Raw genomic sequence first — 42,002 nt, 5'->3', positions numbered from 1 at the left:
ACATAGTGAATCTGGAAAACGCGTTTGGCCAGGTCGATGGCAATGGTTGTGGCTTCCATCTGGTTCTCCTTGACGGCGGGACTGCCGAACCAGCAATGTCGCATGATCAGAGCGCGAGACTGCGGCGTCGGACAGCCCGTTAAGGCGGGAGGCGACCATTCCATCTAAATAGCTGCAGCTGCGACATCTGGGAATGGCCTGGACATCGAGTGTAGGTCGCAAATAGATGGAATGTCCTCTTTTAGCCAACTTCAAACGTCCGCTTTTCGCTCCCAGTCACCAATACCAACCAGCCATCAACCAACCCCCGCGACCGGCTACCTAAAATTAGCAAAAACCGGTCATTCCACAAAGCCACTCCCGCGTCTAATCTAACTTCACTCGTTCAACCTTGAAGGAAAGCGATGATGAAGCTCATGCATGTCGATGCCAGCGCAAAACGCGAGCGTTCCAACTCCCGCGCATTAAGCCGCTATTTTCTGGAGCGCCTGCGCGCTGAGCAGATGGATCTCCAAGTGGATTACCTCGATGTCTCCGTCGAGACTCCGCCGCATGTCGACGAAGCTTTCGCGATTGCGACCTACACGCCGCCGCGCGAGCGCACGCCGGCCATGAAAGCGCGGCTCGCGGCCTCGGATGCGCTGTGCGAGCGCCTCCTCGCCGCCGACGCGCTCGTCTTCGCGATGCCCATGTACAACTGGTCTATGCCGTCCGCGTTCAAGGCGTTCGTCGACTGCATCACGCGGGCTGGCTTGACCTATGTGAATGCCGACGACGGCAGCATCGTCGGCCAGCTCGCGCGTCAGAAAGTGCTGTTCATCACGAGCCGCGGCGCGGACTTGCGGCCGGGCTCGCCGTACGCGTCGATGGACGCGCTCACGCCCGCGCTCAAAGCCGCGTTCGGTTTTCTTGGCGTCGCCGCCCCGACCTTCGTCGATGCCCAGCCGCTGCAATTTGCAGATCAGGAGACGCGAGGCGAGGCGCTTGAACGCGCACGCTACGAATTGTCGGCGGTCGCGGCGAATTGGGCGAAGTCCGCTTGCGTCGCGTCAGTCCCTCAAGCAGACGCGAACGCCGACACTGAATACGCCACCCTCTGCCAGGAGTAACGCGATGAAAATCCGCACTCTCATTACCGCGGCAACGCTCGCCGGTTTCAGCCTGATCGGCACGTCGCAATCCGCGTTGGCCGCCGACCCGGCGGCCGCGCGCGAGACCATCACCCCTGCGTTCGCCGAAGCAATCGCAAATGCTCCGGGCAAGAAGATGACGGCGCTTGTCGTCGACTATGCGCCCGGTGGCAAGTCGTCGCCGCATCGGCACGGGCACGCTTTCGTGGTCGCCTACGTGCTGTCAGGCTCGATCCGCAGCGGCATCGACGGTGGCGAGCCACATGTTTACCATGCCGGCGAACACTGGACGGAAAAGCCCGGCGCGCATCACACCGTCAGCGAAAATGCGAGCGACACCGAGCCGGCGAAGCTGCTGGCCATTTTCGTGGCAGACACGAAGGACAACCATCTCGTAACCTTCGACAAAAAGTAACAGCACGCGCCGCGCGACATGCACTTCACGCGTGTCGCGCCGCGCGGTCTTCGCGCTAGAACGTTGGATGACATTCGAAGCTCACCGACGATGCATGCGCCGTTAGCATCTCCACCCCGCTCACGGTTTCCGCGTTGACGCTGCTTTGCATGCCGCGACGCTCGCAGTAATCGCGCGCCTCGTTCATCGCGCGTTCGTGCGCGCGAGCCCATGCCATGCGCCCGCCCGTCGCGCTTGTGGCGACTGTGTAGGTGCCGGGTTTATCGGTTGCGACGACATGGGACGAGGATGCGCAGGCGGCAAGGCCGCCGCATACCGTGAGCGCCACAGTGACGATGCACGCCAGATCGCGAAGCTTGTTGAACATGATGCACCTGCATTTTCTGATCGTTTCGTGACCGCGTATTGAGTCGTTTCGCGGTCGTGGGTTGGTTTTTCTCCGAACCGAAATTATCCAGAATTGCGAGCGCGAGATCAGCCTCGCTGATCGAAAACACTGTTGCCTTTGCTTGAACAATCGACGCTATGGGCGGCGCCGGGCAATCCGGCTGGTCATCAAGGCGACGTATTGCCGCCGCTCTTCTGAGCTTCGGCGTTCACCGCGTCCGGCGGCACGACGTCGTCCGGCGTGGGCGTCGGCGCCGAAGCAGGCGTGCCGGTGCCGCGCGCCTCGCCATGAACCGGCTCACTCGCGAAAGCCGGAGCCGATGCAGATGCCGATGTTGCTACCGGCGCCGGCAGCAACGGCGGCAACGCCTGCGATTCCACGCTCGCGGACGCTGCTGCGTCGGACGACGCCCCCTCCGACGCCCGCTCCGACGAAGCCGTCGCAACCGGCGCGCGCCGCGTCGTATTGCGAACCGTCACGGGCGCCTCGGGCTTGACCGTCGACGGCGACGGCAACAGATGCTCGAACCACTCACGCAGTCTCGCAGAACGCTCGGCGAACCAGCCAGGCTGCTGTTCGGTCGCAAACTTGACGCGAGTGTCGACCAGCTTCGAGCGCTGTGCACGCTGGAAGAAATCCCCGACGATCGGCAGCGCGCTGTGCGCCCCCTGCCCCCAGTAGTCGCTGCGCAAGGTCACGCGGCTGTCGTTGAAACCGACCCACGCGCCCGCCACGAGTTGCGGATGAATCAGGATGAACCAGCCGTCCGCGTTGCCCTGGGTCGTGCCGGTCTTGCCGGCCACATCGCCCCGCACACCGAAGCGGCCGCGTATCGCCGAACCCGTGCCGCGGTTGACAACGTCGCGCATCACGTCGACAAGCGTGCGGGCCGCGTCGGCGGACAGTTCCTGTTGCGGCGGCGCCGGCGCGAACTCGGCCAGCACTTCGCCCTTGCGGTCCTCGATGCGCGTGACCATCACCGGTTCGACGTATCCGCCGAGATTGGCGATCGTGCCGTAAGCCGAGACCATTTCCTTCAGCGTGACCGGGCTCGTGCCCAGGGCGAGCGACGGCACCGCCTCGAGCGTGCTGTCGCGCACGCCCATTGCGCGAGCGAGCCGCGCGACCTTGTTCGGGCCGACGGTCTGCATCAGTTGCGCGGTAATCCGGTTGCGCGAAAAGGCGAGACCGTCGCGCAGGCTAATTGGGCGCTCGCTCGGTTCGTCCTCGTCACCAGGGCGCCAGATCTCGCCGCCGGTCAGTTGAATTTCGACCGGCTGATCGACGAAAGTGTCGGTCGGTTTCGCGCCGGCCTCGAACGCCGCCGCGTAGACGAACGGCTTGAAGGTCGAACCCGGCTGACGCCGCGCCTGCTGCACGTGATCGAACGGGTCCTGACTGAAATCGCGGCTGCCGACCCACGCCTTGATCTGACCATTGCGCGGATCCATCGCGAGAAAATCGGCTTGCACGCGAGTCTTCGATTCGCAGACCGACTGCACAAGGCTGCGGTCGGACGACACGCGTTTGAGCGCATCGTCATCGGTCAGGCCGGCGTCTTTCGCGGCGCGGAAGTCCGGCGTTTCGCGCAGGAACGTCTGCAGCAGATCCTTGCCGCTCGCGCATGCGGCGCGGCTGCCCCACGCCGCGTTGGCGATGCCCTGCAACTGGTTGCCCTGCAGGATCACCGCCTGCGTGGCCATGGTCTGGAGGCGTGAATCGATCGTGGTGCGCACCACCAGGCCATCAGAATAGAGGTTGTAGTCGTTGCGATCGGCCCATGCCGCAAGCCACTTGCGCAGTTGCTGCGCGAAGTGCGGCGCGGGCCCGGGTGGCTCCGTCTGCCGTTCGAAATCGATGCGCAACGGCCGGCGTTTGAGCGTCTCATACGCGGCGGGCGTGAGCTTGCCGTACTTCACCATTTGCGCGAGCACGATATTGCGCCGCTGCAACGCGCGCCCGGGATTGAGCACCGGGTTGTAGTAGCTGTTGCCCTTCAGCATGCCCGCGAGCGTAGCGCTTTCCAGCACGTTCAGCTCCGACGCGGATTTGTCGAAATACGTGCGGGCCGCCATCTCGATGCCGTACGCGTTGTAGAGAAACGGCACGGTGTTCAGGTACGTCTCGAGAATCTCGTCTTTGGTGTAGAGCGCTTCGATCTTGAAAGCGGTAATCGCTTCTTTCAGCTTGCGGGTCAGTGTCGGCGCGCGGCCGATTTCGTCAGGGTACAGATTGCGCGCCAGTTGCTGCGTGATCGTCGAGCCGCCCTGCCGGTCGCCGGAAAACGTATGCAGCGCGGCGGATGCCGTGCGCCGCCAGTCGAGCCCGAAATGCTGATAGAAGCGATGGTCTTCAGTGGCAATCAGCGCGTTCACCACATTCGGCGAGATGTCTTTGAGCTTCACCCATTCACGGTTCGACGGCTTGAATTCGGCGAGCAGCTTGCCGTCCGCCGAGAGAATTTGCGCGGGCTGCTCGATCTTGGCCTTGCGAATATCGCCGATGCCCGGCGTGAACGGAATCAGGATCAGCACATACAGCACAAACAGCAGCGCAAGCCCGGCGCACGCCTTCGTCACGCCGCGGCGGGTCGGATGGCGCACGTGCCACAGTGCCCTGGCCACGAGCGGATTCGCGCGGGTCAGCCCTTTTTCAAGGGTCTCCGGAATTAGGGAAATAAGGCGCTTCACGCTGGCTACCGTCTGCTGGAAAAGGCTGAATCCTACCAAGATGTGCGGCGCCGGCGGATTTTTGCGGCGGGGGCGGCCTCTATGCCGATGCTTGCGCCCGATGCCGCGCGCCGCGCCCAGAGCAATCGCGGGCCACTATAATGTCGGCAATTCCGACAAGAGGTGCTTCATGATCATCAAACCGCGCGTGCGTGGCTTCATCTGTGTATCCACCCATCCGACGGGCTGCGAGGCCAACGTCAAGGAACAGATCGAATACGTCAAGGCACGCGGTCCCATCGCCAACGGCCCGAAGAAGGTGCTCGTGATCGGCGCATCCACGGGCTACGGACTGGCCGCGCGCATCAGCGCGGCGTTCGGCTCCGGTGCGGCCACGCTCGGCGTGTTCTTCGAACGCGGCGGGAGCGAAACCAAAGCTGGCACGGCCGGCTGGTACAACACCGCGGCCTTCGAAAAATTCGCCACCGAAGAAGGTTTGTACGCGACGAGCATCAACGGCGACGCGTTTTCCGACGAGGCCAAAGCGCGCACCATCGAGATCATCAAGCGCGATCTCGGTCAGGTCGATCTGGTCGTGTACAGCCTCGCCGCGCCCAAGCGCACGCATCCGAAAACCGGCGAAGTGTTCAGCTCCACGCTCAAGCCGATCGGCAAGGCGGTCAACCTGCGCGGCATCGACACGGACAAGGAAGTCATCAAGGAAACCGTGCTGGAACCGGCCACGCAAACCGAAATCGATCACACGGTCGCGGTGATGGGCGGCGAAGACTGGCAAATGTGGATCCACGCGCTGCTCGAAGCCGGCGTGCTCGCGGACGGCGCGAAGACGACCGCGTTCACTTATCTCGGCGAAAAGATCACGCACGACATCTACTGGAACGGCTCGATCGGCGCGGCCAAGAAAGACCTCGACCAGAAAGTGCTGGGCATCCGCGAGAAGCTTGCGACCAAGGGCGGCGACGCGCGCGTCTCGGTGCTGAAGGCGGTGGTCACGCAAGCCAGTTCCGCGATTCCGATGATGCCGCTTTATCTGTCGCTGCTCTTCAAGGTGATGAAGGAAAAAGGCACGCACGAAGGCTGCATCGAGCAGGTCTATGGTCTCTACAAGGACAGCCTGTACGGCACGGCGCCGCACATCGACGAGGAAGGGCGGCTGCGCGCGGACTACAAGGAACTGGATGCCGACGTGCAGAACCGCGTGCAGGCGCTGTGGACCCAGGTGACGAACGACAACATCTACGAACTGACCGACTTCAGCGGCTATAAGACCGATTTCCTGCGTCTTTTCGGCTTTGAAATCGCGGGCGTGGACTATGAGGCCGACGTCAATCCCGACGTGCAGATTCCCCGGCTGGTTCAGCTCTGAGTCGTTGCGGTTTGCGCTTGCGGGGCCGCCGTGGCCCCGCCTTTTGTCTGTCCGCCCTTCCCTCAGCTTATTTCCTGGCTGAATCCTGGCTGAATCACTGGCGCTTATGGCGTGCCGTTGCGGCAATACTCGCGATAGCCTTCGCGCTGATCGAGGCGCGCCATATAACCCGCCACCGCGGGCAGAGCGTCGTGTTCGAACGGCGTTTCGAGCCAGCGGTTGATCGACAGCGCGATCGGAATGTCCGCCAGCGAGAACGCCTCGCCCGCCATAAACGCGCCGGTCCGCTGCAACTGCCCTTCGACGATTGCCATCTGCTTCGCCCAGTTCGCCCGCGACGACTCGATCTGGCTCGGATCGCGATGTGCCGCCGAATGCCGCACGAGCGCCAGAAAGGCGTAGCTCCACGCACGGTTCAGTTCGCTCGCCTGCCAGTCGATCCACTGGTCGCATCGCGCGCGCTCGCAAGGGTCGGCCGGGTATAGCCATTCGCCGCGGTAGCGGCCGGCGAGGTAGCGAATGATCGAGTTGGACTCCCACAGCACGAAATCGCCGTCCTTGATGACCGGGACCATCGCGTTCGGATTGAGCGCGAGAAATTCGGGAACATCGGTGGGGCGAAACCCCGCGCCCCAGTCTTCCTGCTCGAACGCGAGCCCGAGTTCCGCGCATGTCCACAGCACCTTGCGCACGTTGATGGATGAAGCCTTGCCGAGTATCTGCAGCATGGGTCGTCAGATTGGGATGGTTGATCGGGCTGACAGCGTCAGGTTCGATATTTGCGCTATCAGCGTTGCCTGCGTCGCCTGCGTTTTATTAACCCGCACGGAAATCCGACGCGCTGCAAGCATGCCACCGCCTCCGCTGGATGCGGCGCCACGGAATCGCCGTTGGCGCGCTGGCGGCGGGCGGCCCGTCGGTGGGCCGCGGGAACCGGCGCAGGCGCAGCCGGACCGCCGCGTGCGCCAGGGTACGCCCGGGAATTGCCGCTCATGAATTCTGCGTGATATTGTTAATAGATGCGGAGGCGGCCGCGCGCCGCCTCCCCCGGAAAGCACTTTACCGCAGCGAGCGTCGCCATGAGTGATGTACGCCACCATCTGAGTCCGCGGGACCGTCTGGAGCTGTTGTGCTGGCTCACATGCGGCAGCCTTGGCGCTTATTACCTCAATGAGGACTGGCCCGACGCGGCGTTTCACGTGCAGGCCGCTCACAAGTGGCTCGATCGGCGCGGGCGCGAGGCCGACTGGCTGAGCATCGCGAAGTTGTCGGCCACCGCGCTGGAAATCGCGCGCCGGCATGCGCGCTTCGTCGACACCGATTGGGCGCGCGACGCTGTCGAGGAAATTCTGGATACCGACGAACTCGATCCGCAAGCCCGTCTCGTCCGGCAGGTTCTCGCGGATTGCGAGAAGGCATTAGCGGATCGGCGGCTGGCGGATTAGGTTTTTGCTGCGGAGGAAGCCGGATCGAGACCTGGCCGCGGATGAACCCGCACGGGCGCATGCGGGCGAAAAAGCGAAACCGCCATGCGTTGCACGGCGTGTCGGGCGAAGCTGAAATCAGGCGGCCGAGGTCTTCTTCACGAACGCGCTCACCACCGCTTCGAGTTCCTTCGTGATCGAGGTCATCACACCGGCTACGACCGCGAACTCGCGCCCGGTCACATCCGACCGGCTCGCCACGATCTGACCGTTGAAGGAGACGATATGCGCTTCCTTCGCGATCGACTTGATCCGTTCGATCAGTTGCTGCTGCTCATGCTTCTGGGACCGCGCAATGCGCCGGCTTTCCTGTTCGTAGAGTGCTGTGACGCCGTGCAGATCGTTCAGCAACGGATCGGCTGAGGCAATCAATGCCTGCACCGCATCTTCGGCGTGGGCAGACTTGCGCCCTATCGCTTCGAGCGCCGCGGACGCAAGCGCGATGAAGTCGGCGATGTTCTTCGCGACATGTCCGTTGCCATGAAACGCATCGCGCAGTGCGGGCGAGAACAGGCCGGGCAAACCGGCACGGCCCTGGACCAGCGCCGCGTGACTATCGGCAAAGGTACGCAAGGTCTCTTGCGCAATGGTGAGCGCGCCGTCGCATTGACGCTGCGCGAGCATCGCCTTGAGGACGATGCGCTGCGAGAGCATCCGCTGACGTCCCGCCATGTTGATCAACGAGCTCAATACCTCGCTGGACACGTCCGTTTCTGCTGCTACGGACTGCGTTTTCTGAATCCGTTCTATCGTAATGGGCATATCTACTTCTGAAGATTCAGATCGGCCGGCCGCGTCATCGCATTGCAAATCGCGATGCGCCGACGCGGCCGTTGACGTGCTGCGTTACTCCGTTGCGTGAGCGTGCATCACGCTCGATTGCATCGACCACGCCATCCACGGACGGCGCAGCGCGACGATTGCGAGGAACGCACAGGCGGCCAGCGCGCCGAACGTCGCAAAGCCCATCTGGTACGAACCCGTGCTCTCCTTCGCGATGCCCATTACGACCGGCAGATAGAAGCCGCCGATGCCGCCCGCCGCGCCGACGATGCCCGACATCAAGCCAGTGCGGCCGGCCCAGCGATGCGGCACGAGCTGGAACGTCGCGCCATTGCCGAGACCGAAGGCCAGGTACAGGCAAACCAGCAGCGTAATGCCGCCCGCCAGCGAGGGCATGACCGCGGCGAACACGAAGTCGCACAACGAAATGGTGGCGAGCAGCACGGTCAAAGCGCGCACGCCGGAGACCTTATCAGCGATCAGCCCGCCGAGCGGACGCACCAATGCACCGGTCGCGGCGAGCAGCGCCATGAAGAGACCGGCGTCGATCTTCGAGAGCTGATAGAGATTGGTCAGCAGCAGCGAAACATACGAAGACATGCCGACGAAACCGCCGAACGTGATGCTATACACGAGCATGATGACCCATGTGTCGCGTTCGGCGAGCACGGCGCGATAGCGCTTGGGCAAAACGGCAATCGCGAGCAGCGCGCCGATCACCGGCATCAGCAGCACGCCGGTTTTACCCGAACCGAAGATGCCCGCTTCGATCAGCAGCACCAGTAGGATCAAACCAACAAGCGTCACCACGAAGCTGCCAAATGCACGCAGCACGCTGCCCGTCTTCACACCGGAGTCGTTGGCCCAGAAGTACAGCGTGATCGCAGCGATCACGAGCAACGGCAATGCGCCACCCGTTGCGACCTGCCAGCCGTAGTGCGTCGCCAGCTGCGGAAACAGGAAGCCGTCGAGCACCGCGCCGATGTTGCCCGCGGCAGCAAGACCGAGCACCAGGCCCTGCACCTTCGGCGGATAGTTGCTGCCCGCCATGGGCAGCGCCACCGCGAAGCTCGCACCGCCGACGCCGAGAAACACGCCGAGCACCAGCAACAACGTGTATGACGGAACGAACGGCAGAACCGGCAACACGATAGTCGGCACCGCCGACAGCAGCACGCCGAGCAACGCGATGCGTTTGCCGTGCGCCGATTGATAGAGGTTGCCGAGCGTCACACGCAGAATCGCCGCGGAGAGCACCGGCACCGCGACCAGCAGACCTTGCTGCGCGGGCGTCATCGAAATACTCTTGCTGATGAACGGTGCGAGCGGGCCATATAAAACCCAGACCGTGAAGCCGGTATCGAAATAGAGGAAACACGCCACTAGCGCGCGCCAGTCTCCACTCTTGAGAGAGCTCATCACGTTTTTCATCAGACATCCTCACAAAACTGATTTTCGATAATCCGGCTTATCGCATGCTTCGCCACGCACCGGAATGATCACCATGTTGGTACCCGCGCAGTACATGCAACGTCCATGCCATGCGGGCCATTCTTTTGATGCTGGACTGCTTACTCGTTAAAGCCTGAAACCGGGGGCGCGCGTTAATCGTTAATAAACGTCGCGTGCGTAGCGCTTTTCCTGCGCGAGACGGCTCACGTATTCGCTGGCCTTCTCGTCACTCATGCCGCCGTGCCGTGCGACGACTTCCTTGAGCGCGGCGTCGACATCGCGCGCCATGCGGTTCGCGTCGCCGCATACATAGAAATGCGCGCCGTCTTCGAGCCATGCATAGAGCTGCGCACCGTGCTCACGCATGCGGTCCTGCACGTAGATCTTGTCGGCCTGGTCGCGTGAGAAAGCCACATCGAGACGCGTAAGCACACCGCTGTCGCGCAGCGCTTCGAGTTCGTCGCGATAGTAGAAATCGGTGGCGGCATGTTGCTCGCCGAAGAAGAGCCAGTTGCGTCCCTTGTCACCGCGTGCACGGCGCTCGTGCAGAAAGCCGCGAAACGGTGCAACGCCGGTGCCGGGACCGACCATGATCATCGGCGTATCGGATTGATGAGGAGGACGAAAGTGTGCAGATTTCTGCACGAAAACGGGTACGTTGACGTCGCCGGCACGGTCGGCCAGAAACGTCGACGACACGCCCTTGCGATGACGCCGCCCGTTGTTGTAGCGCACTGCCGACACGGTCAGATGAACTTCGCCCGGATGCGCTTTCGGGCTCGATGCAATGGAATACAAACGCGGCTGCAAACGCTTGAGCATGCCGGTCAATTCCGTTGCGGCGAGCTTCACCGGGAACTCATGCAGCACGTCGGCGAGCTGCTGTCCCCACAACCACTGCTTGAGGTCGGCCTTACGCTGCGGCGCGAGCAGATCACGCAGCGCGCCGTTGCTGCTGCGCGCGGCAATGAAGGCGAGCGTATCCGGATTCGGGCGCCCGATCTCGTAGTGCTTGCCGAGTGCATCCACGAGACGCATCTCCCCCGCACCCGCGACGTGCACCGTTGCATCGGCGCTCGCGCCTGTTAGCTCGATCAGTTCTTCTACAAGTTCGGGGCAATTGCTCGGCCATACGCCGAGCGCGTCGCCCGCTTCGTATTCGAGACCGGAGTCGCCGGTGCGCAGCGAAAAGTAGCGCGTATCCTTCGCCGCGCCCTGCCTGTTCAGACGAAGGTTCGTGACGAGCCGCGATGCGGCCGGACGCGTTTTGGTCGGCACCGCGCCGGGCACCACGGCATTGATCATGCCGTCGGGCGGCACTGCATGCAGCGCGGCATCTTCTTCCTTGATCCGCACGATCACGCGTTCGAGCCACGTGTCTGCGGTTTCCTGATACTCGCCGTCGCAATCGATGCGTTCCATCAGACGCAACGCGCCTTGCGCGGCGAGACGTTCGTCGAGCTCGCGGCCATGTCCGCAAAACTGATCGTAGTTGCGGTCGCCTAGCGCGAGCACGGCGAAGCGCACGCCATCCAGACGCGGCGCGCTGTCGCCACGCAATTGCGTCCAGAAACCTTGCGCGTTGTCGGGCGGATCGCCGTCGCCGAACGTGCTCGTCATTAGCAGCACGTATTGCGCTTTCGCGAGCGTCGACGCGGCATAGTCGGCCATGCACGAGGTGCGGATTTCAAAGCCCGATTCCATCAGACGCGTCGCGTAACGCTCGGTGAGCGATTCGGTATTGCCGGTTTGCGACGCCCATAGCAACGTGACCTTGGGACGCGTGCGTACGATCCGCACGCCCGACGAATGCGCATCGGCTTGCGCGTTGTTCAGCGTTGCACGTTCCGCGGTTGCCTGCGTATTGCTGCGACTATAGAGACCGGCGAGCAGGCCGTCCACATACAGACGACTCGACGAATCGAACGGAGCACTGCCGGGCAGAACCGGCACGGCGCTGATGCCATGCGCCTCCGCCGAACGCAACCCGCTGACGAAGCCTGCCAGGTACGCGCGCTCGCTGTCGTTGAAGGACGGCGCGGGCGCCGGCGGCAATTCCAGCAGACTGGTGAGTGCGTCGATACGCGGCATATTCCCATTCCCGGCGCTTGCCGATAGTGCGGTCGATGACAGCGCGTTTGCGGATTCATTCGCGGACGCATTCGCGAATTCATTCGCGACCCCATCCGCAGACCCGCTCGCCGCGGTGACTTCGGTCAGGGCCTCGCCCTCGTCATCCTGAGCGGACTGCATGGTGTCGATTTCCACGGGGCTCAGCGCGACTGCGCAAAACTTCAGTTCAGGCTGCTGCGAGACCGGATCGATTGCGTCGTTCGTCACCGCGTTGATGCACAGGTCGTCGCCGAATACATCGTTCCAGTGCATCGGCGCAAAGCAGTTGCCCGCGCTGACGCGCTCGGTCACGACGGCGGGCAGGATCGCGCGGCCACGGCGCGAACGTATCTCGACCGGATCCTTCGGCTTGATGCCGAGCGTGACCGCATCTTCCGGATGAATCTCGACGAACGGCCCCGGGTTCAGCTTGTTGAGCATCGCGACCTTGCCGGTCTTGGTCATCGTGTGCCATTGATGCTGCAAGCGGCCGGTGTTCAGCACGATCGGAAATTCGCGGTCGGGCAACTCGGCCGGCGCTGCAAACGCACGCGCGAAGAACATCGCGCGGCCGCTCGCCGTTGGAAACACGAGCCGTGCATGGGTGCCGTCGGCGTCTTGCCTGAGCGGCTGGCTCACGCCATTGTTGATGTAGCGAATCGGGTTGCGGTCGGCGCAATCGTCCGCTGCGAGCGGCCATTGCAGCGGCGTTTCCTTCAGGCGGCGATGGCTCGCACCGCGTAGGTCGTAACCGGTTTTCGGATTCGACGCACGCGTGATTTCCGCAAACACTTCTTCGGCGCTCGCGTAATTGAAGGCCTCGGCAAAGCCCATTTCACAGGCAATGCGCGCGATGATCTGCCAGTCGGGCAACGCCGCGCCCGGCGGCTCGATGCCCTTTTGCATCAGCGTGAGATTGCGCTCCGAGTTGATCATCACGCCTTCTGCTTCGGCCCACAGCGCACCGGGCAACAGAACATCGGCGTAACGGTTGGTCTCGGTATCGAGGAACGCGTCTTGCGCGATCACGAGTTCCGCCGCGCTCAAACCGTCAATCGCGTTCCGGCGATTCGCCACGCTCGCGACCGGATTCGTGCAGATGATCCAGCAAGCCTTGATCTCGCCCGCGGCCATGCGCGCGAACATGTCGATGGTGCCGTTGCCCACCTCGGTGCGCAGCGTGCCCTTCGGAATGCCCCACAAGTTTTCGACGAACGCGCGGTCTTCTTCAGCAAGGACAGAGCGCTGGCCCGGCAAGCCCGGTCCCATGTAGCCCATTTCGCGCCCACCCATTGCATTGGGCTGACCGGTCAGCGAAAACGGTCCGCTGCCGCGGCGGCAGATCTTGCCCGTCGCGAGATGCAGGTTGCAGATCGCGTTGGTGTGCCATGTGCCGTGCGTGCTCTGGTTAAGGCCCATGGTCCAGCAGCTCATCCATTCCTTCGATGTCCCGATCAACTGCGCGGCGCGGCGGATCTCGTCGGCGGAGAGGCCCGTGATTTGCGCGACGTTCTCCGGCGTGTAGTCTGCGAGAAACGCGGGCATCGCGTCCCAGCCTTCGGTGGCTTCGGCGATAAAAGCGGGGTCCGTATGGCCGTTTTCGTGCAGCAGATGCAGGAGGCCGTTGAGCAACGCGAGATCGGTGCCCGGCTTGATCTGCAGGAACAGGTCCGCCTTCTCCGCGGTTGCGTTGCGACGCGGATCGACGACGATCAGTTTCGCGCCGGCTTTCACGCGGTCCATCATGCGCAGGAACAGAATCGGGTGACAGTCGGCCATATTCGCGCCGATCACGAAGAACAGATCGGCGTGATCGATATCGTCGTACGATCCCGGCGGGCCGTCCGCGCCGAGCGAAAGCTTGTAGCCGCTGCCCGCGCTCGCCATGCACAAACGCGAATTCGATTCGATATTGTTGGTGCGAACGAAGCCCTTGGCGAGCTTGTTCACGAGGTACTGCGCCTCGATCGACATCTGACCTGACACATAGAACGACAGTGCGTCCGGTCCGTGCTCGTCGAGCAGCTTGCGCAAGCGCGCGGCGGTGTCGGTGATCGCCTGCGCCATCGGCAGCGGCGCCGGGTCCTGGCCGCGCGCATGGCGCACGAACGCGCCTTCGAGACGCCCTGACTTGCGCAACGCGACATGGGCCGACTGCCCTTTGGTGCACAGCCGCCCAAAGTTGGCGGGATGCTCCTTGTCGCCGGAAATCTTGACGACGTGGCCGTCCTCGACGTGCAGCACCATTCCGCAGCCAACGCCGCAGTACGGGCACACGGTTTTTACGTTAGTCGAAGACATGGCGGGCAACGTCGCTCAAAAAAAGTGGGTGGGAAGTCAGCAACTCAAACTGCAATCCACACCTGACCGTTTTCCACGCGCGCGGGAAATGCACTCACGGAGTGCGCCGGCGTTTCGAGGCATTCGCCGGTGCGCAGATCGAAGTGATGCTTGTAGATCGGCGAAGCAACCACTACCCGTTCGCCGAGGCTGCCGATCAGACCGCGCGACAACACGGCGGCATGCGAGCCCGGATCGAAGTTCTCGATCGCATACACGGCGGCCTTGTCTTCGTCCATGTTCACGTGAAATACGGCCACCTGTTCACCGTTGACGAGCGCGCAGACTCCCGTATTGGGAACGATGTCGTCGAGCGTGCAAACGGGTGTCCAGGTCTGCGGCAGGCGGTCGTTACTCATGGCGGAACTCCTTGTTGATTGGCACGAAGAAATCAAACGGTTTCGACTACGACGGGAATGGCAGCGAGCTTCGATTGCCGTTCTTCGCGCGTCGCCGGACGAATCTGGCCGCGCTCCTCGACGAAGCTCACGGTGCTGTCGGCCTGGTCGCTATTGACGAAGTGACGGAAGCGCTTGCGGGTTTCCGGATCGGTCACCGCCTTCTTCCATTCGCATTCGTAGGTATCGATTACGCGCTGCATGTCCGACTCGAGTTCGTGAGCCACGCCCAGGTGATCGTTGACGACCACGTCGACCAGATACTGCAGCCCGCCTTCAAGGCTCTCGCGCCACACGCTGGTGCGTTGCAGACGGTCGGCGGTGCGCACGTAGAACATCAGGAAACGGTCGATGTAGCGCACGAGCGTTTCGCGGTCGAGGTCGGACGCGATCAGTTCGGCGTGACGTGGCTTCATGCCGCCGTTGCCGCACACGTAGAGGTTCCAGCCCTTCTCGGTCGCGATGATGCCGACGTCCTTGCCCTGCGCTTCGGCGCATTCGCGCGTGCAGCCTGAGACGCCGAACTTGATCTTATGCGGCGTGCGCAAGCCCTTGTAGCGGTTCTCGAGTTCGACCGCGAGGCCCACCGAATCGCCGACGCCATAGCGGCACCACGTCGAACCGACGCACGACTTCACCGTGCGCAGCGACTTGCCATAGGCATGGCCCGATTCGAAGCCAGCCGCGATCAGTTCTTCCCAGATCAACGGCAATTGCTCGACGCGCGCGCCGAACAGATCGACACGCTGACCGCCGGTAATCTTCGTGTACAGGCCGTATTTCTTCGCGACCTGAGCGACGGCGATCAGGCCGTCTGGCGTGACTTCGCCGCCCGGCATACGCGGCACGACTGAATAGGTGCCGTCGCGCTGGATGTTGGCGAGGTAGTAGTCGTTGGTGTCCTGCAGCGACGCATGCTCTTTCTTCAGCACGAATTCGTTCCAGCACGACGCGAGAATGCTGGCCACCACCGGTTTGCAGATATCGCAGCCGAGACCATGGCCATGCTTCGCAAGCAGTTCACCGAAGCTGCGCACGCCCTCCACACGCACGATGTGATACAGCTCCTGGCGCGAATAGGAGAAGTGCTCGCAGACGTGGTTGTTCACGGCGAGGCCCTGCTTCTTCATCTCGGCCTTCATCACCTGCGTGACGAGCGGCACGCAGCCGCCGCACGACGTGCCCGCGGTGGTCGCGCATTTGAGCGCGCCGATGTCGGTTGCGCCCGCGCAAACGGCGGCGCACAGGTCGCCCTTCGACACGTTGTTGCACGAGCAGATTTGCGCAGCGTCCGGCAGCGCGTCGACGCCCAGTCCCGGCTTCGCCTTGCCGTCGCTTTGCGGCAGGATCAGGAATTCGGGGGACTCGGGCAGTTCGATGCGGTTCAACGTCATCTGCAGCAGCGTGCCGTATTCGCTAGCGTCGCCGACCATCACGCCGCCCAGCAGATACTTGCCGCACTCGGAGACCACGAGCTTCTTATAGACCTGCTTGCGCTCGTCGCTGAACTGATAAGCGCGGCTGCCCGGCGTATTGCCGTGCGCATCGCCGATGCTCGCCACGTCCACACCCATCAGCTTGAGCTTGGTGCTCATGTCGGCGCCCGCGAATTCAGCCTGTTCGCCAAGCAGTTGCTTCGCGACCGTGCGCGCCATGTCATAGCCAGGTGCGACGAGGCCGAACAACTGGCCGTTCCACAGCGCGCATTCGCCGATCGCATAGATGTGCGGATCGCTCGTGCGGCACGCGTTGTCGATCACGATGCCGCCACGCGCGCCGAGCGTCAGTCCGCTTTCGCGCGCGAGATCGTCGCGCGGACGAATGCCCGCGGAAAACACGATCATGTCGGTGTCGAGATGCGTGCCGTCCGCGAACTGCATGCGGTGCGTGCCCGCTTCGCCGTCGACGATCACCGTGGTGTTCTTCTGCGTATGCACCGTCACGCCGAGTTCTTCGATCTTCGTGCGCAGCACGCGGCCGCCGCCTTCATCGACCTGGACCGCCATCAGGCGCGGCGCGAATTCGACCACATGCGTTTGCAGGCCCATATCGCGCAGCGCCTTCGCGCATTCGAGACCCAGCAGGCCGCCGCCGACCACCGTGCCGGTGTTCGAGCGCGCGCCGCACTCCTGCATCGCTTCGAGATCGTCGATGGTCCGATAGACGAAGCAATCGGCGCGCTCGCGCCCCGGCACCGGCGGCACGAACGGATACGAGCCGGTCGCGAACACGAGCTTGTCGTACGGCAACGTTTCGCCGGTCGAGACCGTCACGGTGCGCGCGTCACGGTCGATCGCCACGGCCTTTGCGTTGAGCTTGAGCAGCACATTCTGGCGTTCGAAGAACCCCGGCTCGACGAGCGACAGGTCGTCCGCCGTCTTGCCCGAAAAGAATTCGGAGAGATGCACGCGGTCATACGCCGGACGGGATTCTTCGCACAGCACCGTGATGTCGAGGCCGTGCGCGGCGTCTTGTGCCAGACACTCGACCAGTTTGTGACCGACCATCCCGTGACCGATAACGATGATTTTCATGACCGCGGTTTCCTCAATGTGCTGGCGTCGTCGGTCGCCGCCGTGCCGTCATCGGCCGGGCGGCGCCGGAAATAAAAACGGCGTCCCGCGAATCCAGTCGATGACTGAATCCGGGGGACGCCGTTGTCCTGACCTTGTACTGCGGCGAGCACTTTGTGTCGGGCTCGCGGCGGATCCACGTTGATCCGATGGCGGCATTAAACGCAAAGGCTGTGCCAATCGCGTGGAACGCCCTTGTGAGTCTTGCGCAGCGGGGCTTCGCGGGCAATCGCACGGACAGGCGGCCAATCTGACGCACGACGCATTTCGAGGCAGGCCAGCACAGGGATGGTGCGACGCAGCAGTTGCGCGTGCCAAAAGCGGGCGCGTTATCGGTGCGGGGACAAGCGGTCCGCGCTGCTTTTGAATGCTTTTTACGGTCCGCGATGGCGCGCCGCAGAGGCCCTCGCACACGCATTGACGCGTGCCTCGTGGCCCTGCTTCCTCGAGCAAGACCTACCCCGCGCGCGATCTCCGCAGCCCCTTGGCGTGGTCCTTGCGTAAGGACTCGCCATGAGGTCCCGTTCCGGCAACGCAGCCGTATCGGACGACTGCCACCCCGGCGAGACGCAATGCGGCGTGTCGCGGGCTTTAAAAGAATGAGCAGCAAACCAGCAAGATCGGACAACGGCGTCCCCTCGTGATCATCACGAGCGGACGCCGTTTTTTGTTTGGCGCCAGTGGCACCGCCGCTGGCCACAGAGAGAAGCTAAGGACATTGCGATGAACACGAACTCCGGCAAAGTCACGTTATTGAGCGCCGGCCCGGGCGAACTCGATCTGCTCACCTTGCGAGCCGCGAAGGCGCTCGCCGCCGCCGACGTCGTCCTGCTCGACGACCTCGCCAATCCCGAGATCGTCACGCTCGCGCCGCAAGCGCGCGTGATTCGCGTAGGCAAGCGCGGCGGCTGCCGTTCGACGCCCCAAGCGTTTATCGAACGCCTGATGCGGCGTTACGCGCAGAGGGGTTTGCACGTGGTGCGCGTGAAAGGCGGCGAGGCGCTGCTATTCGGCCGTGCCGGCGAAGAGATCGCGACCTTGCGTGACGCCGGCATTCCGGTGGAGATCGTCAACGGCATCTCGTCGGGTTTCGCGGCTGCGGCGGGGCTCGGCATTTCACTCACGCATCGCCGCCATTGCCACGGCGTCACGTTCGTGACCGCGCACAAGGAAGATCATGGCGAGCCGGACTGGGCCGCGCTCGCCGCGACGCGCACCACGCTCGCCATCTATATGGGGATGCGGCGTATCGGCAGTCTTGCCACCGCATTGCTCGCGAGCCTGCCTGCCGACACACCGGCTGCGGTCGTGCAATGGGCCGGCAGCGTCGATGAGCGGCGTCTGCTGACGCGCCTCGACCGCCTCGCGGCGGACGCCACCGATGCGGGTTTCGGCAGCCCCGCCGTGATTCTGGTGGGCGGCGCGATTGGTGAAAGCGTCGAGCCTGCGTGGGCGGACGGCGCCGTATCGGGTGATGAAGCGGCGCACGCTTGCGCCGCGTGAACGCCGCATACAGCGGTGCGAATTCGCTTCGAGACGAGCCGCACCAGGAAGGCAGATGACTGCTGTGAACTTCCGAGTGCCCGCAGGAAAACGCGGAAGCGGTTTCGCCGCGGTGAATGCACGTGCGGCAGTTAATCGTCGAAGCCCAGTTCCGCTTCGACCGTTTGTCCGACGCGCAGCGATGCGCCCGCCCCGCTCATCACGAGCGCGTTGTTGCCGAACGTGATCGCGCCGTTTCGCTGCGGATTCGCGCGATAGACGCTCATCGTGTCGGTCGGTTCGTTCGGCCAGTCAGGATTACGCTCGCCCTTCGTCTGGTCGATGGTCGGCATGGGACAGCGCGAGCACGGTTTGACGAGACGCAGTTCGACAGCGTGGTCAATGCTCAGCGTTTCCACGAAGTCTTCTTCATAAGCCTCGAGCCCGCTTAGCACGAGATTCGGACGGAAGCGATTGATTGGAATCGACGGCGCGCCCTTTGCGTTCAGGCGCGTGTTGAGATCGTCGAGCGAGGTCTGACCGATCACGAGTAGCGGGAAGCCATCGGCGAAATGCGTCGTGGCGCCGCCGACGCTCTCCGTATAAGCGGGGTCGACCACGCGCTCGCGCCCGGGATCGAAACGCAACAGCCGCGCTGGAATGCCGAGAAACGTGGAGAACCATGCGGCGCATTCCTCGCCGGTGTCGAGCCCATAGGCCGCATCGCGCCACACCGTGGTGGCAACCTTGAACGGGGCGTCGAGTTGTGCGGCATCCAGCGGCGTACGCAACTCGCTCATGCCGGGCGCGCGGATCACGAGTTCGTGCGAGGCGATCTCCACCTTGATCAAGGCCATGCGCGGATACGCACGCTGCGTGAGCATCGCTCCGTTCGAATCGACGGCCATCCAGTATCGATCGTATTCGAGACCTGTGGCGAGCAGACGCGCTTCATTCAACGCGATGCCCGCGCACGATTTGATCGGATAGATAAAAAGCTCGCTGATGGTTGGCATGATGTGGGGCGTGGACGTTGGGTGCGCGAGCGCGGGATCACGCGCTCGCTCGTTTTTATATGGCAAGTATTAAATCAAGGTTCGATTGTAAATCGGTTCGGCTCTTCGACCCTGACCGTGTTCAGACGCGCTGCTGTGCGTCGGTTTCTCCTCGTTCGGTCGGGTAACCCCGCATGCCTCGGTTCCTGATGCGTCGCTCTACGCCGGCCATGGAAGCTGGCCACTGAAGCTGGCCATCGCAGGAGGCCGTTTCTTCGCATCGCGCTTGGACGTAAAATCCCCCATCCAGCCGATTCGCGAGGGCGTGCCGCGGTTGTTCGCCTTTCACTGTCCCTGCGCGTCGCGTCCCTACCATGAACGAGACAGGAAATTCATTATGCTGAGCAAACCCGTGTTGACCGTTGTCGAAACGACTCGCATTCTCGAAGCCGCGCGCGCGGAAGCCGAGAAGAACAAGTGGGCCGTCGCAATCGTCGTGGTCGACGACGGCGGCCACCCGCTCGGCATGCTGCGTCTGGACGGCAGCGCGCCCGCGAGCGCCTACATCGCGACGGAAAAAGCCCGCACTTCGGCGATCGGCCGCCGCGAAACCAAGGTATATGAAGACATGATCAACAATGGCCGCACCGCATTTCTCAGCGCGCCGCTCTCCGGTACGCTCGAAGGCGGCGTGCCGGTGATCGCCGACGGCCAGGTGATCGGCGCGGTCGGCGTGTCGGGCGTGAAGTCGGATCAGGACGCGCAGATTGCGAAGGCCGGCATTCAGGCGCTCGGCGTCTGAGTTCGCGGTCGCGCTCGTGCGTCATGATTGCCGTCATGATTGCCCTCGCGATTGCACTGCCCTCGGATCAGCAGCACAGCAACCCGGAAAGTAGCTTGTCAGTAGTAGCCCCAACGCGGGCCGATGCCCCCTCATCGGCCCCACTCAGACAGATGGAGCAGTCGATGACTCAGATGAACCCGCGCGGCGGATTGCAGGTCGCCGCCAATCTCGACCAGTTCGTCGAAACCGAAGCCCTGCCCGGCACCGGAATCGACAGCGCCGCATTCTGGTCGGGTTTCGACGCCCTCGTGCACGAGCTGGCGCCCAAAAACCGTGCGCTGCTTGCCGAGCGTGACCGCCTGCAATCCGAACTGGACAACTGGCATCGCGCCAATCCGGGCCCGGTACGCGACGTGCGCGCCTATCGTGCGTTTCTCGAAGGCATCGGCTATATCGTGCCGGCGCCGGCGAGCGTGAAGGCCACGACCGACCACGTCGACACTGAAATCGCCGAACAGGCCGGACCGCAGCTCGTGGTGCCGCTGTCGAATCAGCGCTATGCGCTGAACGCGGCGAACGCGCGCTGGGGCAGCCTCTACGACGCGCTGTACGGCACCGACGCCATTCCCGAAACCAACGGCGCCGACAGGCAGAAAACCTTCAACCCGGTGCGTGGCGCCGCGGTGATCGCCTATGCCCGCAAGTTTCTCGACGAAGCCGCGCCGCTCGCGAATGGCTCGCATGCCGACGCAACGCGCTATAGCGTCGAAGGCGGCAAGCTGGTCGTCGCGCTGAAGAGCGGCACGAGCGAGCTCAAGACTCCTGCGCAATTCATCGGCTATCAGGGCGATGCCAGCGCGCCGTCCGCCGTGCTGTTCAAGCACAACGGCCTGCACTTCGAGATCCAGATCGACGCGAACGATTCCATCGGCAAGAGCGACGCCGCGCATGTGAAGGACGTGGTGGTCGAAGCGGCGGTGAGCACGATCATCGACTGCGAAGACTCGGTTGCGGCCGTGGACGCGAACGACAAGGTTCTGCTTTATCGTAACTGGCTCGGCCTGATGAACGGCGATCTGACCGAAGAGGTCACGAAGAACGGCAAGACGTTCACGCGTCGTCTGAACGCAGATCGCGAATATATCGGCGCGGACGGCAAGACGCCGCTCACGCTGCATGGCCGCTCGCTTCTGTTCATCCGCAACGTCGGTCATTTGATGACCAATCCGGCGGTGCTGATGAAAGACGGCGCCGAGATTCCCGAAGGCATTCTCGACGCCGTCATTACGACGCTGTGCGCGCTGCACGACCGCAAGAACAAGCTGAATTCGCGCACCGGCTCGATCTATATCGTGAAGCCAAAAATGCACGGCCCGGCGGAAGTCGCGTTCGCAAGCGAACTGTTCGCGCGCGTCGAAGATCTGCTGAAGCTGCCGCGCAACACGATCAAGATGGGCATCATGGACGAGGAGCGCCGCACGAGCGTGAATCTGCTCGCGTGTATCGCCGAGGCGTCGGAGCGCGTGGCGTTCATCAACACGGGCTTCCTCGACCGTACCGGCGACGAAATGCACAGCGCGATGGAAGCCGGCCCGATGATGCGCAAGGGCGACATGAAATCGAGCACATGGATTGCCGCGTATGAGCGCAGCAACGTGCTCGTCGGTTTGCATGCGGGCCTGCGCGGCCGCTCGCAGATCGGCAAAGGCATGTGGGCGATGCCCGACCTGATGCACGCGATGCTCGAACAGAAGATCGGGCATCCGAAGGCCGGCGCGAACACCGCATGGGTGCCCTCGCCGACGGCCGCGACGCTGCATGCGCTGCACTACCATCAGATCGACGTGCAGGCGGTTCAGCAGGAACTGGAGCGCACGGAGTACGCGAAGGTGCGCGACGAACTGCTCGACGGCCTGCTGACGATTCCCGTGGTCGAAACGGCGAAGTGGAGCGACGATGAGATCCGCGCCGAGATCGACAACAACGCGCAAGGCATTCTCGGCTACGTGGTTCGCTGGATCGACCAGGGCGTGGGTTGCTCGAAGGTGCCTGATATTCACGACGTCGGCCTGATGGAAGACCGCGCGACGCTGCGCATTTCGAGTCAGCACATCGCCAACTGGCTGTATCACGGCGTGGTAAAGCGCGAGCAGGTCGAGGAAACCTTCAGGCGCATGGCGAAGATCGTCGACCAGCAGAACGCCGCCGATCCGTATTACAAGCCGATGGCGCCTGCCTTCGACACGATTGCCTTCAAGGCCGCGCAAGCGCTCGTGTTCGAAGGACGCCAGCAGCCGAACGGCTACACGGAACCGTTGCTGCACAAGTTCCGCCTGGAAGTGAAGAAAAGCTGAGCGTGATGTAACACCGTGGCTCAAACAGGCTTCAAGTTCGAGCGCGGCTAAAAAAGACGGGCGCCGCGGCGCCCGTTTTCAATGCGCGCGATGTCTTGCGCGCCACTTCTGCGTGATTTTGCGTGATTGCGTGATCCATACTGCCAGGATACGGCAGCCTCGCAGCCGCCTCGGAACATTCGTTAGGTATCTTGACTTAAGCCGCTTCAACCGCGTATTGAGCCTGTACACTCTCGGCATTGGCGTGGCCGTTCGCCTGCATATAAGCTTGCAGATACGCCTCGAATTCCGCCTTCACTTCCGGATGACGCAGCGCGAATTCCACCGTCGCCTTCAGATAGCCGAGCTTGCTGCCGCAATCGAAACGCGTGCCGAAGTAGCGATACGCGAGCACCTGTTCTTCGGTCAACAGCGACTGGACCGCATCGGTCAATTGCAATTCGCCGCCCGCGCCCGGCTTCAGCGCGCGAATGTGCTTGAAAATGGTCGGCATGAGCACATAGCGACCCACCACGCCGAGGTTCGACGGCGCGCTGTCAGGTGCCGGCTTCTCGACGATGCCCGACAGCTTGATCACGTTGTCTTCCCACTCGCGGCCATCCACCACGCCGTACGAACGGCTGTCTTCACGCGCGATGGTTTCCACGCCGATCACCGAGCTGTGATAGTGATTGAAGGTATCGACAAGCTGGCTCATGACCGGCTTCGAGCTGTGCAGCAGGTCGTCCGCGAGGATCACGGCGAACGGGCTCTCGCCCACCAGTTTTTCGGCGCACAGCACGGCATGGCCGAGACCGAGCGCTTCCGCCTGGCGCACATAGAAACAGTCGACATTGGCCGGCTTGATGCTGCGCACGAGATCGAGGAGCTTCTGCTTGTTGCGTGCTTCGAGTTCGGCTTCGATCTCATACGACTTGTCGAAATGATCTTCAATAGCGCGCTTGCTGCGGCCCGTCACGAAGATCATCTCGGTGATGCCGGCAGCGATCGCTTCTTCGACCGCGTACTGAATCAGCGGCTTGTCGACGATAGGCAGCATTTCCTTCGGACTAGCCTTGGTAGCCGGCAGGAATCGTGTCCCGAGGCCCGCTACGGGAAACACGGCTTTGGTGACTTTCAGCATGGTGGGCATTCCCAGATCGGTTAGAAATTGGTGTTTGCGGGCACGGCGGCCGCTCGACGTCGCCAGAAAGGCTAACAAAAAAGCTACGCGAGATCACGCGTGAAATCTCTGAAACAATGCTGAATGAAATCGATTCGTGCCGATTTGCGCGATGTGGAAAGCATCAGGCAACATTTACGTCGGACAATTGAATAATTTCGAAGCGAGTCCGAAAAATTTACACGCCGGACCTATCGCGTGTATGTGCGCATGCGCTTCGCATCGAGCCTAGGGCCTAGGGTCCCACGGCGCGCGTTGTGTCTTCAAGGACGCGCTTCCTCGTTCTCGTCGAGTTGCGGCAGCTTGCCCGGATTGATGCGAAAACGGCGGATCGGCTCATTGCGCAGCGCCTCCCGATACGCGGAGGCGGCGACGAGGGCCAGCAGCACGGCGATGCCGGCGAGCACATGCAGGTTCATGACTTCACCTCTTTCAGGAGAATCCGTGGTGGAAATTACCACGACAAAAGCGGCAAATAATTGATCGCTGCATCTGCTTATGCTCAATTACAATTCGTCACAAAACGGACGCTTAAATCGAATCGATCGAGCAATTTTTTATCCATTTTTTGTGTGCGCGGTGCACTAGCATGTGATGCACCGCGTGCGCGGACCGTGCGCGCGAATCCGCATTGCTCTTCTTCGAATAAAGGACCGCGCATGAGCGACTCTGCACTGGATGCCGCCGGCTCATCCCTGCCCCTCTCCCCACCTCCCTCACAGACCTTGAGGTCCGCCGCGCCGCGCGCGCAAAGCGAGGCCCGCGCCGACAGTGCGGGCAAGGAACATGTCATCGACGCAATGCGCGGCTTCGCCGCGTTGCTGGTTGCGTATTTCCATTGCCGTCAGATCGAATGGGTCGGCATGCAGGCCTTTCATCAGAATGCCGGGCATTCGTTCAGTCTGGATACGATTGCGGCATATCTGACTTTCCCGATTGCATGGGGGTCGGCCGGTGTGCCGATTTTCTTCGTTATCAGCGGCTACTGCATCCACCGCAGCGGCGCATTACGGATCGCCAATAATCCGGCTTACCAGCTTGATGCGGGCAATTTCTGGGTGCGCCGGTTCACGCGCATCTATCCGGTGCTGCTTGCGGCACTGCTGCTCACGCTCGCGCTCGACTGGTTCAGCCTGCAACTGCCGCCAGTCAGTCACAAGATTCGCGAGATCGGCTTGCAGGCTTTTCTCGTCAATCTCTTTTCGCTGCAAGGCGTGGCCGGCAAGACGTATGGATCGAATGGCGCGCTGTGGACGCTCTCGCTCGAAGTGCAGTTCTACGCGATCTATCCGTTGCTGTTCGCACTGCGCCGGCGTATTGGCATGACGTCCGTGCTCGCGATGGTCGCCGTGATCAACGTGGTGTCGGCGTATCTGCTTGAGCGGCACGACGTCCAGTTTTTCACGTCGTACTGGTTTTCCTGGACGCTCGGCGCGTGGATCGCCGATGCCAAAGCCCGCAGCGCGCCGCAAGCGCGCTCGTCGTGGTGGCTCTATGTGCTGGCCGCCGCATTCGTCGCGCTCGGCTGTGCGGCGTTTCACTTCGGACAGTACGGCGCGTTCCAGTTGTGGGCGATCGGCTTCGCGTTCTATCTGTACAGGGCGCTGGAGCGCGGCAACGGGAATCAGCGCGACGGTTGGGGACTGCGGCTTCTGTCGCGCTTCGGCGACTTCAGCTTCTCGCTGTATCTGATCCATCTGCCGATCTTCGTGCTGCTTTCGTCGCTGCTATTCCGCTCGTCGTTGCAGATGTCGATCTGGCCGTCGTTCGGCTACATGCTGGTGGCCGTGCCGGTCGCTTACGTGTTCTACCGGCTCGTCGAATTGCCGGCAATGAAGTGGTCGGCCAGTTTCAAGCCGAAGAGCGCATTGAAACAGTCGCGATAAAAAAGACGGAGCGAAGGTCGATGAGACTTTCGCTCCGCTGCGCCAATGACAGGAACCGGCCGAGTCCCTGTCTACCCCGCGTCAATCTTTCATCTGTCGCGCGCTTGCAGCCGCGCCTGAAACCATCTTCAGCGGTCTCAGGCGCCGCCGTTCAGGTCGCGAGCCTCACTTCCCCTGACCTCACGCGCCGGCAGCCCGTCCAGGCCCCGCCACGCGCCTCAGAATCCGCTCGACGCTCTCGACGTAGTTCGTGGTACCGAACCGGCGCAGCGCCGTCTGATAGCCGTTCCTGACGAGCCTGTTGCGCAGTTCGTCGTCCGAGCGCAGTTCGGCCAGCGTGTCGGCCAGCGCCTGCGCATCGCCCGGCGTGCACAGCATGCCGTTCTCGTAGTCGTCGATGATCTCCAGCACGCCGCCCGCGCGCGCCGCCACCACCGGCCGCTGCGCGAGCATGCCTTCCACGATTACGCGGCCGAACGGCTCCGGCGTGATCGACGTGTGCACGACCGCGTCGACCGCGCACATGCAGGCGGGAATATCGTGCTGGAAGCCGAGAAAATGCACACGGTCGCCGAGATTGTGCGTGGCGACGAACGCGTGCAGTTCGATCTCGTACTGGTCCTCGCCGAAGAGCGGCGCACCGACTAGCACCGCATGCATATGCGGATTGAGCACCAGCGCTTGCAGCAGCACATGCTGCCCCTTCCAGCGCGCGAGGCGGCTGAACGAGCCGACCAGAAACGCGTCGTGCGGCAGATTCAGGCGCTGGCGCAGCGCGGCTTGCGATACGTTGCGCAAGGCGTCGAACGGCGCGGCGGAAATGCCGTTGAACACCACGTCGATACGTTTTTCATCGAAATGGGTGAGCTCGGCGAATGCGCGCGCCGATGCCGCCGAATTGGCGATCACGTGCGTGAGCCCAAGCCGTGCGCACCATTTGATGATGGCCAGTTGCTTGCCGCCGAAATGCTCGGAACTCACGATGTCGCGCAGATGCCAGACCACCGGTCGCCTCGCGAGCTTGCCGGCGACCGCGCCGATCACCATCGCGCGCTGCGTGTTTGCATAGATCACTTCGGCGTTGCGTGCGCGTTTCGCCGTGGCGCGCACGAGCGACATCAGGCCTTTCAGCGCCTGGCCCTTCGGCAACGAACCGCCCTGTTTGCGCACGTTGCGCAGCGCGCCCGCGTCGAGCACTTCGACGCTCACGCCCGCTTTGGCGAGCGCCGTGCGGAACGGGCCGTCGTCGAACAATACGACTTCGATGCGCGAGCGCAGTGCCTTCACGATTTCTAGTAGCGACAACTCGGCGCCGCCCAGCACGCCGCTTTGATCGACGGCGAGAATGCGCGGCACGTTCGCTGCCGGCTCGGCTTTATACGGCACATAGGGCGGCAGCGTCGCGTTGCGCAGCACGGGCACCGAAGCCCGCACATGCGCGAAGAAGCGTTCGCGGAAATTCGCGGCGGAGAAGCGCTCGGCGTTCGCGCGGCAATCTGTTGGCGAAAAACGCTTCACGTGTCCATCGAAACGCTCGACCGCGGCAATGATCGAGTCCGTGCTCTGCTCGTCAAAGAACATGCCGGTCGGACGCGGTTCGGATAGATCGCGCACGGTTTCGAGCGCCCCGCCCTTGCCGTACGCAATCACCGGCGTCCCGCACGCCTGTGCCTCGACGACGGAGATTCCGAAGTCTTCCTCGGCGGCAAACACGAAAGCCTTCGCGCGGCTCATCCGGTCCTTCAGCACCTTGAACGGCTGATAGCCCATGATCTCCACATTCGGCCCCGCCTTTGCACGGATTTTCTGCATGTCGGGACCGTCGCCGATCACGACGAGTTTTCTCTCGGGCATCCGCGCGAACGCTTCGACGATCAGATCGATCTTCTTGTACGGCACCATCCGCGATGCGGTCAGATAGAAGTCTTCCTTCTCCGTGCATAACGCGAAGGCTTCGACGTCGACAGGCGGAAAGATCACCTGCGCATCGCGCTGATAGACCTTCTTGATCCGCCGCGCAATGAAGTCGGAGTTCGCGACGAAGCCATCCACCGAATTGGACGTGCGGATGTCCCAGTTGCGGATGTAATGCAGGACCAGCCGCGCCATGGCCGACTTCGGGCCGCTGGTCAGCTTCGACTGTTGCAGATACTGGTGCTGCAAATCCCACGCGTAGCGAATCGGCGAATGCACGTAGCTGATATGCACCTGATCCGGCCCGGTGAGAATGCCTTTGGCCACCGCGTGACTGCTCGAAATGACCACGTCGTATGCGGAGACATCCAACTGTTCGATCGCGAGCGGCATCAGCGGCAGATAGGCCCGGTACCTGGTGCGCGCGAGCGGCAGGTTCTGGATGAACGACGTGGTGACGCGCTTGCCGCGCAAAAAGCTGCGGTCGTCGAGAAAATCGACGAGGCTGAACAGGTCGGCATCGGGAAAGCACGCGACGATCTGTTCGAGCACCTTCTCAGCGCCCGCATATGTGACGAGCCAGTCGTGCACGATCGCCACACGCACGGTCTTGTCGCCGCGCAGAGCGACGCGCCGCGAGGGCGTCTCAACACCGGGAACGGTAGTGAGTTCGGCCAGTGCACTGCGCGTCGGAGCTTGCAGCACGGCTTCTTCAAGGACTTCGTGGTTCATGCGCTTTTCCTCGGATTCAGTCGCAACAGCAGTGAACGCGCTAGATCGCGCAAGGCGGGGGTCATGGTGATGGACCAGGCGATGTTCGCGCCGACCATCAATACGCCGGCCACGATCGCCATGGCGAGGCCCGGCAGGAAGCTGGAAAGCCAGAGGCTCGCCAGCAGGAAAGCGAGGTGAGCGAGCATGTCGAGCGCGATCTGTCGTGCACGGATCGCCGACAGTCGCAACAGCACCACGTAATCGAACAGCGCGCGGCCGGCCACGGTCACCGCCGCGCCGGTCAAACCGAAATGTGCGATGCCGAACCACAAAGCCCCTGAAAACAGGGGCAATTCGAATAAACCGACGCGCGCGGCGGTGGCCGGATTGACCTGCGACTGGATCAGAATGCGCGTCACGTTTGCCTGTCCGACGAGCCAGACCGCGACGATCATGATGCGTCCCACGGGCGCCGCCACAGTGGCGATTTCATTGCCCACCCATAGATGCAGGAACGGTTCGAGCACGAGCATCGCGACCAGCGCGACAGGCGTGAACACGCCGTTGAGAAATTCGAGCGACTGCTGCGTGATGGTGTCGGCGTCCGCGCGGCCTACTGCGGAAAGCCTCGGAAACAGCGTGCGCACCATCGCGGTGGGAACTATGTTCAAACGCGTCACGAGGTTTTGCGGCACTGTGTAGTACGTGACGAAGCGCGCGCCGAGACTCGTGCCGAGCATCACGCGATCGAGCGATTCAGCGATCATGTTTGTGACGCTCGCAATCAGCATCCAGCCGCCGAAGTTGAAAAGTCCCTTCGCCACGCCGAGCTGCGGCGGCAGAATACTGCGTATTTCAAGCACTTTTAGCGCCGAACGGCCGAGCAGGATCGCGGCGAGAATTCGCGCGAACACGGCGGCAGCGAGTACGTTCTGCAAAGTCGCGCCCAGCCATAGCGCGGCGCCGAGCGGCAACAACTGGAACAAAAACGTGCCAATGGTCTGATTCGTGTTGTAGATGCCAAAGCGTTCCGCACCGTTGATCGCACCCGCGAACACCCATGAGACGTTGGCAATCGGAATCGCCACCGCGAGCCACGGCAGCGCCATATACACCTCGTGCTGCAATTGCGGCGACACCTTCGTGAAATACGCGGTGTACAGAAACGCGCCGAAATAAATGATCAGCCCGCCGATTACACCGGTCGCGAGATTGAGCCACGTCGCGCTCCAGAACACCCGCGCGCTTTCGTTCTTGTTGCCCGACGCGCGCGCCTTCGAGATGTGATTCTGCGCGGCCATGCTCATGCCGAGATCGAGAATCCCGAAGTAGCCGATCAGCGTCCACACGAGACTGATCACGCCGTAGCGCTCGACCCCAAGCAGCCTGATATACGACGGCACGGTCACGAGCGAGACGAAAGTCGGCAGCACCAGTCCGAAGAAATTGATCGCTATGTTCTTGAGAATGCCTTTGTCCATCGGATGCCCTGGGTTCGACTACGATTGCCTGTTCTGTTCGTCATGCGTGCATGCCGCACGCGTGTTGCTGAATTGCTCCATCAAGGTTTCCAGCGATACATCAACACTTTGCCGCGCGCGTCTTCTTCGACGAACACGAGGTACTCGCCGTTGCCTCGCTTTGCAGCGCTGATACCGTTGGGCACGTCGACCCATCCTGAGGCGCCGCCCACTTCGGGGCCGGGCCGGATCACGCCGAGTTCGCGGCCGCTGTCCTTGTCCCACACGTGCACCGCGCCCACCGGTTCGACACCGAAGATGTATTGCCCCTCGACCGTCAAGCCGATGATCGTGGCGATGGGTTTGCTCTGCGTCTGCCATGGCAGCGCGATCGAATAGCGCTGCACCGGCTCGCCGCTCGACCATTTGTCGTAACGCACGAGCACGCGGCCCACTTCTTTCCAGAAGCCGCGATCGACCGGCGTGTCGGGCGTGTAGCCGCTCACGTACATCGTGTCCGTATCGGGGTCGTAGATCGCGCGATGCAGTTCCGTGAACGGTTGCGGCACCGGGTACTGCGTGAGGTTCGAATACGAATAGACGGGGTTCCCCTTCGCATCGAGACCGCCGAAGCGAAAGCGATAAATGCCCCTGGTGTCGCGCGTGCGCCAGATGTCGCCCGCGGTATCGACCCACCAGCCCCAGCCGCCCGCGAGTTTCGTGCCGCTCGTGTTGAGCGCAAATTCGTCGGTGTTGAATTTGCCGTCGCCGTTCGCGTCGCGCCAGATCCAGTCGCCGCCCGGCGGCGCATTCGGCACCTTCGCGACCGCGCGCTCGCGGCCCGCGATAAAGCCTGATGGAATCGCCGTTTCACCGTCGCGCTGCGGATCGAATCGATAGATCTTCAGATGGTCCGCATACATGTCCGTGAGGTACAGGAATGTGCGGCCCTTCAGCTTGCGGGCAATCGGCAAGCCGGGATACTGGTCGGTGTGAAAGACCGGATCGTCCGGATACCTGAAACGATTAGACAGGAATCCGACATATTTCCAGTCCTGCCTCGCGGGCTTCGACAGATCGAGTTCAAAGCGTTTGTTGCCGGTGTACACACTGTCCGGGCGCGACGGATCGATCCACGCGCCATCGACAAAGAGCAGCCCTTGCACGAGCCAGTTCTGCTTACCGTCGGGTGCGTAGCTTTCGAGCGTCGCGCCGAGGCCCGCGCCAATCGGCTCATAACGCGGACCGATGCCGTTGGTCGACACATAGACGTTGCCGCGCGCATCCACGCCCACGCCCGTGAGCCCGTTGAAACGTTGCGGCCCTGGCCGTCCCGCGACGCCGCTGAAAATGCCGCCCCGCTCGCCGAGCGCGCCTGATTCCTCGTAACGGCCGTCGTTCTTGCTGAAGAACAGCACCTGCTGACGCGGGCCGTTATCGGCGATCAGAATGCGGCCTTTTGCATCGACGGCGATATCGACCGCGAGCGTATCGGGGGGCAGCTCGAAATTTTCGTCGATACGCTTGCCGGCCTGCGTGTAATGCTCGACATGCGGCGCGCGATCGTTGCGCGTGCCGCTCAGCACCCACAGCGTGCCGTCCGGTGCAAGCGCAATGCGGCCAGGCTCGTGCACGCTCCACGTGGCTTTCTGCTGCATCGATTCAGCGTCGTACACCTCGACGCGGTCGCGCGCCGTATTAGCTGCATAGAGCGTAGTGTCGTTCGCGGCAAGCCCGCCGATCTCGGCGCTGGTGCCGGTCGGCACTTCGTTCATCATCAGGAAGCCGGCCGCGAGTTGCGCATGCGGGTCGGCGGCTTTCGCCGCGGGCTGAAACGGCGCCGCGCGCTTCGTATCGGCGATCTGCCGGCGCGATATGCCGAACCACTGCTTGCCCTTTGCGGGCCATACGCCCTGCTCGACCAGCCGGCCTTTTTCGTTGCCGACCGCGATTGCAACGAACGCATACTTGCGATTGAGCGCGATCGCGTTGCCGCCCGCGTTGCCCCAACCGTGCGTGCCGCCCGCGAAACCGAGCATCTTGCCGTTCTGATAAACGCTCGCCTCGGCGCCGCTCTCGTCCCACGGCGCGTTCGTATAGACCTTGCCGTCAGGCGCTACCGCGATGGCGGTGATGTTGATCTGCGCCCACGTGCCGTCGCCGAAGCCGAACGTATTGCCGATCCACGACGTTTTCGCGTTCAAGGCCGTTTCCGCGCAAGCCGTGAAACTGGCCGACGCAGCAGCCAGTCCGACGGCGCACGCGGATACCGCGAGCCAGCTATTGAACGTGAAACGGGGCAAGGTAATTCCTCCAGTCGACGCTATACGGTGCTTTAGCAAAGCGGTGGCGCGAATACGCAAGCGCTATTCACAGACGCACACCATTTGCAATTCAGTGAGGTGACGGCATGAGCCGGAGCAAGCTGTTGGGAACGAACCTGGAAGCGCGCGACGGCCCGCGCGGCCGCGAAGCAGGGCGGCATGCAGCGTCGCAACGATGCGGTGCGTGCCGCACGCGCCGTCCTTGGCCACCCAATCCGCACGGCTCACATTACGCGTAAAAAACGCCGTGACGAAAATCGAAAATAATTCAAAAATATTCGGCGGCTTAATCAAAGCGAAAGAAATCAATTTTAAATTGAATTAAAACTGAAGATGTCCGCATCTTTCTGTATGTGGGGCATCCGCGCACCCTTCCAACGCATCCTTACCGCAGCAATCGAGGGTTGCCAGCACTTATTACGGGCACAGTCATACGCCCGACACCAGCATAAAAACCGAGTGCAAATGCTTAACGAAACACCCTGTTTCAATCTGATTCACTTATCGAATTCATTCCCGTTTTTTCACGATTTTCTTTTGCCTAGAATCGATTGCACTCACATTGCGTCGGTTTGCGACCGTTGCCCGCACGACTCGCTTTTCGCAACGCCTCCCGACTCCACGCAACCCTTGCGGCTTCTCGCGGCTCTTCCGCTTCACACCATGGACGGTTCATGACTGCTAGCGCACTGCCCACAGCGCCTTCCCATTCACGCCGCATCGTGCAGCTCGACGGCTTGCGCGCGATCGCCGTACTCGCGGTGTTCGCGCAGCACGCGTTGAAAGCGCCGTTGTGGATGGGCGTCGATCTGTTTTTCGTTCTGAGCGGCTTTCTGATCACCGGCATCCTGCTCGAACGCAAGGCGCGCGAGCAGTCGTATTTCGGCTACTTCTACGCACGCCGGGCGCGGCGCATCCTGCCGCCGTATCTGCTCTTGATGGTGGTGTCGTCAATTCTGTTCGGATTCGGCTGGGCGCAGCACTGGCAGTGGTATGCATTTTTTGCGACCAATATCGGCGACGCGCTCAATCAGAGCGGACACGACAGTCTCAATGTGTTGTGGTCGCTGGCGGTCGAAGAGCAGTTCTATATTGTCTGGCCGTTCGTGATTCTGCTCGTGCCCGAGCGTGTGCTCGCGTGGGTCGCGGCTGCGTTGATTCTGCTTGTGCCGGTGCTGCGTGCAGTCGCCACGCCCTGGTTCGATTCGTTCTGGCCAATCTATTACCTGACGCCGTTTCGCATGGATCTGCTTGCGGCCGGCGCGCTGCTCGCGGTCGCCGTGCGGCGCGATCGTCACGCGCTCGAACCGTTCAAGGGCGTCGCGGTGCTGGGCGTGATCGCCGCCCTCGCCGCGCTGGCCTGGCTGCATCTGCACTTTCCGCGTTTTCGCGCGGCAAATACGCCGCTGTCGAACGCGGGGCTCTATAGCATTTCGTTGGTGCTTTGCACGTCCGTCGTGGTCATCGCCCTGCAAAGCAAGGGCATCGTCAAGCGGCTGTTGTGCAATCCGGTGCTGGTCTATATCGGCACGATCAGCTACACGATCTATCTGGTTCATCTGAGTGTGCTGTATGCGCTGTGGCCGTTGCAGATGAACCGCTATGTCACCGCCGCGCTGGCGCTCGCGATCACCATCGCCTATGCAAGCCTCACGTGGTTCGCATTCGAGAAGCGCTTGATCTTCGGTTCGCGCGGCATCTCGCACGCGACGGCCGGCGCCGGCGTGGCAGGCGCCGCGCCACAAGCACCGCAAAGCCGCGCATGAGATGCCGCCCAGGGCTCGCCGCGGCAGCGATGTTCGCGACGCTCACCGCGATCCCTCTTGCTGCGGCTGTCAGCGACGCGCGCGCCGCGCAAGCGCAGATATTGATCGACGCGTACGGCGATTCGACCACGCTCGGCATCTCGTGCAGCGAAGGCCATTGCGCGCCGCAAGCGGAGAACGCCGTCGCTTATCTACAGGACGAATTGCAGACGCGTCACGGCGAGCGCGTGCGCGTCGCCAACTATGGCGTGGGCGGCACCATGGCCACGCAATTGCGCGACGGCACGGGCAATCGCCGCGCGGGGCCGACCGCCGGTCTGCCCTGGCGCGAACGGCTCGCCGCGTCGCCCGCGCAGATCGTGCTGATCAATTACGGCATCAACGAAGTGATGCAGAACCAGACGCCCGAGCAGTTCTACGCAGCGCAGACGACGCTCGTCAAAACCGCCCGCGCGCTCGGCAAAGAGCCGGTGCTGGAGACCTCAAATCCGATGCCCGACAACCGGCTCAACGCGCGGCTCGCCTCGATGGTCGCAATGACGCGCCGCGTGGCTGCCGAGCAGCAGGTATCGCTCGTCGACCAGTTCGCGTACATCAGCAGTCTGCCCGACTGGAAGACGCTGATGTCCGATGGCGCGCATCCGAAACCGGGCTTATACCGGCTCAAGGCCGAGCAGGATTTTCAGGTCGTCGAACCGCTGGTGCGGCGGCTCCTGGATGGCACGCTCTGAGGTGCTCTTTTTTCTTTTACCAATATTGAAGGCAAGCTATGAGCCAACCACGCAAAGCGATCATCACGGGTGTGTCCGGACAGGACGGCGCCTACCTGACCAAACTGCTGCTCGACAAGGGCTATCAGGTGACGGGCACCTATCGGCGCACGAGCTCCGTAAATTTCTGGCGCATCCGCGAACTGGGCGTGCTCGATCATCCGAATCTGCGTCTGGTCGAACACGACCTGACCGACCTCGGTTCGACGCTGCGGCTGCTGGAAGGCGCGCAGGCCGACGAGCTGTATAACCTCGCCGCGCAGAGCTTTGTAGGTGTGTCGTTCGATCAGCCGGTGACCACAGCAGAGGTGACTGGCATAGGAGCGCTGAATCTGCTCGAAGGCATCCGCATCCTCAATCCCAGGATGCGTTACTACCAGGCGTCGACCTCGGAGATGTTCGGGCTCGTGCAGGCTGTGCCGCAACGCGAAGATACGCCTTTCTATCCGCGCAGCCCGTATGGCGTCGCCAAGTTGTTCGCGCATTGGTCGACGATCAATTATCGCGAGTCGTACGGTCTCTTTGCGAGCAGCGGCATTCTGTTCAATCACGAATCGCCGCTGCGTGGGCGCGAATTCGTGACGCGCAAAATTACCGACACGGTTGCGAAGATCAGGCTCGGCAAGCACGACGTGCTCGAACTCGGCAATCTGGGCGCGAAACGCGACTGGGGTTTCGCGCTCGAATACGTGGAAGGCATGTGGCGCATGCTGCAAGCCGACGAACCGGATACCTTCGTGCTCGCGACCGGCCGCACGGAAACGGTCCGCGACTTCGTGCGCATGGCGTTCGCCGCAGCGGATTACCAGCTCGAATGGTCGGGCAAGGAAGAGCGTGAAATCGGCATCGACGTGGCCACCGGCAAGACGCTGGTGCGCGTGAATCCGAAGTTCTACCGGCCGGCCGAAGTGGATCTGCTGATCGGCTGCGCGGACAAAGCGCGCGACAAACTCGGCTGGCAGCCGCAAACGAGCCTGGAGCAGTTGTGCCACATGATGGTTCATGCGGACCTGGGACGTAATCAACATCATGAGACGTTTTGAGCGCAACCTTTGCACGGTGCGATGGCGTTGTCGGCTTCGGAGCGATGTTGCGAGGCCTACACGCCAGAGAGCCGGTACGGCGCATGTGCGTCGCCTAACCAAAGCTGGAAAACGACAAATTCCGGCTTACTTTAGCCGGATTGCGACAATGAGGCCTCTTCCATAGGGCGAACTGCAGAAGTTCATCCCTTTGCTGACGGTAACGGACGCCTGTCGCGTTTGATCACGAATGCGGAGCTCTCTCGCGGGGGACGCGCTCGCATCATTATTCCAACGCTTTTTCACCCGCAGTTCGTGGACTGTCTGAGGGCGCTGACAAAGGGCGGTCGGCCTGAGCCGTTAATCAGTTCCCTCGCGCGAATGGCAACCTGGTGTGCGGGTTTGGACTACACGGAGCTCGAAGCAGTCGTGCCCGCCATGCGCAGTGCTCACGCATTCGAAGAATCGCCGGCCGAGTTCCGGCTGCTCAACGCCGATGGCAGTCGGGCCACGTGAACGCGGTTGAAGTGCGGCCTCGCATTGCCTGGCCGTGCCTTAGTTTACGCTGCCGCTTTTGCCTTTCAAGCACGCAACCTTTTAAGCCCGATCCCAATGACTCAAGTCAATGCCGCCAATACCTGGTAGTGCAAAAATAATTGCTCCAGACGGCGCCGGTTCTTTCCGCAAGAACCGGTGCCTTCCCCACTCGCCGGATGGAGCGCCAGATGTTTCCCGAATATCGCGACCTGATCTCCCGTCTCAAGACTGAAGACGCCCACTTCTCCCGCCTGTTTAACCGTCACAACGAGCTTGATCACCGTATCCATAACATGGAGACGAATGTCACGCCCGCTGACAGCGCCACCATCGAAAGGATGAAAAAAGAAAAGCTCCTGCTTAAGGATCAGCTTTACGGCGTGCTGGTGAAAGCGGCTTCGGCTGCGTAACTGGCCGTGGTGCCCGGCTGCGTGCGCCATGCTCGCGCGCGAAGATCAATCTTCATCGAGGTATTTTCATTTGGCATCCCCGGAAAACAGAAACGGCCAACGGCCCCCGGCCGCGCGGCTCGTCAGCCAGGGCGACGTCGCGGTTGACGTGTGCGGCGACACGCCCCAACCGAACAACGCTTCCACCGCAAACGCAACCGCAACGCCGGCAAGTGACGCCGCACGAGCCGGGCGCGCGGCTGAACGCAACGAAACCAGCCGAGCGATCGAAGCCGCGAACGCCTTCATTTTCAGTGGCGCCGAAAGCGCGTTGACCGCACCGGCGCAAGCCCAATCCGACGCCGAGCCAAGCGGCGCCAGTTTGATCGGCACGATCAAGGCGCTGATGGACGGCCTCTCGCCCGACGAAGCCCGCGCGTTGCGCATGCAATTGCTCGAAGGCAATCCTGCCGCGTGGCACGCGAGCGCCGCCCGTCATCCGGACGACGAACTGTCACCCGCGTTTCGCGAAGGCGGCTATCCGTATCGCAATCTGATGTCGCGGCGCGCCTATGAGAAGCAGAAGTATCGTCTGCAAGTCGAGTTGCTGAAGCTGCAGGCGTGGGTGCGCGAGACGGGTCAGCGCGTCGTGATTCTGTTCGAAGGACGAGACGCGGCCGGCAAAGGCGGCACGATCAAACGTTTCATGGAACATCTGAATCCGCGCGGCGCGCGCGTCGTCGCACTGGAAAAGCCGACGGAATACGAACGCGGCCAGTGGTATTTTCAGCGCTACGTTCAACATTTGCCCACAGCCGGCGAGATCGTGCTGTTCGACCGGTCCTGGTACAACCGCGCCGGCGTCGAACGCGTGATGGGCTTCTGCTCGGCGCAGGAATACGGCGACTTCATCCAGCAGGTGCCCGAGTTCGAACGGCATCTTGCACGCAGCGGCACACATATCGTCAAGTTCTGGTTTTCGGTGAGCCGCGAGGAACAGCGCCGCCGTTTCAAGGAGCGGCAGGTTCATCCGCTGAAGCAGTGGAAGCTGAGTCCTGTCGATCTCGCGTCGCTCGACAAATGGGACGATTACACGCAGGCCAAGGAAGCGATGTTCGCGCAAACCGACACCGCCGACGCGCCGTGGACCGTTGTCCGTTCGGATTGCAAAAAGCGGGCGCGGCTCAATGCGATGCGCTACGTGCTGCATAAGCTGCCATATGCAAACCGCGACACGGAGTCGATTGGCGTCGTCGATCCATTGGTTGTCGGAAGAGCCATGTAAGTAAGGGCAAGCGGTTCGAACGGCGTCCGCTCGAACCGCCCGATGCCATCTGCCAGATACCACGAGCCCGAAGTGCGACGAAAACTCAATGCACCCCGCCCGCCGCGATGGCCTCGCTATACACCGACGCCACGCGCTTCGCGATCACCGAGTTATCGAAGTTCTCGCGGGCATAGCGTCGGCACGCCTCGGCGTCGGGCAGCTTCAATGAGCCGCTCAGCGCGCCTGCAAGTCCCGCCGCTATCGCCTTAGCGCCCGTCTCCGGCAGCACGAGATCGGGCGACAGCCCCGCCACCGCCTCCGGCAAACCGCCGACCGGCGTCACCAGCACCGGCGTGCCCGACGCGAGCGACTCGACCGTGATCAGGCCAAATCCTTCCAGCGCCACCGTCGGCACCACGCTGATATTCGCCGCGCGATACAACGCCGCAAGATGCTGATCTGGCACGAAGCCCAGCAGCTTCACGTTGTCCTGCAAACCGGCTTCGTCGATGCGCGCCTGCAGTTCGTCCGCAAGACGTCCCTTGCCCGCGATCAGCAGCAGCACATCAGGGTGGCTCGGCTTGAGCAGCTTGACCGCGTCGATCAGATCCTCCAGACCCATGCGCCGCACGAGACGCCGTACCGCCAGCACGATTGGCCGGTCCTGCGGCAATTGCAGCTTAAGACGCGCCTCGGCGGGCGTCATCGGCAAATTGAACTGTTCGACATCGACGCAGCCCGGCACCACGCGTACGCGATCCGGCGAGATGCGATAGCGCGAAGTCAGGATCTTGCCGAAGGCCTCCGACAACACGATCAGCCGCGACGAGCGTGCATAGACCGATTGCTCGAGATAATGCTTCGCGCGCTGACCGAGCGAATCGGCGCCTTCCACGTGGCTCTCGTCCGCCCACGGCCCCTGAAAATGCGACACCTGCGGAATGCCGCGCGTCACGTCGAGCCCCGGAAACGTATAGAGCGCGAAGTGCGACGAGATCACGTCGGGGCGCGACATGCTGATTTCCTGACGCAGCGCACGGCGCGCCGCCATCAGCCGGAACGGCAGCGATTGCGCAGCCGAACCGAAGCCGTTGATGGTGCCGCCCGTGTCGGCGGCAACTTTCGGCGAGCCGGCCACGACGCCGCGCACCGCGACGCCCGCGCCGGGCAGCGCGCCGACCAGCGAGTAATACATGCGGTCGAGGCCGCCCGCGCGCTCGGGGAACCAGTGCATCCCGATCTGCAGCGATTTGATTGAACTCGTCGTCATTGTCATTGCCCCTTTGTGTTGCATGAGTTGTGATAGTCGAGCGCTGGCTGCGCGGCGTGCTTAAGCGTCAAGCAGCGCGTCATTCCGCGCCCTTCTGACCGGCCAGCGTGTTTAGCGTGAGCGCGTCGGTCTTTGCGGCCACCGCTGCTTCTACCTCGCTGCGCCGGCGATTCTTCTGCTGTCCTTCAAGCTGTCGATACAGCGCGATGTATTGCGCGGCCATCCGCGCCCAGCCGAAGCCGGTCGCGAGTTCGTTGGCGGCCACGCCCATCGCGCGGCGCGCTTTGTCGTCGGCGGCGAGGCGCGCGACCGCGGCGGCCAGCGCCTTCGGATCGTCCGGATCGTCGAGCACGATGCCGCATTCCGGCGTGATGATTTCTGCGCCGCCCGCGGTGCGCGCGGTGACGACCGGCAACCCGGCCGCCATCGCTTCGAGCAGCGACAGGCTCATCGCCTCGTAACGCGACGGAAACACGAACGCGTCGACCGAATGCATCAGCACAGGCATCTCCTTGACGAGCCCGAGAAAATGCACGCGATGCGCGATGCCGAGCGCCTTGGCCTCGTCAGGATATGGACTGCCCGGCAGGAAACCTGCCACCGCGATCTGCACATGCTCCGGCAGATGCTTCAACGCGGCCAGCACCGTGCCGAGGTTCTTACGCGGCGTACGCAGATCGCCGACGAACAGCAGCAAAAAGGCGTCTTCCGGTAAGCCGAATTTCGCGCGATCGCCGGTGGCCGCAGCGAAACCGCGCGTGTCCACGCCGTTGTAAATCACATCGACGCGGTTATCCGCCGTGAGCCCGATCGCGCGGATTTCATCGGCGACCTTTTGCGACACTGCCGTGATCACCTTCGAGCGCCGGTAGGCCCAGCGTTCGAGCAGCGCATTGCAGCGCGTATACACCGACTGATACGCGGACCACACGCCCTTCGTGAGACCGAACGGGTAGTACTTGCTGCCGAACCAGCCGCTATGCACAAAGTGCGACGTGTTGACGTCGGCGGGCATCCACGTGATGAAGCCGTTTACGTGCAGTACGTCGTATTCGCGGCGATGCGCGCGCAACCACATCGCGCTCTTGAACGCGAACACCTGCTGGCGCAACAGATTGGTGGGCCACCAGCGGCCGATTTTCATCGGCACCCAGCGGACGTTCGGATGAACCAGCAGATCGGGCGCCACGTGCGAGGCGATCAGCGTGACGCCGATGTTTTCGTCGAGCGCCGCGCGTGCGATCTCGTGGTTGACGCGCCCCTGGCCGTCGTTATGGCGCACAACGTGCGTGACAATGGCGACTCTCAATCAGTGCCTCCGTGGAAAATTGGCGTGCGCAATGGCGTACTCGCCCGGTTGATTTTTTCGTAATGGACCGCGGAAAGAATCGAAAAAACACTCATGAAAAGCAGCAGACCGCCGGTGCCGACCAGAGAATTGGTGAACACCAGCATCGCGAACGTCGCGAGACAGAGGCTGAGGCAGGCGGATACGTATTTGTCGTTGCGCAGCTTGAACGACGCGAGCACGGCGCGCGTCAGCAGCCAGACGATGCCCGACATGTAGAGCAGCGTGCCGGGCCAGCCGAGCACGAACGGAATGTTCATCACGCCGCTGTCGAAGTTGCCGTACTGGCCGAGCTGGCCGCCATCGTTCGACAGCTTGGTCGACGTGCCGGTCGCGCCCATACCTTCGCCGGAGACGTCGGTAAAGGCCGTTTTGGCGAAGGTCGCGTAGAACTCATTACGCGCCGCGTAGCTCTGGTCGTCATTCAGATTGACGATGGTGGACAGGCGCGCCTGCATCCGCTCGGCCACCGGACCGACGGCGAGAAGCGGCACGCACAGCCCCGCAAGCAGCACCGCGCTCGCGACGATCCGCACGCGCACCTTATTATTCGATTTGATCAACTGGATCAGCAGCGCGATGATCCAGCCGCCCCACGTGGAGCGCACGAGGCTCAGCGCGAACGAGAAGAAACCGAGCGCCGCGGCGATCCAGCGCACGCGATGCGTGGCGGCCATCACGTAGACCATCGCGCCCATCATCGCGAACGCGAACGGCCCGGAGGAATTCATCGTGCTGAAGACGCGCACGCCCATCGGCACGGCGTCGCCTTGCGAGTTCATCTGCGAACCGAGCATCCACAGCGCGTCCCACTGCGGCATGATGAAAAACTGGATCAGGCCGTAGCCGCCCATCACGAGCATGCCCCAGATAAACGTGTTGACGATGGTGTCGCGATACTGCGGATACTGGCGGGTGTTCGCCATGATGTGAAAGCCGATCAGGATCGGATACAGCCAGTTCGCGAGGTCGTAGGTGGCCGCGAGCGGGCCGCTCGAAATCACGCCGACGAGATAAGCGTAGACGAGCCCGAGCAGGATCAGCAGCACCGGAAGGCCGCGCCGCTGCCCGAGCAGCCTGTAGTAGCGCACGAGCGACAGTGCGCTGATCATCGTCACGGCGAGCGGCGCGACCTGGATCAGGCTCGTCGGCGTGAACGAGCCCTTGGACCAGTCGGCGAGACGCCGGACTTCCGGGCTCAGAAACCACAGCCACCACATGAAGCCGATATAGCGCGCCGGACTCTTGAAGTAGAGCCACAAGCCCGTGAGGATCGCGAGCACCGGAAACGCGAGCGTGAGCACCGTGCCCTGGTGCGCGACGATCAACACCGCCGTGATCATCCACAGCATGGCCGCGGGCAGCCATTCTCGGCGCTTGCCGGATGCGGCACGCTTCGCGTTGCCCATGCCGGGTACACCTGGCCC

Annotated in this window: 31 protein-coding genes; 14 read left to right on the top strand and 17 right to left on the bottom strand. The window is 62.6% G+C overall.

All coding sequences use genetic code 11. The features are described from left to right. Positions 1–407: 407 nt before the first annotated feature. Together C0Z16_RS32700 and C0Z16_RS32695 are read left to right on the top strand one after the other, a co-directional pair. Entirely contained in the window at positions 408–1,109 is a 702-nt protein-coding gene (locus C0Z16_RS32700) for an FMN-dependent NADH-azoreductase (RefSeq protein ID WP_102636158.1), read from the top strand. Positions 1,110–1,113: 4 nt separating this feature from the next. Next, positions 1,114–1,545 carry a cupin domain-containing protein gene (locus C0Z16_RS32695; RefSeq protein WP_102636157.1) on the top strand — a complete coding sequence of 144 codons (432 nt, stop codon included), beginning with the start codon at positions 1,114–1,116 and terminating at the stop codon, positions 1,543–1,545. 55 nt (positions 1,546–1,600) lie between these two features. Here C0Z16_RS32695 and C0Z16_RS32690 read toward each other — a convergent pair whose 3' ends face one another. Together C0Z16_RS32690 and C0Z16_RS32685 are read right to left on the bottom strand one after the other, a co-directional pair. Further along, entirely contained in the window at positions 1,601–1,912 is a 312-nt protein-coding gene (locus tag C0Z16_RS32690; RefSeq protein WP_102636156.1) for a hypothetical protein, read from the bottom strand. Positions 1,913–2,100: 188 nt separating this feature from the next. Beyond that, complete coding sequence (locus tag C0Z16_RS32685) at positions 2,101–4,623, bottom strand: penicillin-binding protein 1A (protein WP_102636155.1); 2,523 nt, start codon at positions 4,621–4,623, stop codon at positions 2,101–2,103. Between the two features lie 169 nt (positions 4,624–4,792). Between C0Z16_RS32685 and fabV the strand changes: the two genes are divergently transcribed. Further along, positions 4,793–5,989 carry an enoyl-ACP reductase FabV gene (fabV, locus tag C0Z16_RS32680; RefSeq protein ID WP_102636163.1) on the top strand — a complete coding sequence of 399 codons (1,197 nt, stop codon included), beginning with the start codon at positions 4,793–4,795 and terminating at the stop codon, positions 5,987–5,989. Positions 5,990–6,093: 104 nt separating this feature from the next. Here the strand turns inward: fabV and C0Z16_RS32675 are convergent, their stop codons facing one another. Next, positions 6,094–6,717 (bottom strand): glutathione S-transferase family protein, encoded by a 624-nt coding sequence (locus C0Z16_RS32675; RefSeq protein ID WP_102636154.1) that lies wholly within the window; start codon positions 6,715–6,717, stop codon positions 6,094–6,096. 351 nt (positions 6,718–7,068) lie between these two features. On the opposite strand from C0Z16_RS32675, the gene C0Z16_RS32670 reads away from it, so the two are divergent. Then, positions 7,069–7,434 carry a hypothetical protein gene (locus C0Z16_RS32670; protein WP_102636153.1) on the top strand — a complete coding sequence of 122 codons (366 nt, stop codon included), beginning with the start codon at positions 7,069–7,071 and terminating at the stop codon, positions 7,432–7,434. A gap of 117 nt (positions 7,435–7,551) precedes the next feature. On the opposite strand, the gene C0Z16_RS32665 is transcribed toward C0Z16_RS32670, so the two are convergent. From C0Z16_RS32665 to nirB, 5 genes are all read right to left on the bottom strand, one after another. Next, positions 7,552–8,235 (bottom strand): type IV pili methyl-accepting chemotaxis transducer N-terminal domain-containing protein, encoded by a 684-nt coding sequence (locus C0Z16_RS32665; protein WP_102636152.1) that lies wholly within the window; start codon positions 8,233–8,235, stop codon positions 7,552–7,554. An 84-nt stretch (positions 8,236–8,319) separates the two neighbouring features. Then, a complete protein-coding gene (locus C0Z16_RS32660; protein ID WP_102636151.1) occupies positions 8,320–9,687 on the bottom strand; it encodes an MFS transporter in 1,368 nt (455 codons plus the stop codon). A gap of 180 nt (positions 9,688–9,867) precedes the next feature. Further along, a complete protein-coding gene (locus C0Z16_RS32655) occupies positions 9,868–14,121 on the bottom strand; it encodes a bifunctional nitrate reductase/sulfite reductase flavoprotein subunit alpha (RefSeq protein ID WP_102636150.1) in 4,254 nt (1,417 codons plus the stop codon). A gap of 44 nt (positions 14,122–14,165) precedes the next feature. Continuing rightward, complete coding sequence (gene nirD / locus C0Z16_RS32650) at positions 14,166–14,519, bottom strand: nitrite reductase small subunit NirD (RefSeq protein ID WP_102636149.1); 354 nt, start codon at positions 14,517–14,519, stop codon at positions 14,166–14,168. A gap of 32 nt (positions 14,520–14,551) precedes the next feature. Further along, positions 14,552–17,092, bottom strand: a complete 2,541-nt coding sequence (nirB, locus tag C0Z16_RS32645; RefSeq protein WP_102636148.1) for a nitrite reductase large subunit NirB — start codon at positions 17,090–17,092, stop codon at positions 14,552–14,554. Between the two features lie 762 nt (positions 17,093–17,854). On the opposite strand from nirB, the gene cobA reads away from it, so the two are divergent. Then, entirely contained in the window at positions 17,855–18,634 is a 780-nt protein-coding gene (gene cobA, locus C0Z16_RS32640; protein ID WP_102636147.1) for a uroporphyrinogen-III C-methyltransferase, read from the top strand. Between the two features lie 131 nt (positions 18,635–18,765). Here cobA and C0Z16_RS32635 read toward each other — a convergent pair whose 3' ends face one another. After that, positions 18,766–19,629 (bottom strand): MOSC domain-containing protein, encoded by an 864-nt coding sequence (locus tag C0Z16_RS32635; protein ID WP_102636146.1) that lies wholly within the window; start codon positions 19,627–19,629, stop codon positions 18,766–18,768. Between the two features lie 376 nt (positions 19,630–20,005). Between C0Z16_RS32635 and C0Z16_RS32630 the strand changes: the two genes are divergently transcribed. Further along, a complete protein-coding gene (locus C0Z16_RS32630; RefSeq protein ID WP_102636145.1) occupies positions 20,006–20,410 on the top strand; it encodes a GlcG/HbpS family heme-binding protein in 405 nt (134 codons plus the stop codon). A gap of 164 nt (positions 20,411–20,574) precedes the next feature. After that, positions 20,575–22,746, top strand: a complete 2,172-nt coding sequence (locus C0Z16_RS32625; protein ID WP_102636144.1) for a malate synthase G — start codon at positions 20,575–20,577, stop codon at positions 22,744–22,746. A gap of 196 nt (positions 22,747–22,942) precedes the next feature. Here the strand turns inward: C0Z16_RS32625 and galU are convergent, their stop codons facing one another. Together galU and C0Z16_RS38290 are read right to left on the bottom strand one after the other, a co-directional pair. Beyond that, entirely contained in the window at positions 22,943–23,869 is a 927-nt protein-coding gene (gene galU / locus C0Z16_RS32620; protein ID WP_102636162.1) for a UTP--glucose-1-phosphate uridylyltransferase GalU, read from the bottom strand. A gap of 302 nt (positions 23,870–24,171) precedes the next feature. Next, positions 24,172–24,327: a hypothetical protein gene (locus tag C0Z16_RS38290; protein WP_167403580.1), complete on the bottom strand. Its 156-nt coding sequence runs from the start codon at positions 24,325–24,327 to the stop codon at positions 24,172–24,174. Between the two features lie 240 nt (positions 24,328–24,567). Between C0Z16_RS38290 and C0Z16_RS32615 the strand changes: the two genes are divergently transcribed. After that, entirely contained in the window at positions 24,568–25,794 is a 1,227-nt protein-coding gene (locus C0Z16_RS32615; protein ID WP_102636143.1) for an acyltransferase family protein, read from the top strand. Between the two features lie 180 nt (positions 25,795–25,974). On the opposite strand, the gene C0Z16_RS32610 is transcribed toward C0Z16_RS32615, so the two are convergent. The 3 genes from C0Z16_RS32610 to C0Z16_RS32600 form a co-directional block, all read right to left on the bottom strand. After that, positions 25,975–28,440, bottom strand: a complete 2,466-nt coding sequence (locus tag C0Z16_RS32610) for a glycosyltransferase family 4 protein (RefSeq protein WP_102636142.1) — start codon at positions 28,438–28,440, stop codon at positions 25,975–25,977. Continuing rightward, complete coding sequence (locus C0Z16_RS32605; protein WP_102636141.1) at positions 28,437–29,903, bottom strand: flippase; 1,467 nt, start codon at positions 29,901–29,903, stop codon at positions 28,437–28,439. Before C0Z16_RS32605 ends, C0Z16_RS32610 begins: the two co-directional genes overlap by 4 nt. Positions 29,904–29,983: 80 nt before the next feature. Further along, the gene (locus C0Z16_RS32600; RefSeq protein WP_102636140.1) at positions 29,984–32,185 is read right to left on the bottom strand and encodes an NHL repeat-containing protein; all 2,202 of its coding nucleotides are present in this window, start codon (positions 32,183–32,185) and stop codon (positions 29,984–29,986) included. Positions 32,186–32,880: 695 nt separating this feature from the next. On the opposite strand from C0Z16_RS32600, the gene C0Z16_RS32590 reads away from it, so the two are divergent. The 6 genes from C0Z16_RS32590 to ppk2 all read left to right on the top strand — a co-directional run bounded on the left by C0Z16_RS32590 (position 32,881) and on the right by ppk2 (position 37,975). Beyond that, positions 32,881–33,972 (top strand): acyltransferase family protein, encoded by a 1,092-nt coding sequence (locus C0Z16_RS32590; protein ID WP_102636138.1) that lies wholly within the window; start codon positions 32,881–32,883, stop codon positions 33,970–33,972. Then, positions 33,969–34,703, top strand: coding sequence for an SGNH/GDSL hydrolase family protein (locus tag C0Z16_RS32585; protein WP_102636137.1), 735 nt, complete (start codon positions 33,969–33,971; stop codon positions 34,701–34,703). Before C0Z16_RS32590 ends, C0Z16_RS32585 begins: the two co-directional genes overlap by 4 nt. A 38-nt stretch (positions 34,704–34,741) precedes the next feature. Further along, on the top strand, positions 34,742–35,785 hold the full coding sequence (gene gmd / locus C0Z16_RS32580; protein WP_102636136.1) for a GDP-mannose 4,6-dehydratase: 1,044 nt from the start codon (positions 34,742–34,744) through the stop codon (positions 35,783–35,785). Positions 35,786–35,947: 162 nt separating this feature from the next. Continuing rightward, positions 35,948–36,280 (top strand): Fic family protein, encoded by a 333-nt coding sequence (locus C0Z16_RS39670; protein ID WP_244201439.1) that lies wholly within the window; start codon positions 35,948–35,950, stop codon positions 36,278–36,280. 209 nt (positions 36,281–36,489) lie between these two features. After that, positions 36,490–36,711 (top strand): YdcH family protein, encoded by a 222-nt coding sequence (locus C0Z16_RS32570; RefSeq protein ID WP_102636135.1) that lies wholly within the window; start codon positions 36,490–36,492, stop codon positions 36,709–36,711. 70 nt (positions 36,712–36,781) lie between these two features. Beyond that, positions 36,782–37,975 (top strand): polyphosphate kinase 2, encoded by a 1,194-nt coding sequence (ppk2, locus tag C0Z16_RS32565; RefSeq protein WP_407070717.1) that lies wholly within the window; start codon positions 36,782–36,784, stop codon positions 37,973–37,975. Between the two features lie 85 nt (positions 37,976–38,060). On the opposite strand, the gene C0Z16_RS32560 is transcribed toward ppk2, so the two are convergent. The 3 genes from C0Z16_RS32560 to C0Z16_RS32550 form a co-directional block, all read right to left on the bottom strand. After that, the gene (locus C0Z16_RS32560) at positions 38,061–39,227 is read right to left on the bottom strand and encodes a glycosyltransferase family 4 protein (protein WP_102636160.1); all 1,167 of its coding nucleotides are present in this window, start codon (positions 39,225–39,227) and stop codon (positions 38,061–38,063) included. Between the two features lie 79 nt (positions 39,228–39,306). Continuing rightward, positions 39,307–40,536, bottom strand: coding sequence for a glycosyltransferase family 4 protein (locus C0Z16_RS32555; protein WP_175130709.1), 1,230 nt, complete (start codon positions 40,534–40,536; stop codon positions 39,307–39,309). Further along, on the bottom strand, positions 40,533–41,984 hold the full coding sequence (locus C0Z16_RS32550; protein ID WP_102636134.1) for a glucose-6-phosphate isomerase: 1,452 nt from the start codon (positions 41,982–41,984) through the stop codon (positions 40,533–40,535). The genes C0Z16_RS32555 and C0Z16_RS32550 overlap by 4 nt, the downstream gene beginning before the upstream one ends. Positions 41,985–42,002 lie beyond the last annotated feature (18 nt).

Source organism: Paraburkholderia rhynchosiae, assembly GCF_002879865.1.
Lineage (GTDB): Bacteria > Pseudomonadota > Gammaproteobacteria > Burkholderiales > Burkholderiaceae > Paraburkholderia > Paraburkholderia rhynchosiae.
The sequence above is the reverse complement of the archived record's forward strand: the minus strand, read 5'-3'. Positions and strand labels throughout refer to the sequence as shown.

Bases quoted from the DNA above. Each gene is read 5' to 3' on its own strand.
- C0Z16_RS32660 (WP_102636151.1), bottom strand. From the start codon at position 9,687: ATGAAAAACGTGATGAGCTCTCTCAAGAGTGGAGACTGGCGCGCGCTA.
- C0Z16_RS32585 (WP_102636137.1), top strand. From the start codon at position 33,969: ATGAGATGCCGCCCAGGGCTCGCCGCGGCAGCGATGTTCGCGACGCTC.
- C0Z16_RS38290 (WP_167403580.1), bottom strand. From the start codon at position 24,327: ATGAACCTGCATGTGCTCGCCGGCATCGCCGTGCTGCTGGCCCTCGTC.
- C0Z16_RS32570 (WP_102636135.1), top strand. From the start codon at position 36,490: ATGTTTCCCGAATATCGCGACCTGATCTCCCGTCTCAAGACTGAAGAC.
- C0Z16_RS32630 (WP_102636145.1), top strand. From the start codon at position 20,006: ATGCTGAGCAAACCCGTGTTGACCGTTGTCGAAACGACTCGCATTCTC.
- C0Z16_RS32560 (WP_102636160.1), bottom strand. From the start codon at position 39,227: ATGACGACGAGTTCAATCAAATCGCTGCAGATCGGGATGCACTGGTTC.
- galU (WP_102636162.1), bottom strand. From the start codon at position 23,869: ATGCTGAAAGTCACCAAAGCCGTGTTTCCCGTAGCGGGCCTCGGGACA.
- cobA (WP_102636147.1), top strand. From the start codon at position 17,855: ATGAACACGAACTCCGGCAAAGTCACGTTATTGAGCGCCGGCCCGGGC.
- nirB (WP_102636148.1), bottom strand. From the start codon at position 17,092: ATGAAAATCATCGTTATCGGTCACGGGATGGTCGGTCACAAACTGGTC.
- C0Z16_RS32615 (WP_102636143.1), top strand. From the start codon at position 24,568: ATGAGCGACTCTGCACTGGATGCCGCCGGCTCATCCCTGCCCCTCTCC.
- C0Z16_RS32700 (WP_102636158.1), top strand. From the start codon at position 408: ATGAAGCTCATGCATGTCGATGCCAGCGCAAAACGCGAGCGTTCCAAC.
- C0Z16_RS32625 (WP_102636144.1), top strand. From the start codon at position 20,575: ATGACTCAGATGAACCCGCGCGGCGGATTGCAGGTCGCCGCCAATCTC.
- C0Z16_RS32675 (WP_102636154.1), bottom strand. From the start codon at position 6,717: ATGCTGCAGATACTCGGCAAGGCTTCATCCATCAACGTGCGCAAGGTG.
- C0Z16_RS32590 (WP_102636138.1), top strand. From the start codon at position 32,881: ATGACTGCTAGCGCACTGCCCACAGCGCCTTCCCATTCACGCCGCATC.
- C0Z16_RS32665 (WP_102636152.1), bottom strand. From the start codon at position 8,235: ATGCCCATTACGATAGAACGGATTCAGAAAACGCAGTCCGTAGCAGCA.
- C0Z16_RS32610 (WP_102636142.1), bottom strand. From the start codon at position 28,440: ATGAACCACGAAGTCCTTGAAGAAGCCGTGCTGCAAGCTCCGACGCGC.
- C0Z16_RS32695 (WP_102636157.1), top strand. From the start codon at position 1,114: ATGAAAATCCGCACTCTCATTACCGCGGCAACGCTCGCCGGTTTCAGC.
- C0Z16_RS32635 (WP_102636146.1), bottom strand. From the start codon at position 19,629: ATGCCAACCATCAGCGAGCTTTTTATCTATCCGATCAAATCGTGCGCG.
- fabV (WP_102636163.1), top strand. From the start codon at position 4,793: ATGATCATCAAACCGCGCGTGCGTGGCTTCATCTGTGTATCCACCCAT.
- C0Z16_RS32655 (WP_102636150.1), bottom strand. From the start codon at position 14,121: ATGTCTTCGACTAACGTAAAAACCGTGTGCCCGTACTGCGGCGTTGGC.
- C0Z16_RS32690 (WP_102636156.1), bottom strand. From the start codon at position 1,912: ATGTTCAACAAGCTTCGCGATCTGGCGTGCATCGTCACTGTGGCGCTC.
- C0Z16_RS32550 (WP_102636134.1), bottom strand. From the start codon at position 41,984: ATGGGCAACGCGAAGCGTGCCGCATCCGGCAAGCGCCGAGAATGGCTG.
- nirD (WP_102636149.1), bottom strand. From the start codon at position 14,519: ATGAGTAACGACCGCCTGCCGCAGACCTGGACACCCGTTTGCACGCTC.
- C0Z16_RS32670 (WP_102636153.1), top strand. From the start codon at position 7,069: ATGAGTGATGTACGCCACCATCTGAGTCCGCGGGACCGTCTGGAGCTG.
- C0Z16_RS32605 (WP_102636141.1), bottom strand. From the start codon at position 29,903: ATGGACAAAGGCATTCTCAAGAACATAGCGATCAATTTCTTCGGACTG.
- gmd (WP_102636136.1), top strand. From the start codon at position 34,742: ATGAGCCAACCACGCAAAGCGATCATCACGGGTGTGTCCGGACAGGAC.